The organism is Mucilaginibacter sp. SMC90, from assembly GCF_022811725.1.
Classification (GTDB): domain Bacteria; phylum Bacteroidota; class Bacteroidia; order Sphingobacteriales; family Sphingobacteriaceae; genus Mucilaginibacter.
In genome coordinates, this window is sequence record NZ_CP094527.1 from 1,211,102 (window position 1) to 1,268,772 (window position 57,671).

Below are 57,671 nucleotides of genomic sequence, written 5' to 3' on the forward strand. Positions count from 1 at the left end.
ATATCGTTAATGATATGTGCACCTCCTTTAATGGCAGCTTCCGCAACACCGGCGCGGAAAGTATCTATCGACATAATGGCTTTTGGGAATGCCTCGGCAATGGCTTCAACAATAGGTAATAACCTGTCTGTTTCTTCCTGTGCTGAAATATCAATTGCTCCGGGACGGGACGAGTAAGCACCAATATCAAGAAATGTTGCCCCATCAGCCAGCATTTTTTGTGCTTGAAGTAAAGCCTCATCAACACTTGGTTTGCGGCTATCGGCAAAAAAAGAATCGGGGGTAATGTTAATGATCCCCATTACTTTTGGCGATGACAGATCGATAAGCCGGCCGCCCGCGTTGAGTGTAACTTTTTTACTGAAAAATGTATCTTTAGCCACGGTTAGTTGCTTGTTGTAAAGTTTTAATGCGGTAAAGTTAATTAACTTTGCAGGCACGGGCTTCATAACCCTACAACTTTTAAAGTTCATAACATTCAAACAGATCAACCTTTGACTAATACAGCAGCAGAATACGAAGGCGTAATTAATATATGTAAAGGCCTTTTCATGAAAAAGACCCGCGATTACGGCACCGCATGGCGTATCCTCCGCCCGCAATCCATCACCGACCAGATTTTTATTAAAGCTCAACGCATCCGTACCCTCGAAGAAAAGAAAGTATCAAAAGTAGGCGACGATATCACCGGCGAATACATCGGTATTGTTAACTATTGTGTGATTGCTATGATGCAGCTGGAGTGCGGACCCGAAATGTCGACCGAGCTTAACCCCGATCATGTAAGCCAGATGTTTGACGAGAAAGTGAACGAAACCAAAGAGTTGATGTTTGCTAAAAATCACGACTATGGCGAGGCCTGGCGCGATATGCGGATCAGTTCATTGACCGACCTGATATTGATGAAGCTGCTCCGCGTAAAACAGATAGAAGATAATAAAGGCCTTACCGAAGCATCGGAAGGGGTTAAAGCTAATTACCAGGATATGCTGAACTATGCTGTGTTCGCGCTTATCAAGCTTAACATTCATCACGGTAAATAAAACTCTTTATTAATTATAAAAATTAAGTCCATCTGCCGGTTGGCGGAGAAGATTTAAAAGGGGCTTATGAAAAATACATCATCAAACAGTGCTGTTATATGGATTCCCCGCTTATTGGTGGGCTTACTGTTTATATTTTCGGGAGCGATCAAGGCTAATGACCCGCTTGGTTTTTCGTACAAGCTGGTAGAGTATTTTGAGGTATTTCATATTACATTCCTTAATGGACTGGCGCTTACCATGGCTATTGTGCTTTGTGCGCTTGAAATGCTGTTGGGCTTTGCATTGCTTATTGGCGCAAGGGCTGTTAAGGTTGCCTGGGGATTGTTGCTGCTGATCATCTTTTTTGGCTTCCTCACTTTCTATTCGGCCTTTTTTAAGGTGGTGCAAACTTGTGGTTGCTTTGGCGATGCTATTCCCTTAACGCCATGGCAGTCGTTTAGTAAGGATATGGTTTTGCTGGCTTTGGTGCTGATCTTGTTTGTTAAGCGTAAACAGATCAATCCTTTGTTTAGTGCTAAAGTAGGTGATAAATGGCTTATCGGTGCTGCCGTTGTTTCAGTGGGATTTGGTGTGTACACCTATAACTTTTCGCCGGTTATTGATTTTCTTCCGTACAAAATAGGCGCTAACCTGCCAGATGAGATGAAGATCCCGCCGGGTGCACCGCTTGATGAATTTGAGTTGACTTATCACCTCAAAAACAAAAAGACAGGGGCTACCAAGGTGATGAACGATAAGGAATACCTTAAAACCAATATCTGGAAGGATGCCAATTGGGAAGTTGTCGGTGATCCGGAAAATCGTTTGGTTAAAAAAGGGTACGAGCCTAAAATTCGCGACCTCGCTATTCAGGATGCACAGCGTAACGATTATACGAAGGAATTACTTTCGAGCCCTTTCTATAGCCTGTTCATCGTTGCCTATGACTTAAGCGAAACAGATAAGGATGCCATTAACCGCTTAAACGCGCTGGCGATAAACCTTACTGATAACTATAACATCCGCACCATATTGCTTACCTCAAATTCGGCTGCAGATGCCAAAGCGTTTGCCAAAGAGCATAAATTGATCAGCGAGATCTTTTATGCTGATGGTGTTCCGCTGAAATCAATGGTACGTTCCAATCCGGGTGTGTTGCTGATCAAGAATGGTACAGTGATTAATAAATGGCATTATCATTCGGTGCCTAAGTATGAGGATATCGTAAAAGAGTACTTACAGAAATAACAAAATGATCCCCTACCTGCTCCGCAAATTGGTATACGGGCTGGCAGTAATGCTGGGGGTGGTGTTTGTTGTCTTTTTTCTGTTCAATATCCTGCCGGTCGACCCGGCCCGCATGACCCAGGGGCAACGTGCCGATGTGCAATCGTTACAGGCTGTGCGTAAAGAGTTTGGGCTGGATAAACCCGTACCTGTGCAGTTTGCCTATTACCTGAATGATCTGTCACCTTTGGGCATCCACCTCAATACTGCGGATGAGCAGCAGCGCTATGGCTATGTAAAGCTATTCGCGGTGAGTAAAAGTAAAGTGCTGGCGCTGAAATGGCCTTATTTAAGACGCTCATACCAAACCCGTAAGGATGTTGCCTCGTTGTTGATGGAGGTGATCCCTAATACGTTGGTGCTTGCTGCAGCAGCCATGATCTTCGCTATTATTATCGGTGTGTTTTTGGGTGTGGCGAGCGCGGTGAACAAAGATACCTGGATCGATAAGCTGGCATTGAGTTTCTCAACACTTGGCATTTCTGCCCCATCGTTTTTTGCGGGGATTATCATTGCCTGGATTTTTGGCTTTGTGTTGAGTAATTATACGCATTTAAACATGTCGGGCAGTTTATATAGTTATGATCCCTTTAAGGGTGAGGTGATCACACTCAAAAACCTGGTATTGCCTGTAATTACTTTAGGCTTGCGGCCGTTGGCTATCATTGTACAGCTTACCCGTAATGCTATGCTTGATGTTTTGGGGCAGGATTATATCCGGACTGCCAAAGCAAAAGGATTAAGTAACCGAACTATCATTTACCGCCATGCGTTAAAGAACGCCATGAACCCGGTAATTACCGCTATTGCCAACTGGTTTGCCTCGCTGCTGGCAGGCTCTTTTTTTGTGGAATACATTTTTGGTTACAACGGATTAGGAAAAGCTACAGTTGATGCGTTGGAAATGTCGGATTTTCCGGTAGTGATGGGCTCTATATTGTTTATCGCGTTTATATTTGTGGTGATCAGTATCCTGGTTGATATTATTTACGTGTGGATAGATCCACGGGTAAAATTAAGCTGAAAGAATTTATATGAAATATTTTATTGTGGGTTTTATGGGTTGTGGCAAAACAACCTGGAGCCGCAAACTGGCCGCCAAATGGGGCTACGAATTTATTGACCTTGACCATGTGCTCGAAGCCAAAGCAGGCATGAGCATTGCCGAATATTTTTCATCTTTTGGCGAGGACGCCTTCCGCAAGCTGGAATCGCAGGTGCTGAAGGAAACCGAATATCATGAAAACACCGTGGTATCAACAGGCGGTGGTTTACCCTGCTTTTTTGATCATATGGATTGGATGAATGCCAACGGTAAAACCCTGTATATAAAACTATCACCCAAAACACTGGCAGATAGGCTGGAAAACAGTAAAACTATACGACCAGTATTGCAAGGTAAAAAAGGCGAAGAACTGGTTGAATTTATCACCGGTAAGCTGGCCGAACGTGAAAGTTTCTACCTGCAGGCAAGCAATATTGTTGAAGGGATAGATATGTCGGTTGAGAAGTTGGAGGAGGCGTTGGGAGTACAATAATCTCCCTATGTCAATTGCGAGCGCAGCGTGGCAATCGCACGTAAGCAGGTCCACCCTGTATAGTATGCGATTGCCACGCTGCGCTCGCAATGACATGAGTTTTGTATTTATCTGTTTACCTCAAGTAAACAGCATCCTCTTCACCATCTTGTTCATCAAGTACCACGTCAACATGCTCTTTAATAACAGTTGATAGGGCGACACCGGCAAAGTCAGTTGTGATAGGGAAACTTTTATGGTTACGGTCCACCAATACCGCGGTACGGAGTTTTTTAAGCGGAACATCTAAAAATACACCAAAGCCATAGGCAAGTGTTTTGCCGCTGTTCAATACGTCATCAACCAGTATCACAACTTTGTTGCTGCATTCTTCAACCTCAAAATCAATCTTGGCGCTCAGGCTGCTGCTTTGTTTTTCAAGTTCGATGGTAAGCAGGCGACTTTTAAAAGGGGAAATGCCGTCAAGTATGGTTTTCAGACGTTCGGCAATGTGATTGCCGCGCGGCAGGATACCGGCTATTAATATTTCTTCCTCGTCAAAATTATCCTCCAGTATCTGGTAGGCCATCCTGTCGAGCTTTTGCTGGATCTGTTGCTTGTTTAATATGAGAAGCTTTTTTTCAGACATGTTGTGTTCTAATGTTGGCTAAACTGTGGTAAATATACAAGTAACGTTCATACAAGCAACCCTGCAGTTTTTAACTTTCAATAATTATTTCACGTACGGAAAGTACACAAAGTTTGCACCTTCGGGCACTACAACAAATACACACATATATTCGTACGGATCTTTGTAACTTTTGATAAAACGTTCCTTTAATACAGGTTTTATAACGTCACGTTCCACAAATTCTTCCAGCGTAGAAGCATGGATGCTCCATTCGGAGTTTAGATCATGCCGGTCAAGTATCAGCTCACCAATACTTAACTCATGCTGGTGGGCAATAAAAATAGGGTAAGAGGAAAGACCTTCGTTCATGATCTCCTCAGATACTTCTTTAATTGATTCGTTAAAATATTTCAAATCGCGCTCCAAACTTATCAGCGGACTATCAGCCGCCGGTTTATTGCGTTCATTTCCTTCGTTAAGCAGTTCTTCAGGGTTCATGACCGTTGATTTTTTTGATTACGATGATTTCGTTGATTTTTTTGTTTTGTGATTACACCGATTCTTGGATGATTACACCGATTTTGACCGTTGATGTTTTTTGATTATGTTGATTTCGCTGATGAGGCTTCGGCTATGAACTATTAACCATGAACCATAAGCCAAACACAACTAACCTCTTATCTCCAACCTCTAATCTCTCAAAACAAGTAACACCACATTCTCCACGTGTTGTGTATGCGGGAACATATCCACCGGCTGGGTCTTTACGGTATCGTATTTCTCTTTTAATACCAGCAGATCGCGGGCCTGGGTGGCGGCGTTGCAGCTTACATAAACAATTTTAGGTGCTTCAATTTCCATAAGGCGGGCCACAACATCCGGGTGCATGCCTGCACGCGGCGGATCTGTTATGATCACATCCGGTTTGCCGTGTTCGGCCACAAAATCGGCTACCAGTACGTCCTTCATGTCGCCGGCGTAAAACTTGGTGTTGGTGATATTATTGATGGCAGAGTTTACTTTGGCATCTTCAATGGCTGTTGGTACATACTCCACGCCAACTACTTGACGCACATGCCCGGCCACAAAGTTGGCAATGGTGCCTGCACCGGTATAAAGGTCATATACCAGTTCATCGCCATTAAAGCCGGCAAAATCACGGGTTATTTCATACAGGCGCAAAGCCTGGATTGAGTTGGTTTGATAAAATGATTTTGGCCCGATGCGGAATTTAATACCGTTCATTTCTTCGTGGATATATTCCGGCCCTTTAAAGGCAACAACATCCTGGTCAAATATGGTATCGTTCTTTTTCTGGTTTTCAATATAGAGCAATGAGGTGATCTCCGGGAAACGGGCATCAACATGGCTCATCAGTTTATTGATCTCGTCTTGCTCAGCATAAGCAAAAACCACGATCACCATGATCTCGCCGGTTGATGAGGTGCGCACGATCAAATTGCGGAGCATGCCGCTGTGGTTACGCAGATCGTAATAAGTATAGCCCTGCTGTATGGTAAAATCACGGATCTCGTTACGTAGACTGTTGGATGGTTCCGCCTGCAGGTAGCAATGGTTTACATCCAATATCTTGTCAAAGCGGCCGGGTATGTGAAAACCCAGGGCATTCATGTTCAGGGTACCATCTTCCTTGTTTTCACCGTCGTAAAGCCAGCGTTTGTTGGAGAAAGTGAACTCAAGCTTATTGCGGTAATACCTGTCGGCTGGAGAAGGTACAATAGGCATAATACCGTCAACATTGATCTTAGCCAAACGGCTTAATGCATCAACAACCGATTTTTGTTTGAATTTGAGCTGGGCTTCGTAGGTCATATGCTGCCACTTACAACCCCCGCAGGTGCCGAAGTGCTCGCAAAATGCCTCAGTACGGTATTCTGAAGCTTGTTTTAATTCGGTGATCTTACCCTCGCCGAAGTTTTTTTTACTCCGGTACACTTGTACATCGGCAATATCGCCGGGTACGGCCTTATCTACAAAAAGAACAAAATCATCAGCCTTGCCTACGCCTTTGCCCTCTTCGGCAATGTCAATGATCTGTACGTTCTCAAAAAACTTTGGTTTGTTAGCTTTACTCATCAGGCTGCAAAGTTAACCGTATTTATTTAATCCTGAAAATGGGAGGGAAGAAGCAAAAGAAAGCCGTTCGCCTTTTAAAGGCGTTACGATATTTAAACAGGATTTTTAAACAAATAAGCTTAGCAGATATTTAACCATGTCAGTGGTGTCGATATCTTCTTCTATCTCAAATTGCTCATCAATCAGGTCGGAAAAGTCTGTTAGTTCGCGGCTCATAAAATAAAAATTTACTATGCTAACATAGTAAATTTTAAACTAAAAACCAAATCGGTATAAGGTATATTTATCAAGCGGCAAAGATTTCCGAAATCTTTGCCGCTTAGCTTAGGTGATAATTAATTTTTATCCCAGTTTATTTTGCGGGAGAAATACATTAACACCGCTATGATGATGAACAGGGCGATACTACCAACCATTAAGGCGAGGTCTTCCAGTTGAATGATCACAAAGATGAATGCGTAAAACACCGATAAAATAAAGGCGAACAGTATAGCTGCCTTTCGGTTTTTCAATAGTGATGATATAAATACGGATATCAGCGCGATGGTTGATACAGATGCAATGAGGTAAGCCATATTGTAACCAACCTGCTCCGAAAACGATAGCAGCAATGTGTAGTAAATAACCATAGCCGCACCTATCAATATGTAATTGAACATATGTATCGGCTGTTTGCGGATAACTTCGGTTAAAAATAGAGAGATGAAAGTGAGCAGTATGATAAATATGGCATACTTGCTGGTACGCATGGTTTTCTGGTACTGATCAACCGGGAGGCGAAGTTTTACGCCGAACGGGTTTGACTCTAATTTGTTGTTCTGATTGCTTGGTTTTCCTACCCATTGCTGTGGCAATTGCCTGTTGTAATTCAGGAGATGCCAACTGGCGCTGAAACCATTGCTGCCAACTTTGCGTTCGTCTGGCAGATGGCTACCCTCAAAATTTGGGCTGCTCCAATTGCCATGTACCTGTACATCAGTAGATTTTCCGAGTTGCAAAAAGCTTAATTCCTCGCTTCCTTTTAGATCAAGGTCATACTCAAACGGTATTTGGGTACTATTTGCGGTAGATAGATCAACTTTCGATTGCAGTCCGTCGCTAAATAGGGATTCGCCACCGAACGAGGGTTCGATATTTAGTGTTTGATTATTAGTTTTTAAAATAGGGTTGGTTTTTAGCCCTTTCAAATCACCTACGCCAAGCTCAAACCTTGCCGTGTTTAACAAAAGCTGACTCATGGCTATCCCCATATTATTAGTATTAATAACACCGAAAGTGCCACGTACTTTCACATGGGTATTATAAACAGCAACGTCAAATATTCCCCTGTGTAGTATTTGCGTACTTAAATCTGCATTAATATGTAAGCTTTCGGGCAGGATGTAAAGATTTTCAATAACCTCTTTTGTAACGGTATCTGTAAATTTTACCTGTTTTTTATAGGGAATAACCAATACTGGACCTTTGATAACCTGGCTGGCAGACCAGTTATCGGAAACTTCTTTGATCACTTCATCCTGCCGGCCAGAGCGCTCAGTGATCAGGTTTTGAACGAGGGATGATGGAATAAGTAATAACAGCACCAATATGCCGATAAAGATCAATTTAAAAGTTGCTGATTCCTTGAGCCAGCCTAAAGTTGTTTGTTTGGGTGATTGTTCCTCTATCATGATTGTTTAGATATAAAGTACTTTGTATTTCAAAGTTTGTGGATAAAAAGAAAGGCTTTTGTTTAAGCCCGTGACAAAGATAATATAAAGTACTTTGTATTTAAAAGTTAAATAAGTAAATTTTAACTCAGAATAGTTAGAAGCTGTTTGAAAGCCATTCAGATAACTATTAAATAAATTCATTGCCGCTGACTTCAGTCAACGGAGTAATGCTAAAGACAAGAGGTTTAGCCAAAATATCGCTTGGGTTTGGGCTAAAGCCCGGCAGTCCTTTCTTTTAACCGTTGACTTTAGTCAACGGCAATAAGTATGTTTTTTCTTTGGACAGCTTTATTGAAGAGGGATTTACACGGAAACCGCCGCCTTAACCAAATAGGGCAGGATCTCTTTCTGAAAAGAAACAAAATTCTTGCGCACGTCCGAATCGCTTACCGAGGTAAAGGCAAAGCTGAAAACAATGCTCTTGCTGCACTTGATCAGAAAGCGTAAACGCTGCTGGTAAGTTTCATGCTTGCGGATGCCCGGCAATTGGATAAACGATGCCATAAGCAGTTCTTCCAGCTCGTTGGAGAGGTTCTTTAAAAAATCCTGGGAATTGGTTGACTCGCGGATAAAATCCCAGCCGATAAACTCATTACAAATGGTGTAAGAGAGGCGGCAGGTTTTCATGATGAGGTTATTTAGATAAGCCTCTTCATCAATATCATTAGAATTGACTTGCACCAAATCATCAACACTGACTTTAATATAGTCCATCAGTAAAATGTGCAATATCGCCTCTTTGCTGTCGAAATATTTATAGATGGTTGCCTTGGCTATTTTGGCCTTTTTGGCAATTTCATTAACGCTGGTTTTATGGTACCCGAATTTGCGGAAAAGTTCCTGTGCTGCCCGCTTAATACTATCTTTTATTTTATCGGCTTCCATTAATTAGTTACTTGGATTTCAAACTGGGTAACGGCTACCCTATATGTTCTTAATGCTTTTGTTGCCGGAGCTTTAACCGGTGTGCCGTCTTCAAGGCTAAACTTTGAACCGCTGCAGGGATCGGTTACTGTAAAGCCTGTATTATCAATTGTTACCGCACATTTTTTTTCGGGCTGATAGCTGCTGCACCTGTCATAAGCTGCATAGGTACCGTTTACCTTGCGGTAAATGATCAGCCCCGATACGCCATAACCATTAATGGCAACCGCTCCGCCCGCCACATTAAGCGGCGATAATGCCGGCGTGCCCAGGGCTGCCTGAAAATTAACTGGTACACTTGGTACGTTATCAGTCGCTTTTCCGCATGAAAAGCAACTGATAACAGCCAGTAATACTATAGTGAGTTTCCTCATAATATTTCGGTTTGGAACTGTTTTAGGAAACGCACGTCGTTTTCTGAGAACAAGCGTAAATCGCGGATCACGTATTTAAGGTTGGCAATACGCTCCATACCCATGCCAAAAGCAAAGCCGGTATATTTTTTACTGTCGATACCGCAGTTTTCTAAAACGTTAGGGTCAACCATGCCGCAACCTAAGATCTCTACCCAGCCGCTGTGCTTACACATATTACAGCCAGCACCGCCGCAAATGGTACATGAAATATCCATTTCGGCCGATGGCTCGGTGAACGGGAAGTATGAGGGGCGGAAACGCACCCTTGTGCCTTCACCATAAAGCTCCTGCACAAAGTGGTAAAGGGTTTGCTTCAGATCGGAAAACGAAACATTCTCATCTACATATAAACCCTCAACCTGGTGAAAGAAGCAATGTGCACGGGCCGAGATAGCCTCGTTACGGTAAACCCTGCCCGGCATAATAGCGCGGAACGGTGGTTTACCAGCTTCCATCATCCGTACCTGTACCGATGAGGTGTGGGTACGCAGGGCAATATCATCTTTACCGTTATTCTTTTTAATGAAGAAGGTATCCTGCATATCACGGGCAGGGTGCTCATCCGGGAAGTTCAGGGCCGAGAAGTTATGCCAGTCGTCCTCAATTTCCGGGCCTTCAGCAACAACGAAACCTAAGCGTTTAAAGATGTCAATGATCTCGTTACGAACCAGTGATAACGGATGACGTGAGCCAACAATAAAGCCATCGCCGGGCAAAGTAAGGTCAAGATCATTGCCTTTACTTTGTGGGCCCGAACCAATGTTTTCTTTCAGTTCGTTATACTTAGCCTCGGCCAGTTGTTTAAACTCGTTAAGTACTTTACCGAAAGTGCGTTTTTCTTCCGGACTAACACTTTTAAACTGCTCAAACAGGTCTTTAATAATACCCTTGGTGCCTAAAAATTTAATCCGGAACGCTTCCAGTTCGTCGGCATTGGCTGGCGAAAAAGCATTGATCTCGGCGGTATATTGGTCTATCTGAGCTTGCATTATAATGTATTTAAAAATTGTTCGGCTGTTAAAACCGGTATTGTTGAATTTTTATAGTCTTTTATATTTCGGGTGATGATGGCATCACAATTATGTTTTTGGGCGATGTGAAATTGAATGGCATCTTCAAAATCGGTGATGTCACTTGAGATAGCCGTCTCTATTGCATCAAATTCAAAAGGCAAAACTTTTGCAGAGTTAAACAGATTCTTCAAATTTTCCTTGGCCTTCGATATTCCAATTTGTTTCCTCAACACGTAAACGATGTTCGCTATCACCAATGAAGAGGTTCGTAATTCAATATTTCCTTTTATGCACTCAATTAACAGGATCTGAGTGTGAAAGAAAAAGGGTTCCCTTTTTAAAAACATGTCCAGTAAAACATCGCTATCCAGAAAGAGGCGGTTATAAGCCATATTTCTCTTTGAAATATTCGTGTTTCATATCATCGTAACTCATATCCGGATTAGGATCTTTCACTATACCTGTAAGTTGCGTTATCCATTCAGGTATTTCCACATTTTTATACTTCTCTTTTATCGGATCGTCTTTTTTTTCTTGCTCTGCTATGCCATCAAGAAATTCCTGCACCAGTTTGGATACACTGGTGTGCTGCCGTTTTGCATACTCCTTAACAAGAGACAGCGAATCGGCCTTGACACTCAAAGTTAGTTTTGTACTTTCCATAAAAAAGCATTATCAAATGCAAATATAAAGAAACTATGCGTGTTATTTAAGCACTCCCAGCTCCTTACCCACCTTGGTAAACGCTGCAATAGCTTTATCTAAATGGTGCAAATCATGCGCAGCTGAGATCTGTACTCTAATCCTTGCTTTGCCTTGTGGTACAACCGGGTAGTAAAAGCCTATCACATAGATACCTTCTTCAAGCATTTTTGCAGCGAACTCCTGCGCCAGCTTGGCATCATACAACATTACTGGGACTATAGGATGCACGCCAGGTTTAATGTCAAAACCTGCTTCGGTCATTTTTTTACGGAAGTATTGCGTATTGGTTTCCAGTTTATCGCGCAATTCGGTGGTTTCGCTCAGCATATCTAATACTGCTATTGAAGCACCGGTAATAGCGGGAGCTAAGGTATTCGAGAATAGATACGGACGCGAGCGCTGGCGCAGCATATCAATGATCTCTTTACGCCCCGATGTAAAACCGCCCGATGCGCCACCCAAAGCTTTGCCTAATGTACCTGTGATGATATCAATCCTGCCCATAACATTATGGTGCTCATGCGTACCACGGCCGTTTTTGCCCATAAAGCCGGAGCAATGGCTCTCGTCGATCATCACAAGCGCATTATATTTATCCGCCAAATCACAGATCTTATCTAACTGGGCAATGGTGCCATCCATACTGAATGCGCCATCGGTAACAATAATACGGTGACGCAGCTCCTGGGTAGCTTTCAGCTTTTCTTCCAGGTCGGCCATATCATCATGTTTATAACGATAACGCTGAGCCTTGCACAAACGTACACCGTCAATGATCGAGGCATGGTTCAACTCATCAGAGATTATGGCATCCTGATCATTAAACAGAGGCTCAAACACACCGCCGTTGGCGTCAAATGCCGCAGCGTAAAGAATAGTATCTTCCGTGCCTAAAAATTCGGCTATCTTTTTTTCAAGTTCTTTATGAATATCTTGTGTACCACATATAAAACGTACAGATGACAAGCCGTAACCATGTGTATCCATAGCGTCTTTGGCTGCCTGGATCACTTTGGCATTGCCCGATAAACCAAGATAGTTATTGGCACAGAAGTTAATTACTTCGGCACCGCTTTGCACGGTGATATCGGCTCCCTGCGGCGAGGTAATGATCCGTTCCTTTTTGTATAACCCGGCGTTTTCAATTTCGGTTAGTTCCTGCTGTAAAACCGGCTGTAGTGTATTGTACATAGCGTGCGTGTTTTAAAGAGGGTAAAATTAAGCATTCGCAATCTTTTTGTTGGGTTTATTAAACCTTAAATAATTATTAAGTGAGTAATAAAACATTTTTAAGCCATAAAGTATTACACATAAGTAACATATGAGAAAATATATACTACTATTCATCATTGCTTTCAGTGCAATAACGGCATCAGCTCAGCAATCGCTTTTAACTGGAAAAATAACCGACAAAAATGGGCAGGTTATACCATTTGTTTCTATTTATATCCGCAATTCAACCTATGGTACCACAGCCAATGAAAACGGTGTTTACCAGTTTAAGCTTAGCCCGGGTACCTACAATGTGATTTATCGTTATGTGGGTTATACTGAAAAGATAGAGCAAATTACTATAGCAGACCATGATCAGGAACATAATGTGCAAATGGCCGATGAGGTGTTTAATACTGACAGGGTATCAGAAACTTACCTGAAAAACCGCGATGTAGCCGATACCATTATCAAACAGGTGATCAAAAAGCGCAAATATTACACAGAAGAAGCAACCTCGTTTTCATGCGCGGTTTACATTAAAGGTGTGCAAAAACTGCTGAGTGTACCAAAATCGCTGATAGGGCATGAGGTACAGCGAACACTTGATCTTGACTCTAACGGTCGGGGTATCCTTTATCAATCTGAGTCACTGTCTGAATATAACTTTCAGAAACCCGACAAAATCAAAGAGATAACCATTGCTAACAGAATGGCTGGTCAGAATACGGCATTCGGCTACAAAAAGGCGTCCGACTTGCAGGCTAACTTTTATGAAAATGTGATCACTATCCCGGGCTTGGCATCAAGAGGTTTTGTATCGCCGGTAGCTGCTTATGGGCCCAGGTTTTATAATTATAAATTATTGGGTACCTCTGTCGAGAACGGGCGCACCGTTGATAAGATCAGGGTAATACCCAAGCGTAATCATGGACAATATTTTCAGGGTGATATTTACATAGTTGAAAATGATTGGCGTATTTACAGTGTTGATTTCTTTGTTGATAATAAAGTGAGCAACCTTAACCTGGTAGATACCTTAAGTATAAGGCAACAATATATTGCCATTACCGATAGTGTTTGGATGCCAGCGTCAACACAATATAATTTTAAAGGAGCTGTATTAGGATTTAAGTTTGGCGGGTACTATGCTGCGGTTTACAATAACTATAAAATAAACCCAACTTTTCCTGATGGTTTTTTTACCGGAGAGATATTAAAGGTTGATACCGTAGCTAACAGCAAAAAGCCTAATTATTGGGCCGACGCGCGTCCTATACCTTTAACCGCCTTTGAAGAACGTGACTATAAAAAGAAGGATGCTTTTGAAGAATATAAGAAAACCGACAGGTACATAGACTCATTACAGCATCGTAAAAATCGGATTAATTACCCGGGATATTTGATTTTTGGCTATGCGGCAAGTAACAAAAGTGCCCGCGACTCATTGTATATATTCCCATTTATTCAAACCTTTTATTACAACACGGTAGAAGGTTTTGGTATCAATGCCAAGGCAAGTTATATCCGTACCATTGATGATTTGCATTCCCTTACTATAACGCCAGCTTTGCGCTATGGCTTCTCAAACAAAATATTCAGCGCGAATGTAGCCACCGAATATTTGAACGACCCATTTCATGCGGCTAAGTTTTATGCAGATTTTGGCAGTGATGTGCTCGATTTGAATAACGTAGGCACGCGTTCGCTTTATTTCAATACACTGAGTACATTGCTGAGCGAAAACAACTACGTGAAATATTACCGTAGCCATTATGGCGATTTTGGCTATCAGCGCGAAGTAACAAACGGTGTACTTTTAAAAGGCGGGTTCTCTTATTCAAGTCGTTCGCAGTTGTACAACACCTCTTTCAGTAAACTTAAGGATGTTAAAGACCGCGAGTTTACCTCTAATAATCCGCTGGCCCCACCGGGCACTCCGCCTGATGATCATTCATTCCTGTTCCCGGATAATCAGGCGCTGGTATTTAATGTTTCGGCTTTATTTACGTTCGATCAGCGGTACGAAACCCGTCCTACCGGCAAGTTCAATCTTCCGTCAAAATACCCTATGGTAAAAATTAATTATCGTAAAGGTTTTAAAAGCATTTTGGGATCGGATGTAGATTATGATTTTGCATCTGTTGATATTTCACAAGATCATATACAAACCGGCCTTTCAGGTTATTCATCATTTAAAGTATCGGGTGGTGGCTTCTTTAATAATAACAAGCTGTATTACATGGATTACAACCACTTTTTAGGTAACCAGGGTACCACTTTCGACCCTACGTACGTAGGCAGTTTCCACTTCCTGCCGTTTTATACTTACAGTACCAACGGAGCGTTTTTGGAAGCTCACTATCAGCATAACTTTGCCGGGTCGTTGTTTAATCATATCTCATTTTTACGCAAAGCCAAACTGGAAGAGATCATCGGGGCCAACTACCTCACCACCAAAAACAACCGCAATTACCGCGAGTTTTACATAGGTGTGCAGCGCCTCATCTTCCGTGTTGACTATGGTATATCATACGCCGGCGACAAAAAATACATTCAGGGGTTCAGGATCTTTTATGGGATAAGGTAGTTTATTGGTGAGTGGTTGATTAGGTGAGTAGTTGATTTGGTTATTGCAAAGCCAACCACTCACCTAATCAACCATTCAACTATTCACTAAAAATTCTTACATTTGCGCCGCTCATTTAACACTGTTTGCAGCAGTATCAATGATTTTATGGAAATGTATAATACCCTACTATACTATTGTTATTCAACAATAGCTGATGCGGAGCAATTTGCTGCCGATCATTTAAAATTTTGCAAAAGCTTAGGTTTAACCGGTCGTATTATTGTGGCCGATGAAGGTCTTAATGGTACTGTTTCGGGTTCAGTTGAGGCTTGTAAAACCTATATGGATGCTATACACGCCGATGAGCGCTTTGCTAAAACCGAGTTTAAGATTGATGAAGTAGATACGCCATCGTTTGTAAAAATGCATGTGCGCTATAAATCAGAGATCGTACACTCAGGCCTGCGTGATCCTAACATTATCGACCCAAAACAAAAAACAGGCAAACACCTGGAGCCAACAGAATTTTTGGCAATGAAGGACAGAGATGATGTGGTTGTACTTGACGTTCGTTCAAACTACGAGCATTCGTTAGGAAAGTTCAAAAATGCTGTAACCCTCGATATCGATAACTTCCGCGATTTTCCGGCCATGATCAATGAGCTGGCAAAGTACAAGGATAAAAAGATCCTTACTTATTGCACAGGCGGCATCAAATGCGAAAAAGCATCTGCCTTGTTATTACATGAGGGCTTCCCCGAAGTGTATCAACTGCATGGCGGTATTATTAAATATGGCAAAGAAGCAGGCGGCGAGGATTTTGAAGGCAAATGTTATGTGTTTGATAACCGCCTTTCGGTTGATGTGAACAGCGTTAACCCGGTTGTTATTTCAACCTGCTTAAATTGTGGTAAAACTACGCCTAAAATGATCAATTGCGCCAATCCTGAGTGCAACGAGCATTTTACCCAGTGCGATGAATGCGGTACTGCCATGGATGGCTGCTGCAGCGACGCCTGTAAAGATCATCCGCGCAAACGTGTTTATGACGGCACCGGTTATTACGTAAAAGTGCCTCAACCTGTAAATATTAGTAAAAACAAACTACAACCGGCCGATTAAGGACGCTGATAGATAAACAATACAAAGCTTACCCGTAAGGGTAGGCTTTTTTCTTTTATCGGGCTCAAATATTACTTTCGTAACTTGAATTACATTAGCATCATTTTATTTTAACCATGCGTAAACCCCTTTTAGTTTTTATTTACCTGCTTTGTATTTCGGTTTGGCAAACATTTGCGGTTGATATTAAAAGCATAGGAGTTCCGTATGTGCAAAATTATACCAAGGCGCTTTACCAGTTTGGCAATCAAAACTGGTCGGTAACGCGCGATGAGCACGGGATTATGTATTTTGGTAATGCACAGGGCCTGCTGGCTTTTGACGGCAAGTACTGGCAGCAATATCATATGCCTAACGGCTTAATAGTGCGGGCGGTTACGGCTGATGGTAAAGGCAAAATATATGCCGGCGGTTACGGTGAATTTGGCTACTGGGAAAATGATGACAGAGGTTTTTTAAAATACACATCGCTCGTAAACCTGGTGCCCAAAAAGTTTTTGCCCATTAATGAGGAGGTTTGGAAGATCTATTGCGAAAAAGACCGGATCATATTCCAGGCTTTCGGCTCCATCTATATTTACTCAAAAGGTAAAATCGAAGTTGTAAAAGCGCAACAACCTTACCTGTTTCTCTTCAAGGCCGGTAATCGCTTTTTTGTAGAACAGCTGTTAAAAGGGTTGTTTGAGCTTAAGGGCTCAAAATTAGCATATGTAAAGGGCAGCGATATTCTTGGTGTAAGCGGTGTGTTATCCATTCTTCCGTTTCAGCATAACAAATATATCATAGGTACGGCTAAAGACGGGTTGTTTATTTACGATGGGGAAACCATTAAGCCCTGGGCCAATCAGTGTAATGATTTTTTAAAAACGTATCAGCTCAATAACGGGGTGGCAATTGCAGGCAAGTATCTTGCCTATGGAACCATCCTTAACGGCATTGTAATAGTTGATACCGCAGGCAGGGTGGTACAGCACATTAATAAAGCCAGCGGCATGCAAAACAATACAGTATTGAGTTTATATACCGATACAGAGCAAAACCTTTGGGCCGGACTTGATAATGGTATCGACCGCATTGAGGTTAACTCGCCGTTATACTTCTATTTTGATAAAACAGGCAAGTTCGGTACTGTTTATGCAAGTATTATTTTTGACAAGAAGATTTACCTTGGTACTAACCAGGGCTTGTTTTACAGTGATTGGCTGCCCGAGAGCAACAAAGGCCCCTTTCAGTCATTTGATTTTAAGCTCATCCCTGGCTCACAGGGGCAGGTGTGGGACCTTTCCCTGCAGGATGGCCGCCTGCTGTGCGGTCATAACGATGGTACTTACCAGGTAACCGGTAGCTCAATAACTAAAATATCGGATATCACCGGCGGCTGGACCATTAAAAAGATTGCTCCTGATATGCTGATCCAGGGTACTTACACGGGCTTGGTGATCTATAAAAAAGATGCGGCAGGTAACTGGCAGCTTAGCCATAAGCTGGCAGATTTTGGCGAACCTTCGCGCTACGTTGAACGGGATAGCAAAGGGCAGATCTGGGTAAGCCACGCCTATAAGGGAATCTATAAACTTTCCCTCAGTGCCGATCAGAAAAAGGCCGTGTCACGTGTTTATTATGATAAAAGCTATGGCCTGCCCGGCAGCTATAATATCAATGTATTTGACCTTGATAACCGCATCGTTTTTTCATCCGATTCTGGATTTTACGTGTATGATGATATTACAGATCGTTTTTACAAATACCAGCAGCTAAATAAAAAGCTGGGTACGTTTGCCACGTCAAGCAAAATAATAAAAGCTATAGGTAAAAAATACTGGTTCATTAACCAGGGCAGGGTTGCCCTTGCCGATCTGTCGGTACCCGGAAAGCTAACCATTGATACCAACCGCTTCACCATACTCAGCGGGCAAATGGTACAGCATTATGAAACCATAAACCGCATTAATAACTCAACTTACCTCATTAGTGTTGATGACGGTTTTGTGATACTTAATGATGATGACGCATTACGCGGTAATAATATCAATATCCCTAACGTGCTTATCAGGCGGGTTGAAAATGTGACCGATAAAGTATCATTAATAACCGAAGATGGTTTTAGTAAGGACCCGATTGAAATACCATATGCTCAAAATAACATCCGGATAGCTTACTCATTGCCTTATTTCAGGCAGGCTAAGGTCAAATTTCAATACTATCTTGACGGTTATTCGCGCCAGTGGAGCGATTGGACGCCACAAAGCCAAAAAGAGTTTACAAATCTTTACCAGGGTACATATCATTTTAAGATGCGTGCCAAGATCAATGACCAGCAGGTATCGGCCGAAACTATTTTTACCTTTACCATATTGCCTCCGTGGTATGCCGGGAAAATAGCCATGGCTTTCTACCTGTTACTGCTTGTATTATCATACTATATCATCAGGCATTACTACCGCCTTAAATTAAAGCGGCATCAGCAGCACATCCACCAAAAGCTTCAAAAAGAAAAGGAAGAGTTTTTAAAGCAGGAGGCCATCGCTAACGAGCAGCACATCGTGAATATAAAAAATGAACAGTTACAGGCCGACCTGGCCAGTAAAAGCCGAGAGCTCGCAAACTCGGCCATGAACATTGTTTATAAAAATGAGTTGCTGCAAAAAATAAGTGACGAGCTCGGGCATCTTAAAGACAGTAATGGCAAAAAGCTTGCCGATGAACAATTGCGCCGCATCCAAAAAGTGATTGACGAAGGCATGAGCGATGACCGCGACTGGAACATTTTTGAGAACAGTTTTAATGAAGCGCACGAAAATTTCTTTAAAAAATTGAAAGCCGGTCATCCCGACCTGGTACCCAATGATCTTAAATTATGTGCCTACCTGCGTATGAACATGAGCAGTAAGGAAATGGCATCGCTGCTTAATATTTCATTGCGGGGCGTAGAAATCCGGCGTTACAGGCTTCGTAAAAAGCTCAATCTGGAGCATGATAAAAACCTTACCGAGTTTCTCATCGAGTTATAACACTACATCATTACCTCTCATTGCGTCATTTTGACCCCGTGCTTTTAACGGAGGCTGTGTAGTAGCTTTTATGACTATTTTTGTTTTTAAGATATTGTTTTATAGCGATTTATGTTTTATGTAAACATTTGCTGTGAAAGTATTCTTATAGTGGTGTATTAATGTTGAGTTATATTATTTGCTAAAAGTTGAATATCTGTACAGTTTTGCAAATCGATAAACCAATTATTTTTTCAATCCGTATTATTTATTAACCACTATGAAAAGAATTTTTACTATTTCAGGGTTGATGTTGTTACTGTTACTTTGTTATGACGCAGCGTTTGCACAAAACGTTACAATAAAAGGTAAAATAACTGACGGCAAAACAGGCGAGGCTTTGATAGGCGTGTCTGTTTCAGTTAAAGGAACAACTATAGGTACCCAAACAGATGTAAACGGAGCTTTTACACTTAAAACTCCAGGCAACGCAACACTATCGGTAGCTTATATAGGTTATGCCACACAAGAAGTAGCTGTTAACGGGCAAACAACCATAAATGTAGCCCTGCAGCCGCAAACCAACGAATTGCAGCAGGTAGTTGTAATAGGTTACGGTACCCAGCGAAAGCTTGATGTAACCGGTTCAATTGCTACCGTTAAGGGTGCTGATGTTGCTAAGCAGGCGTCACCAAATGCATTGAGCGGTTTACAGGGTAAAGTATCAGGTGTGCAAATCACCAACAGCGGTACGCCGGGCAAATCACCGGATATCACCATTCGTGGTTTAGGTACTATTTATGGTAACACAAAACCATTGTTTGTGGTTGACGGTGTTTGGTACGATGATATCAGCTTCCTTAACCCACAGGATATTGAAAGCTTCAGCATTTTGAAAGATGCATCAAGTACAGCTATCTACGGTATCCGCGCAGCCAACGGTGTAGTTTTGATCGGAACAAAACGTGGTACAAAAGGTAAGCCGGTTATTAATTATAACGGTTATGTAGGTCTGCAGGCTGTTACCAACCAGGTACAAATGGCCAATGCCAATGAATATGCCACAGCAGTGAATGAGCTTTCGGCCTTAAACGGGGGCGACCCTGTATTCAGCAATCCTTCATCATACGGTAAAGGAACTGACTGGTATAAACAAATATTGCGCAAAGCATTTACTACAAACCATGAGGCTTCAATAAGCGGCGGTACTGATAAGTACACCTACAACTATTCATTTGGTTATCTTAATCAGGATGGTTTAGCTAAGACAAATAATTATCAGCGCTACACAGTTCACTTGTCAAATGATTTTAAACCGACCAAAAACTTAAAATTTGGTTATACTGCAAGTGGCTTATCTGATGTATCGCGTGATGTTAACAGTGATATTTTCCACCAGTTATTTGGTGCGGCACCTACTCTGCCTGTACGTAAAGCAGATGGTGGTTATGGTGACCCTAACGATTACGGCACCGGCGATGGCAATAACTATAACCCGCAGGCCACTATTGATTTCTTTAATCAGCGTACAAAAAACAAGCGTTTTACCTATAACGCTTATGGCGAGGTTACCTTCCTTAAAAACTTTAAATTTAAGTCAAGCTTTGGCGGCGATATCAGCCAAAATGAAGTAAGGGGATATTCTCCTGAATACTTTGCTACCTTAAAACAACAAAGCAATAAAACTAATTTAGATATCAACCATACTGATGTTCGTAACTGGATTTGGGAGAATACACTAACCTATGATGTTAAAATAAAAGATCATAAAATTACCGCCCTGGTAGGTTATAGTGCACAAAATAACCAAACCAAGCAAATAGATGGAAAGGCCGATTATGTACCGTATGTAAAAAACGGCAGCATCAGGAGCTCATTCCCGGATACAACTAATGTAAATTACTTCGCTACTCCGGGCAGCCAGATCCATACCCGCGCATTATCGCAATTTGCACGTGTTAATTATTCGTTCAGAGATAAATATTTATTGAACGCTTCTATTCGTCGTGATGGTGCTTCTCAGTTTTATGGAGACCATACTTATGGATATTTCCCTTCGGTTGGCGCCGGCTGGATAATTACCAACGAGGAGTTCATGAAAAATCAGAAAGTATTCAGCAATCTGAAACTACGCGGAAGCTGGGGTAAAGTTGGTAACTCAGGCGTGCCAATTAACCCAACTGTACAGGTTATCGCAACAGATCCTTACCTGACAGGTTTATTCGGTAACCCAACTACGCTTTACCCGGGTGCAAGTATCAACTCAATAGTACCTCCATCTATCGTTTGGGAAAAAACAGTATCATCTGATTTTGGTTTAGAAGGTGGCTTGCTTGATAATAAGTTAACTTTTGAAGCCGATTATTACAACAGGGAAACCCAGGATGCTATTTTCGCAATCCCGGTTGCAGGTTCATTGGGTACAGTTAATAGCTCATTAATAGGCAACCAGGCGAGTATCCAAAACAGGGGATGGGAGTTTTCATTAGGTTGGAAAGATAATCCATCTAAAGATTTCAATTACAGCATCAGTGCTAATATTGGTATCAACAATAATAAAGTACTTAATGTTGTAACCGGCCAAAACCCTATTTATGACGGTGGCGAAGGTATTGCCAACGGCGCATTAGCTACCCGCACTGTGGTTGGCCAGCCTATAGGGCAGTTTTATGGTTATAAAGTAACAGGTATTTTCCAAACAACACAACAGGTAGCTACCTCAAAACAACCCGGAGCAGCCCCCGGCGATTTCATTTACCAGGATACCAATAACGATGGCATACTGGATAGCCGCGACCGTGTAGCTTTAGGTAGCCCGTTGCCAAAATACAACTATGGCTTAAATACTTCATTCACTTACAAAAACTTCGACCTTGCGTTAGACTTTCAGGGCGTTGCCGGCGTAAGTGTTTATAACGCCAATATCGCCTACCGCTTTGGTAATGAAAACTTCACCCAAGACTTTTATGAACACCGCTGGCATGGCGCTGGTACTTCAAATACCTACCCTTCGGTAAATGTTGGTAAAAATAGCAATGCTGCCCCTAACTCTTTCTATGTTGAAAGTGGTGCTTACTTTAGGATGAGGAATGCGCAGTTGGGTTACACCATCCCGGGCGACTTCCTGAAAAAACTGAATATTTCAAAAGTCAGGATCTATGCAAATGCACAAAATGCAATTAACCTGTTTGGTTACAAAGGCTTCTCGCCAGAAATTGGTGGCGATGTAGGCAGCAGAGGTATTGATGCAAGTGTGTATCCTTTGTTTGCTACCTATAATTTTGGTGTTAACGTTACTTTTTAATCAATATAAAGATGAAAAACAGTACAAAATATATGCATAAGGCCATTGCTTTAGGTCTTATTGCTTCATTCATATCGTTTCAAAGCTGTAAAAAAAGCTTCTTAAATGTTGATCCGGCGCAAAATACAGCGGCAACATTGTTCTTCAAAACCCAGGATGATGCTACAAAAGCGGTTAGCGCCATGTACGCTAACCTGCGCGAATGGAACAACATCGCTTTTGCCCCTATTGCTGTAGAGAGCATGGGCTCTGACGATGTAGAAAAAGGCAGTACCGCCAGTGACGCTACCTTTTTTAATGATTACCATAACTTTACCATTACCTCGGGCGATGCTCAATTGGGCGGTTTCTGGAAAGGTCAGTACCAAAACATCAATTTTGCTAATCAGATCTTAACCAATGTACCTGGTATTACCATGGACGAAACTTTAAAAGCAAGGTATTTGGCCGAAGCTAAATTTATCCGTGCCTATTCATACTTTAGGTTGGTGAGAGCTTTTGGCGATGTACCATTACGTTTAACTTTACCTAAAGACGCATCAGAATATAATCTGCCACGTACAGCAAAAGAGCAGGTTTGGGCAGCTATTGAAACTGACTTAACCGATGCTGCTAATGTATTGCCGCAAACTTACAGCTCGGCTGATGTTGGTCACGCTACAAAAGGTGCCGCCCTTGCGCTGCATGCAAAAGTTGCTATGTACCTTAAAAAATGGAGCGATGTTTTAAGCTATACCAACCAGGTAATGGGTTTTGGTTATTCATTGTATCCTGATTACGAGCAATTGTTCCGTACAACGCATAAAAACAACCAGGAATCGGTATTTGAAATCCAGTGTTCGTTAATCCCTAACAACCCGGACGCTTCAAACTCACAGTATTCGCAGGTACAGGGTGTACGTGGTGTTACAGGTGGTGGCTGGGGCTTTAATGTACCAAGCCCGGAACTTGCGGCAGCTTATGAAACCGGCGACCCGCGACGTGACGCTACCATTATTTTCAGAGGTGAAACTACACCTGAAGGTGATAAGATCCCGGCTACCGGTGATAATCCTATGTACAATCAAAAATCATATGTGCCTTTCAGCATGTATGTATCAGGTTTTAATGAAGGTTGCCAGCAAAATAAGATCGTTTTGCGCTACGCCGATGTATTACTCATGAACGCTGAAGCTAATAATGAGCTTGGTAGCTCTGCTGCTGCATTAATTCCGTTAGAGCAGGTTCGTGCCCGTGCCCGTGCTGGTAACAATGCTATTTTACCTAAAATTACCACTACCGACCAGGCCGCATTGCGCACAGCTATATACAATGAAAGAAGAGTTGAACTGGCTATGGAATTTGAACGTTATTTCGACGTGATCCGCCAGGGCAGGGGTACCGCAGTTTTCGGCTCACGTGGCTGGAAAGCAGGTAAAAATGAAGTTTGGCCTGTGCCTCAAAATGAAATTGACCTGAGCGGCGGCGCATTAACACAAAATCCTGGTTATTAATTAGCCAATAAAATACACACAGTTGATTGATTATGAGGTTGCTTAGTTTCATTAACGGGCAACCTCTTTTATGCCCATTCTTTTTATGAAAAACACGGTTTTTCGTAAACAATAAAGAGCAGCTTTATGAAAAAACTAATATTATCCCCTTTGTTAATGATGTTTGTGCTGGGTGCTTTTGCGCAAAAAACATCAAAAAAATCAGAAGAAGGCATTAAACCGGTTGGCATTATCAAAAACCTTACTGATAGCGCCCTGCTTGACGTGGTGCAACGCCAAACGTTCCGTTATTTTTGGGATTTTGGTCATCCGGTGAGCGGTCTTGCCCGCGAGCGCAGCAACACCTCTTTTGATTATGGTAACGAGGTGGTAACTACAGGCGGTTCTGGTTTCGGTATCATGTCGCTCATAGTGGCTGATAGCCGCAAGTGGATAACCCATGAACAAGCGGTTGATCGTATGGTGAAGATCGTTAACTTTTTATACAAGGCCGACGCTTTTCACGGTGCTTTCCCGCACTGGCTAAACGGCGAAACAGGTAAAGCGATTCGCTTTGGCCGTAAGGATGATGGCGGAGATATTGTTGAGTCTGCTTATTTGTTTCAAGGGTTGCTTTGTGCAAGGCAGTATTTCAATGCCAATGATCCTAAAGAACGTCGCATCCGCGATGTGATCAACTGGATGTGGGGCGAAATGGAATGGAGCTGGTATACCCGCGATGGCCGTGATGCCCTTTACTGGCACTGGAGCCCAAACAATGGCTGGGCTATGAATTTCCCTATCCATGGGTTTAATGAATGTTTGATAACCTATGTGCTTGCGGCATCGGCCGAGCGTTACCCTGTTAGTGCTGATGTTTATCACCGCGGTTGGGCACAAAGCGATTTCTTTAAAAATGGCAGGACCTTTTATGGTTTTAAATTGCCTTTAGGTTTTGATTACGGTGGTCCGTTGTTCTTTTCACAATACTCATTTCTGGGCCTTAACCCTAAAGGTTTAAAGGATGACTATGCCGATTATTGGGAGCAAAATAAAAATCACACCCTCATCAATCATGCCTACTGTGTTGATAACCCTAAAAAATTTAAAGGCTACGGCGAAAACTGCTGGGGCTTAACCGCCAGTGATAACTTTGAAGGATACAACGCCCACTCGCCAACTAACGATCTGGGGGTAATTACACCAACGGCAGCACTATCTGCATTTCCTTACACCCCTGAGTATTCGATGAAAGCATTGCGCCATTTTTATTATGACCTGGGCGACAAGATCTGGGGTGAATATGGTTTTACCGATGCCTTCAGCGAATCGCATAACTGGTATGCCAACTCCTATTTGGCTATTGACCAGGGGCCGATCGTCGTAATGATCGAGAATTATCGTACAGGTTTGCTTTGGAAGCTTTTTATGAGTTGTCCCGAAGTGCAGGGCGGCCTGAAAAAGCTTGGTTTTGAAAGCCCGGCAATCGCAAAAAATTAATTCGGCATAAAAAAATAAACAAAAGGCCGTTAAAGAGGTGAAATTTGTTTTGATGCAACAGCGATATTTACGCTGGTTGTAAAACAGAGAAGCATTTTAACCCATGATCAAAATAATACGAATCACAGGAATGCTAAGCTTGCTCTTAGCATTCTCTTTTTTAGCCCGAGCCCAAAATTTGACCTCGTTTGACAGGGGCAGCTTTATCTTTAAAGTGGATACGCTGCCATACCGTATATTATTCCCAAAACATTTTAATCCGGGCCAAAAGTATCCTTTAGTGTTTGTACTGCATGGTTCGGGCGAACGGGGAAACAATAATGAATCGCAGTTGACTTATGGTGCCCAAAGGTTTTTACAGGATAGCGTACGCGAAATGTATGAAGCTATTGTAGTTTTCCCCCAATGTCCGGCAAAAAGCTATTGGAGCAATGTAAAGCAGGTTACCGATTCGGCAACAAATAAACGCAAATTTATTTTTCAGGAAGATGCCCCGCCAACCATGGCCATGATCATGCTGATGGGCCTTGTTGACCAGTTTTTAGATAAGCCTTTTGTTGATAAGCATAAAGTTTATGTGGGCGGCCTGAGCATGGGCGGCATGGGTACATTTGAAATAATAGGGCGGGAGCCTAAAATATTTGCAGCCGCCTTTGCCATTTGCGGGGGAGATAATACGCTGAATGCAAAAAAATACGCCAAAAAAGTTCCGCTCTGGATCTTCCACGGTAATAATGACCCGGTAGTACCGGCCGATCATTCGCAGGTAATGGTTGATGCCATTAAGGAAGCAGGAGGGCACCCAAGGTTTACCTTATACCCCGGTGTAGGTCATAACAGTTGGGATAATGCCTTTAATGAACCTGATTTGCTGCATTGGCTGTTTTCGCATAGTAAGTAGAGGAGCGACCAGAGAATAGTTACCACCTGGTAGGAGCCGGGCGGTGGCGGAATACATGAAACCATGTCATTGCGAGGAGGAACGACGAAGCAATCGCATGCTATACAGGGTGACTATGCTTCCGTGCGGTTGCCACGCTATCGCTTATAATGACATTTTTAATAACTTAATGGAGTTTATTCTTCCCCCTCTGATTTCTTAGGAATATTTTTGGCGTTGAAGCGCGGCTTAAATCCCAATTTAGGTGCAGGTGCTTCCGTTGCCTGCGGCTGAGTTTCCTCAGTTGGCTTATCCTCTTTTTTATCATCCGGCGGTTCTTCAGCTTCAGTGGCTTTGGGCTTCATTGCGGCTGCGTTAAATCGCGGTTTAAAGCCAAGCTTTGGTGCTGGAGTTTCAGAAGCCGGTTTTTCTTCTTCAACGGCTGGCTGTGAAGATTCGGCTAATGGTTTTTCCTCTTCAACCGGTTGTTCCGGTTCTGCCGGTTTGGGTTTCATCATAGCCGCGTTAAAGCGTGGTTTGAACCCCATCTTAGGAGTAGGCGCTTCTGATGCCTGTGGTTTTGGCTCTTCAGCAGGTTTTTCTTCTTCAGCAGCAGCTTCGCTTTCTACCGACTTTGGTTTTACCATAGCAGCATTGAAGCGCGGTTTAAAGCCCATTTTAGGCGCGGGTGTTTCCGCGGCAGGGCTTTGAGGCTCAGCAGTCGCCCCTTCTTCTTTTTTATCCTCTGCCGGCGCTTCTGTTTCTGCGGGTTTCGGTTTTACCATAGCCGCATTGAAGCGCGGTTTAAAGCCCATTTTAGGCGCGGGTGTTTCTGAGGCAGGGGTTTGAGGTTCGGTTGCCGCAGCATCTTCTTTTTTATCCTCTACAGGTGTTTCTGTTTCTGCAGTTTTTGGTTTTACCATGCCAGCGTTAAAGCGTGGTTTGAAACCTGGTTTGGTGGTTGCTGCAGGTGTTTCTACAGCCGGGGCAGGAGCTACAGCTTGTTGTTCTTTATCCGTTTCAGACGATGCCTCACTTGCTTCCGGTTTAGCCTTTGCCATGGCCGGGTTAAAGCGTGGCTTGAATGCCGGCTTTGGTGTAGTTTCTGCCGGTGGGGTTTCCGGTGTTGCAGGTTCTGTTGACTCCGTTTTGGGCTCTTCAACAGGAGGCACTTGTTTTGGTGTTGCCGCCTGACGGAATTTTGGTGTAAAGCCAACCTTGGCCGGTGTGCCGGGTTCTATCAAGCTTTCGGTAATGGTTTGTTCGGCAAGCGGGTTTTTGATGTGTACCTTTTCGGTTTTAACCTCAAGCGGAACTGGAAATTGCCGCCTCAGTTTATTGAACCAGTACTTTTTGGTATGGTCGAAGCTTTTTTCGCCCATCTGTTCAAAGTGATCTTTAAATTCAGAAAACAAAGCCGGTTCGCCCTGTTCAAGAGCTACAAGGTCAATTCTTTTCTTCTTTAAAAATTCTTCAAAAACCATTTTGTTTAGATATGAGATGTTAGATATGAGATTTGAGACAAAATTAAAGCTTCAAATCGTTGGGATATAAAACATAATTTTTTAGTCTCATATCTCAAATCTCATATCTCAAGTCTATAACCCCACTTCCACATCCAGCTTATTAAAGCGGATGCCTTTCTCGGTCTGGCTCCAGTCTTGACGTTCCTCGTCGGTAGCGTTAAGTAACTTCGGGAACCACTCCAGCGGGAAAGCCTGGGGTTTGCCACCATCACTTTCAACAAAAAGCAGACCGTTAGCAAAGGTAACCTTTACTTTTTTCTCCCCTTTACGTGTGTTGAATAGTGGCATGATAATGCTTAGTTAAGCCGTCATTGCGAGGTACGAAGCAATCCCAAACTATACAGGGCGGACCTGTTAATCGGGGATTGCTTCGTACCTCGTAATGACGCGTTGTTTATGTTAAATCCGATATCAGAACTATTCCGCCATATTATGGTAAACCGCCTGCACGTCGTCGTCTTCTTCCAAACGGTCAATCAGTTTCATGATATCGGTAACCTGCTCTTCGGTAACGGCGTGGAATGATTGTGGCACACGCTCCAACTTGGCCGATTTTACTTCGATACCAATTTCTTCCAGTGCCTTTTGCATTTTACCAAAATCTTCAAAAGCCGTGTGGATTACAGCGATATCATTGCCATTTTCGTCGGCTTCAACAAAGATCTCTTCCAAACCTGCATCTATCAGTTCAAATTCAAGTTCTTCCAGGTCGCGGTCTCCGGGTTCAAAAGTGAAAACCGACTTACGGGTAAAGATAAAATCAAGCGAGCCTGTTTTACCTAACGAACCGCCATATTTAGTAAAGTAGCTTCGTACGTTGGCTACGGTACGGTTGGTGTTATCTGTAGCAGTTTCAACCAAAACAGCAACGCCGTAAGGTGCATAACCTTCATAAACAAGCTCTTCGTAATCTTTTTCATCGCGGCTGCTGGCACGTTTAATAGCGGCCTCAACACGGTCTTTAGGCATGTTTACCGCCTTGGCGTTTTGTACTGCGGTACGTAAGCGCGAGTTGGTGTTAACATCGCCGCCGCCGGCCTTTACAGCCATTACAATTTCCTTACCTAAACGGGTAAACTGCACTGCCATTTTGGCCCAGCGCTTAAACTTTCTTTCTTTGCGGAATTCAAATGCTCTTCCCATGTTCTTTTAGTTCATTATTCTCGGTTGATGGTTCATGGATCAACCTTGTTGTTTTACAAAGCTTTGCCTTATAAAGACAAGGCGGTAAATATAATATTTGTTTATAAAAAGGCGGATAAAAACCTTTAACCTTTAACCTTTATCCTTTCGCCTTTTACCTTAAATAATCGTCTTTAAATTTTCCAGCATATCGGCTACCATTTTAGGCAGGTCATATTCAAGTTTCCAACCCCAGTCGTTTTGAGCATAGCTATCATCAATTGATTTTGGCCAGCTATCGGCAATGGCCTGGCGCGGATCATTTTCGCTGTAGCTGATCTCAAATTTAGGGATCAGTTTTTTGATCTCTGCTGCCAGTTGCTCAGGCGTAAAGCTGATACCCGCAAGGTTATATGACGAGCGGATGCTGATCTTTTCGGCAGGGGCGTCCATCAAGCTGATGGTAGCCCTAATGGCATCGTCCATATACATCATGGGTAGTGCGGTGCCTTCGGCCAGGAAACTTTCATAGCTGCCGGTTTTTAAGGCATGGTGAAATATATGTACGGCATAATCGGTGGTGCCGCCGCCCGGATTAGCTTTCCAGCCTATGAGTCCCGGATAGCGGATGCTGCGTACATCAAGTCCATATTTATTAAAGTAATATTCGCACCAGCGTTCGCCGGCCAGTTTACTGAAACCATAAACTGTGTTAGGATCCATTACGCAATATTGCGGCGTGTTATGCTGCGGCGAATGCGGACCGAAAACAGCTATGGAGCTTGGCCAGAAAACTTTATTTACCTTAAACTCAACCGCAAAATCAAGCACATGCAACAAGCCGGTCATGTTCAGGTCCCAGGCCATTTTAGGTTTTTGCTCACCCACGGCGGATAGTATGGCGGCTAAAAGGTAAACCTGTGTGGGGCGGTGTTTATCAAATATATGGTGCAGGTTATCTTTATCAAGCACGTTGATCAATTCGAACGGCCCGGTGCTGCCGCGCATAGCATAAGTCGGGCTGTTGATATCTGAAGCTATTACTGCGTCGGCTCCGTGTATATTTCTCAAAGCCATTACCAGTTCGGTGCCGATCTGGCCATTGGCGCCTATCACTAAGATCTTTTCGCTCATGCAATTTTGAGTTTACCGCGCAAAGGTAGGGTTTTTAAGTGAGTGGTTGATTGGGTTGGATTAGGTGAGTGGTTGTTTTTGGGATTACATCGATTGATTTTTGATTACACCGATTGATTTGTATTCTGAACCATGATTTTTAGGATTTAAGGATTGTCCAGATGTTGCCTGAACTCGAATTAAACGAATTGAGGAATTTTTAGAATTGGACTTTATTCTGATAATTCTCCAATCCTGAAAATGTTGATTCAGACAAACCACTCACTTAATCAACCCAATCAACCACTCACCTAAAAACAATCCCCATAAAAACCATAGACTTTATATTTTCACGATACCGAAAAAATGTGCATATTTGAGGGTTTAACTTTTAAAACACATAATTAATTAAAAACAGGCGCTGTGAAGCAGCCTGATACATTTCAAAAACAATTTAAAAATGAAAGTCGCAGTAGTAGGTGCTACAGGATTAGTAGGCACCAAAATGTTGCAGGTTCTTGCAGAACGCAACTTCCCCGTTACAGAATTAATTCCCGTAGCTTCAGAAAAAAGTATTGGTAAAGAAATTACTTTTAAGGGTAAGCAGTTTAAGGTGGTTTCTGTTGAGGATGCGATTAAGATGAAGCCGGACGTAGCAATTTTCTCGGCCGGCGGAAGCACTTCATTACAGCAAGCTCCTTTATTTGCAGCTGCTGGTACAACTGTTATTGATAATTCATCGGCATGGCGCATGGACCCAACCAAAAAACTGGTTGTGCCCGAAGTAAATGCTGATGTGCTTACTGCCGAAGATAAGATCATCGCTAACCCAAATTGCTCAACTATACAAATGGTAGTGGCTTTAAAACCGCTGCACGATAAATATAAAATTAAAAGGGTGGTAGTTTCAACCTACCAATCTGTTACCGGCACTGGCGTTAAAGCTGTTGATCAGCTGTTTAACGAACGTAAAGGCATCGACGGACCGAAAGTTTACCCTTACACTATCGATTTAAACGTGATCCCGCAGATTGATGTATTTACCGAAAACGGTTATACTAAAGAGGAAATGAAAATGATCCTCGAAACCAAAAAGATCATGGGTGATGACAGCATCAAAGTAACTGCTACTACTGTGCGTATCCCGGTTATGGGTGGTCACTCTGAGTCGGTTAACATTGAGTTTGCTAACGATTTTGACCTGGCCGAAGTGCGTGAGTTATTGGCTAACGCGCCGGGCATTGTTGTGGTTGATGATACTGCTAACCTGAAATACCCAATGCCGCTTGATGCGCATGACAAAGATGAGGTTTTTGTAGGCCGTATCCGCCGCGATGAAACTCAGGATAATACTCTTAACTGCTGGATAGTGTCTGACAACCTGCGTAAAGGTGCAGCTACCAATGCCGTGCAGATTGCTGAATACCTTGCTGCTCAGCATTTGATCGGTCAGCCGGTTGAGGCGTAAACAGAATATTTCTTTTCAAAAGAATAGTATAGGGATAGTCATTTGATTATCCCTATTTTTATGTAGTAATATTTTGTTATGAGAACCTTAAGCCTGATTGCTCTTTTCTGTTTTATTGCAACCATTAAACTTGTTGCCCAAACACCACAGGCTGTTGAGGCCGATCTGCTGAAATCATTTAAAAAGATTGAATATTGGGATGATCAGCAAAATAAAGGAGTTGACGGTGCAAGTGAATCATTAGGTGATGCTAATGACGAATTTGGAAATAAACTGAAAAAGTATGCAGAAACCTACCCGGCCTCCATTAACATGCCTTTCAACTCGCTTAAAAAAGCACAGCTTGATATCTTAACATCGGCGGATGGTTTGTTCAGGATCTACTCGTGGGAAACCTGGCAGGGAGGTACCATGCGCGATTTTTCCAATGTACTGCAATATAAAGCTGGAGCTAAAACAAAGTCTGTGCTGCTAACCGGCAGTCAGGAAACTTACATCCCGTTTTACAGTAACCTGTATACTTTTAAGTCGGGTGATAAAACTTACTATTTGGGTATCTATGGCACTATATATTCGGGTAAAGATGCGGGTACAGGCATCAGGGTTTTTGATATCGAAAACGGGATGCTTAATGATGATGCGAAGATCATCAAAACAGGGTCGGGGTTGAAAAGTAAGATCTACTATGACTACGATTTTTTTTCGGTAGTTGATATCCCTTTTGAAAAACGCCCGACTATCACTTTTGATCAGGCTACGCAAACTATACGGATACCTTTGGTGAATGCCAAAGCACAGGTAACCTCTAAATTCATTAATTACAAATTTAACGGCCAATACTTTGAAAAAATAAAAAGCTAATAAACAAGCAACTGAAAGCGATTTACTACGAATATCCGCCCGATTTGCTTTTTTTGCGTATCTTGTTTACCGATGAAAACCTTTAAGTTAATAATTGTTTTCTGCTGCTGTTTTTACTCAGCAAATTTGTTTGCTCAAAGTCCGCAGGCTATTGAAACCGATCTGCTAAGGATCTTTAAAAGGGTAAACTACTATGGCTCCCACAAAAAAGAGTGGAAGGCTGTTGATTCGTTAGAAAAAATGAACAAGATCTTTGGCTTTAAGCTAAAGTATTATACCTCTAAATATCCTGAAACCATTAACTACCCTTTTACCGAATTGGTTAAAGAACGGGTAGTGATCGCTACATCTGCCGATGGTTTATTTCGCACCTATTCATGGGATACCAAATTAGGCAGCACCGGGTATGATTTTGATAATGTTTTACAATACAAGGTTGGCGGTAAGGTATTTTCTTCTTTAAAAATGGATTCGGTAGGGAAAAAACATAACCCGGTTTACTGGTATTCCAAGCTTTATACGCTGAAAGGCAATAACAAGGTTTATTATCTGGCGGCCTATAATTCGGTACGTTCAAGTACCGATGCAACGCAGGGGATCCAGTTTTTTGCTATTGAGAATGGTAAATTGAATGGAGTGGTGTTATTGGTTAAAACGCCCACAGGTTTGCATAGCAAGCTGTATTTTGATTACAATTTCCTGTCGGTGGTTAATATGAAGGTGATCCCGACTATTTATTATGATGCTAAAACACAAACCATCCATAGTCCGTTAGTTAATGCAAAACGACAGGTTACCCGCGACTATATCTTGTATAAATTTACAGGTAAGTATTTTGAACGGGTAAAAAATTAACTTTGCCCGATGATCTCTTTCGCCCACCGTGTTTTTATGGAAGTTGCCGCCAACCTGAGTTTCAGTAAGGCTGCTCAGGTGCTGTTTATTACGCAGCCGGCTATCAGCAAGCACGTCAAAGCTTTAGAAGATCAGTACAAAGTGCCCCTATTTGAACGTAAGGGCAATAGCATTTTATTAACCGAAGCTGGTAATAAATTAAATGAATATCTGCAGCAGGCAACAGAAATTGAACGAAAGGTAGAATATGACCTTTCGGTATTAAGTAACCTTTCACAAGCTGCCGGGCATTTACGGCTGGGTGCAAGTACAACTATTGCCTTGTATATTTTACCATCGATACTTTCGGGTTTTCAACGCGAGTACGCCAATGTTGACGTTCAATTGGTAAACCGTAACAGCGAGTATATCCTGAACGCCTTGCTTAATCATGAAGTTGATATTGGTATTATTGAAGTTGATAATAAGCTCACCACAGTATCATACAAACCTTTTATGAGCGATGAGGTGATACCGGTTTGTTCGGCTAAAAGTCCGCTGGCAGGTAAATCATTAACGTTAAAGCAGTTTGTAAAAACACCTTTAGCAGTACGTGAACGGGGATCTGGTACATTAAATGCAGTTTTAAAAGCTCTTTCGCCTTTGCACATTAAGCCGGCCGATCTATCCGTAAAGATCCGGCTGGGTGGCACCGAAGCTTTAAAAAACTTCCTGCTTGCCGATCAGTGTCTCGGCTTTATGCCGCGTCCGTCAATTATCCGTCAACTTGCCGAAGGCGACCTGGTTGAGGTGCCTGTTGAAGGCTTGAAAATAACCCGTGATTTTTTCTTTATTCGCCGCAAGGGAACGGAGGATTACGGACTGACAAGCAATTTTATCAATTTTGCGTTGCAGCATATTGAGGGGTAATGCTGTTTTAATTTCAACCGATGCCTATTAAGATATATTCGACTGATAAGATTGAAATAGAAAAAGCAGTTCTTTATTGGATTGAATTGTTGGCGGAGGGAAAATACGATGAAGCTTATCTGTTAACTCTTCATGATCCCTATTATCAATGGAGCCCGGCAGACATCAAAAGTGTAATTAACGGATATGGATTACCAGATGAAATGCTGAAAGAAAAATATAGAGTTACGGCTCCCGATACCGCAATAATCAATAGCAATATCCATCCCTATAAGGGCATTGAGTTATATGATGATTCGGCAAAAAGACGCCATAGCTTGCATAGTATGACTATAATAGGGGATGTTTGTTATGATTTACCAATAAATGGCGAATGGAGCGATCTCTCCGTCACATTCAAGATCTTACAAAAAGATAACTTTATAATGCTCGAATTAAATGAAATTCATGTTTTTTAAAGCTTGATCAATTTCTGAACCGGGATTTTATAGGATTTTTAGGATTGGCCGGATTTTACGGTCAAGCCAAAGAAAATCCTGTTAATCCTAAAAATCTCCCCAAATCCCGGTTATCTTTACCCTCATGCCATCCTCCAAAAAAGCTTTAATTATCGGTGCCGGTATAGCCGGAATAGCCAACGCTATTAGGTTGGCGGTTAAAGGTTACCATGTTGAGGTTTATGAGGCTAATGGTTATCCCGGTGGTAAGCTGAGCCAGTTTGAGCAGGAAGGTTACCGTTTTGATGCCGGGCCAAGCCTGTTTACAATGCCGCAATACGTTGACGAGCTTTTTGAGCTGGCCGGTAAAAATCCTTCCGATTATTTCAGGTACCAAAAGCTGGATGCCGTTTGCAGGTACTTTTATGAAGATGGCACCCGGTTAACCGCTTATGCAGATGTTGATAAGTTTGGTAAAGAGGTGCAGACACAAACCGGAGAGCCTGCCGGGTCTGTGAACCAATATCTTGCAAATAGCAGGCGGATCTACGATATTACGAATCATGTTTTTTTGGAGCGTTCGCTGCACCGGCTTAAAACATATCTGCGTTGGGATACATTTAAATCAATATTAAAATTTGGAAAGATAGATGTCTTCCGCAGCATGCATAAGGCCAACCAAGGCTTTTTTAAAGATAGGCGGATAGTGCAGTTTTTTGACAGATATGCAACTTACAACGGTTCAAATCCTTACAGCGCACCGGCTACGCTAAACGTGATCCCGCATCTTGAACAACATTTTGGTGCTTATTTTCCGGAGGGGGGTATGTACAGCATTGCTTTTACCTTGGTGCAGCTGGCCGAATCATTAGGCGTTAAATTTCATTACAACAACCCGGTTACCGAGATTATTTTGAAAGAAAGAACGGTAACAGGAATTAAAGTCAAAGATGAAATATTTGAGGCTGATATCGTAGTATCCAACGTGGATGTCTGGTTCACTTATCATAAGTTACTTAATGCCCATCCCAAACTTCACCCTAAAAAAATCCTAAGCCAGGAAAGAAGCAGTTCTGCACTGATATTTTATTGGGGAATCCGGGGCCAGTTTAAGGAACTCGATTTACATAATATTTTTTTCAGCGCCGATTATGATGCGGAGTTTGATCATATCTGGCAAAAGAAAAACATATATCAGGATCCTACTGTTTACCTCAATATTAGTTCAAAATATAAACCGGATGATGCGCCCAACGGTTGCGAAAACTGGTTTGTGATGATCAATGTGCCCGCTAATACCGGGCAGGATTGGGACGTGCTGATAGCTGAAGCGAGGAATAATATATTGAACAAGTTAAATCGCCTGCTGGGTAAAGATATTGGCGGGATGATAGCTAATGAAAGCATTCTTGATCCGGGGAGTATAGAAAGCCGGACATCCTCATACCAGGGCTCACTTTATGGTACCAGTTCCAATAGTCAGTTTGCTGCATTTTTGAGGCATGCTAATAAATCATCGAAAATAAAGGGTTTACATTTTTGCGGTGGAAGTGTGCATCCGGGTGGAGGGATTCCACTTTGTTTGCTATCTGCAAAAATTGTGAGCGATCTGGTTTAATTCAAAATGCAGGGCCGCGTTACACGCGTATCCCAAATGCTTATAAAACGACTTTTTCTGTTTGAAAATGCATGTGATGTGTCTATACGTAAAAGAGGCTTTGAAGAGAATTAAATAGTCTCTTCAAATGATAAATACATAATTTGAACGAAAGATAATTTTACCAATTATTTTACAGATATTGCGGCGCTGATGCAATGTGGCCTGTAAACCAGTGTGCTATGAATTGTTTCGGTGAACAGAACCAATTATAACGAGATATGATAATCAAGAATGTTTACTTACTACTTGCCGGACTTTTATTGGCCGGTTTTACTTCATGCAAGAAGAAAGATATTTTGCCGGATAATTCCGGGAACGTTCCCGGTGACACAACGGTGAGCACCGGAAAGGCGCTGCCGGCGGGGGCGAAGGATGGGGTTACTTTTGTCAACTCCGGTAAATCAGTAATTTTTAACCTTTATGCCCCGGGCAAAAAATCGGTATCGGTAATAGGCGATTTTAACGGATGGGACGCTAATGATACTAAAGCGGTGATGAACAATACGCCGGATGGCAAACGCTGGTGGGTGCAGATAGATAATATTGATCCGGCTGTTGAATACGGTTACCAGTTTTATATTGATAAATCACTAAAAGTTGCCGATCCATATACCGAAAAAGTACTGGATCCGGACAATGATTCGTACATCTTATCAGATACTTACCCCGGTTTAAAAAAATATCCAACCGGGAAAACCACCGGTAACGTAAGTGTTTTCCAGGCCAATCAGCCTGCATACAGCTGGAAAAATACAAGCTTTACCCGGCCCGATAAAAAGAACCTGGTTGTTTATGAATTGCTTTTGCGCGATTTTGTTGATGCACATAATTATCAAACACTTACCGATACTTTAAAATATCTTTCAAATTTGGGTGTCAACGCCATTGAGCTGATGCCTATCAACGAGTTTGAGGGCAACCTTTCGTGGGGCTACAACCCATCATTCTACTTTGCACCAGATAAATATTATGGTACCAAAAATGCTTTGAAAGCTTTTATTGATGAATGCCATTCGCGCGGCATAGCGGTAATTCAGGATATGGTGCTTAACCATTCGTTTGGACAATCGCCCATGGTACAAATGTATTTTAATACAGCGGCCAGCAAGCCCGCTGCCAATAATCCCTGGTATAATGTTGATCCGACGCATCCTTATAATGTGGGCTACCAGTTTAACCACGAAAGTGCCGACACCAAATATTTTGTAAAGAATGTGCTCAAATTTTGGATGACGGAGTATAAGATAGATGGTTTCCGCTTTGATCTTTCCAAAGGCTTTACGCAGGTTAATTACGGTACAACTGATGCTGCCGTAAATGCATGGAGCCAATACGATGCCAGTCGTGTAGCTATCTGGAAGGATTATAATAACTACATCAAAAGCATCGATAATAATAACTTTTACGTGATACTGGAACACTTTGCAGCTAACCAGGAAGAAAAGGAGCTGGCCGGCGAAGGCATGATGCTTTGGAATAACCTTAACTACAATGCCAACGAAGCTACCATGGGCTGGTTAACCAACTCCAATTTCCAGGGCCTGTTTTATGACCAGCATACGTTTACGCAGCCTTACAACCTGGTAAGCTATTTTGAAAGCCATGATGAAGAGCGCCTGCAGTTTAAGAACGAAAGTTATGGCAATGCTGCTGGCAGCTACAATGTAAAAGATAAAAATACTGGTCTTGCACGCGAGGAAATGGCGGCTGCATTCCTGTTCTCGGTTCCTGGCCCTAAAATGTTATGGCAGTTTGGTGAGCTCGGTTACGATGTGAGTATTGATCAGGGGGGCCGTACCAGTAACAAACCTATTTACTGGAACTACAATACCGACCCAAATAGAAGGCATTTATATAGCATTTATTCAAAAATGATTAAGATGAAGGAGAAGAATGCCGTATTTGCTTCAACCAATTATACATACAGCCTCGGTGGTGCAATAAAAACCATACAGTTAAAGGATGCGAGTGCAAATGTGGAAGTGGTTGGTAATTTTGACGTGGTGCAGCAAACGGACAACATCAGTTTTCCCGCCACCGGTACCTGGTATGATAACATTAGTAAAGCCACTATAAATGTAACATCATTGCCATATTCCATGACCCTGCAGCCTGGCGAATACCATGTTTACAGTAGTGTTGCTTTACAGCAATAACAGGGTTAAAACACTAAGTGTTAAGGCTTACAGGAGTGGTTAACCGTTGTTTTTATGTGATGGCTTTCAACCTGTGATTATGTTCTGGAAAACTATAAGTGTGTAATTGCCTTATTTTTAATTAATTATTGATTATTAATGTTACCTTTGCAATAATTAAATAAAAATATAATGCAAGGAACAGTAAAATTCTTTAATGAAACCAAAGGTTTCGGATTTATTACACCAACTAACGGTGGCGCCGAAGTTTTTGTACACGTGTCAGGTTTGATCGACACTATCCGTGAAAACGATAGCGTTACCTACGATGTAGAACAAGGCAAAAAAGGCCTAAATGCGGTAAATGTAAAAGTAGCTTAAACTATCAATTATATAAAAATCGTACAGCATCTGTTCAGCAATGGGCAGATGCTTTTTTTATAAAATAAAAAAAGCCTAACGTTTGCTCATATTATAAGCAACACCGTTAGGCAATAATTTATCTTTAATTGGGTGATCTTCTTCTTAGTTCACAACGGGGCTTACCATCTGCACTAACGCATCAATAAACTTAGGTGCATCGTTCAAACTTTCCACCAGTTGAACATGTTCTCCGCCAAGGGCTTTAAACTCGTCACCATATTCGGTGGTTACTTCATATACGGTTTCAAGGCAGTCGGCTACAAAGGCAGGACAAAATACTAACAGGCGTTTCTTTCCTTCCTTGGCCAGTTTAGCTACAATCTCGCTGGTATAAGGCTGCACCCAAGGGTCGTTACCCAGGCGCGATTGAAAACAAATGGTATATTTTTCTCTCGGGATGCCCAATTTTTCGGCAATTAGCTTCGCGGTATGGTGTGATTGTGCCGAATAGCAAAATCTGTTGGCATCTGTAAGTGTTTCGCAGCAACCTGCCGATTTAAGGCAATGATTATGCGTATGGTCGGCTTTGATCAGCTGTCTTTGCGGCAGGCCGTGAAAGCTGAACAGGATATGGTCGTACGTATCTGGATTGTATTTTTGTGCGTTATCGGCAAAGGTTTCAATCATTAGCTCATTATCATGAAACGAATTGATGAACGTGATATTTGGCGATGTTGGCCATTGGCCAACAATACCCATCACCTTTTCATAAACCGAACCTGTGCTGGCCGAAGCATACTGCGGAAACAAAGGAATTACCTGGATACTTTCAACAAGGGCTGCTTTAAGGTTCTCTAAAGCCGATTCGATAGAAGGGTTTTGGTAACGCATGGCCAGCTCAACCATATACTCATCGCCAAGGCGCTGCTGTAAAGCCTGTTGTTGCAAAATGCTGTAGTGCAATAGGGGCGATCCTGTTTTGGGATCCCAGATAGCCTGGTATAATTTGGCTGATTTAGGTGCCCTGAAAGGAACAATGAGGCCTTTTACTAAAATGGTACGGGAGAGGGTTCCAATATCAATAACCCTTGGATCCATCAAAAACTCATTCAAATAACGCTTTACATCTGCTGTACTTGGGCTATCCGGGGTGCCCAGGTTAACCAGTAAAATTCCTTTTTTAGCCATAATTATCAGGTACAAAAATAACAAAAAATGCCCCCTTAACTTATGACGGCGGTCACAAATTACAAATAAATGAGGTGTAAGCATCATTTATACTCATGGCATTTACACTCGCGTCATTATAAGATACGAGGAAATCGCGAGCTGTACAGAGAAAATGGAGGGGCTATTTTACAGATTGGGGATTGCTTTCAAATTCCCTCAGGGCCCTCCGCGAGTTTAAGTTAACGCGCAAAATTGTTTTGTGGTTTAATCAGCAAGGCGCTTTGTTTTGTCCCTTTGGGTAATGTCATTAAGTTAAGGGAAATCCCCCTTCAAGGCTACCGTGTCGCCACATCTTTTAATTATTATATGATTATGAATTAAAAGAAAATGTCATTTCGACGAACCTGTTGGGGGAACGTGCGGATGCGGTGAGGAGAAATCTTATACATCCAGCTCTAAATTATGCAAAGCGACTTTACAGGGCGTATAAGATTTCTCTTTCGCCCCGGTGCCCAGCCCCATCTGCTCTTTCGAAATGACATTTTTATTTAAAACTTATAGGTACACGGTAGCCCAGAGGGGGAACAGGTTTGTAGTAATATCACATACCGAAGATAACCGTGCCAGAGGTACGGAACACTCGGAGTTGTGTACCTCTGGCACACCAAGACAAACAAATCTTTAATTCTACAAACCTTTTGCAACTCTGGTGCAACCTGTCAATCCCTTAACTTAATGACATTGCCCTCTGAGGCAAAGGGTATTTCTATCCTTTTTATGCTACAAACCTTTTGCACTTGGTGCATCTGTCCTTAAGCATCTCAATTAATATCAGATTATGTTGTAAAACCTTGCCGGCCCCAGCGGGGCCACGTGTATAGCTTTAAAAAAGCACATTTTGGGGCTCCGTAGGTGCCTCCTATTGAAATTTAAGGTTGATGAATTTTGTGGGTCAACTTAAATCCGCGAGAGACCCTGTAGGGACGTTCCTGTACTGAATTACGAATTGGTTAAATTCTGTTTCTTAGGTAACGGGGCCTTCCATAACCTCCACCACGGTACTCCCGGCGATTCATGATGTTCGTAATGATACCCGAAAAAGTAGCAGCTAAAAAAGGCTGCAACATGGTTACGGCGTTGGCTTCTGGCAAAATGCCGGTTATCATGCTCTCCTTTGTGAGGCTGATAGGTGCCAAAATAAAATAACTGTAAAGTGCTTAACAGTGATGGCACTACCCAAAACATAATAAGATTAGGCTGCGGGATCCAGATTTTCAGGATATTGAAAACAACAGCCATCACTACAATTTGCCATATCGACAGGTAATTGCGGATAAATTGCACATACCACGTAAAAAAGTTACCCTGGTGATAATCCGGGTCGGAGGAGGTATGTACATGGCTATGATGTTTGTGGTGCTTGGTATACAATTGCGGGTACCAGAAAGAAGCATACAGAAAAGTGCTCAGATAACCTGCAAAGTTATTTAAGCTCCTGTTTGGCGAAACGGTACCATGCATAGCATCGTGGGCGGTGATGAATAATCCCGTGTACAAGTGCATCTGCACCAGCATAAACACATAAACCAGTGGATTGGCAAAAATGAAATGCCATTGCATCAGTAAAATAATGCTTGTTGCCCAGCAACCAATTACCAGCGCGGCTACAAGTAAACCGGTATGTGAGGGACGTTTTTGCATGTGATGATGTTACAGCAAAAAGCGTGCTGTTAAAAGCTTTCTATCGCGGCTTTTACTTTTTGCATCAACCACATGGGGGTTGATGTAGCGCCGGCGATGCCTACGGTATCATTGGGGGCAAACATGTTTTTTTCAAGTTCGTCAGTTGATGATATGAAATAGGTGTTTGGGTTATGCTTGCGGCATACTTCGTACAGCACTTTACCGTTTGAAGATTTTTTACCCGACACAAAAACGATCTTATCAAAACGTGTTGCAAATTTAGGCAGGTCTTTATCACGGTTACTCACCTGGCGGCAAATGGTGTCGTTGGCTTTAAGATCATACCCACGTGAAATAAGCTCATCTTTTACCGAGTAAAATTTATCCATACTCTTGGTAGTTTGACTGTACAGCGTAATATTGTGCGGCAACTCCACATTGTCCAATTCGGCAATATCCTGGAAAACTATCGCTTCATCATTGGTTTGTCCCTGCAAGCCAACTACTTCAGCATGACCGTGTTTGCCAAAGATCAGGATCTTCTCGTTGGAGTCATATGAGGTTTTGATGCGGTTTTGCAGTTTAAGCACTACAGGGCACGAGGCATCAATAAGGGTAATATTGTTCTCTAAAGCCGTGCGGTATGTATCAGGCGCTTCACCATGGGCGCGGATAAGTACCTTTTCGTTATGGAGGTCTTTAAGCTGGCTGTGTTCAATGATACGAAGTCCCTTTGATCTCAATCGTTCTACTTCTTCGTCATTGTGCACAATATCGCCAAGGCAGTACAGGTAGCCATCTTCTTCTAAAATCTCTTCGGCCATATCAATGGCGTAAACTACCCCAAAGCAAAAGCCCGAGTCCTGATCAATAGTAACCTGTAACTGATAATCTCCCATGGTGTTGCAAATTTACGGCAAAAAAAACCGTTGATTGTAATGATTACGTTGATTTAGCTGATTTTTATGCAGATGGATATTTGATCGACTCAAGTTAATACATCAAATTCAAAACTGCAAAAAACACAAATTGTGCAATGAGTAATGCCGGGGCAACAATACCCTGCCGTTTAAATTTAAACTGCTCAAATATGAAAAGCAGCAATGCGCTCAACGCAAACCAGCAAACGTAGTTTTTAAAAGGAATGCCAGCGCCCAACCAATGCCAATAGTCAAAATTAATGGCAATGGGTTCAATCAGCACATCGAGCATGGTAAGAATAATAGCTCCCGTAAATATCCTTACTAATTTATTAGTAAGCCGGGTTCTTTGCAGGGTAACACCCATTGCATAAATCAGTAAAAACCAATTCACCCCAATCATTAAAGGGATATCGAGCAGTTTTGCACCGAGTGTGCCATCATAACTATAATGACCAAAAAGCAAACCCGTATGTACCCCGATATATTCAGCCGTAAAACCGGTAATAAAAGTGATTAGTGCAAATAGTACAAACCGGCTGTTAAAATTGTCATGGCCGTAAACGAGCACTCCCAACATTAACAGTAAATGCCAGGGTACCAATGCTATAAATAATACGGTTAATGATGGGATAACAAAGCCAATTAAACCTACCAAATGAAACAAGAAAATGATTGCCACGCAGATGCCGTTTTTGGCCGACATAGCCCTGCTGGTTACCGGGGGCGTCAAATCTTGCGCCCTTTCCACATGGTGGTTTTAGTAAGATAACGCTGTATAGATAAAATTGCCACCACCAGCAGGCTAACCATCTGGGTTGGGTGTAAAAGTATGTTATACCAGGCTTTTTGTCCTGCCGAAAGCGAGATCATGATCCGTGTAAGCAAGATCAACCCAACAGTAAAAAATATGAGTGGCAGGTTTAAGGTGGTCAGAATAATAAGCGGACCGGCAATTATGATGGTTATGTATATCAAAAAACCGATGATGCTGTAATTAAAGGCCGCCAGAAAGTTTTTGCTGAAACCGTTTATCGCTTCATTATAACCCTGGTACATGCGGCAGCTGATCATACCATTGGCCAGTAATGCTTCCCCATTGTAACGTTCGGCTTTGATCAGGCGCATGATCTCTACATCTTCCACCACCTTATCTTTCACTGCTTTGTGCCATTGATGTTTATGGTATATGGCGGCGTCAAATAGCATGAACTGACCACTGGCCGCCGCTACCGAAGCATTTTTAACAATGTATACCAGGCGCAAGGGCAGCAGGTTAAGCAATATGAAATGCATGAGCGGTACTACCAGGTTTTCGCCTAAGGTAACCATGGTTTGATTGGTGAACAGGCTTAATAAGCCCAGTTGATGCAAGTGCATACGGTGCACCGCACTGTTGATAAGCCGATTACTGATGTGTTCGTCGGCATCCAGGAATAGCAGGTATTTGCCATCGGCTTGTTTGGCCATCTGGTGGCAGGCATAGTTTTTACCCATCCAGCCGCCGGGTAATTTATCACCCTTTATTACCCTGAAATTGGGATGACTGGCTGCAAAATTATTGCAAAGCAGGTAAGTATCATCTGTTGAATCATCGTCATAAACAATCACTTCGTAATTGTTATAATCCTGCTGACAGATAGAATTTAACAAGGTCAATATATTATCCGCCTCATTGCGCGCGGGGATAAGAATAGAAACCTTATCTGAATAATATCGGCCTATATGGGGCAGCTTGGGGTTGGAGATATAATTGAACAGTGTTACCGCAAACCTGAGTATGATAAAAAAGAGGGTTATTAATATAGCTATTGTCACTTTTTATATATCAAATTCAGTTTGCAGCACTCTTGAGGCTTCATAGTGCCTTTGATATGCATCCTGTAGTTTATCTATGTTTTCACCAGCGTAATTTTCGGGCTCGCTCTTTAAGTAAACGGTTGCTGTTGGCTTTTTATGTTTAAAGTACTGAATAAAAGTTGAAGCAAAGATAAGTTGAAAATTACCGGTCGCTTTTTCAATTATCCTCATAACCCCTTTTTCAAAGTAGATGTTTGTAACAAAGTTAGCATACAGCTTGCCTTGCGGAAACATCAAAACCAGGTTTGCAGGGTCCTCAAGTAATTCGGCAGCGTAATCAAGTGACCGGACGATACTCTTCGAATCTTTTTTTACCGAAAATGCACCCACATATTTCAGGAAGCGCTCTTTGCGGGCGGTTTCTTCCAGGATCATGACATGCAGTTTTTTCTTCAGCAATTTATCGTTTACGCAATATAATATCAACCCATCCCAAAAGCTAAAATGATTGCCTATCAGCAATATTGATTTATTTTGATCAACCACGATATCGTTAAACAGCAATTCATGAAATGCTTTGCCAACCGCCCATTTGATATAGTAATGGACAATGCGGTTCATGAAAAAGTTGTTTTTATTGCGGATCATATTTTGACACGAATGTATTGCATGTCGGCGACAATTTTATCGAATTACACGAATTAAGAAATTGACATCTGGGGAATCGCGTTTATAACATTTCGATTTGTTTACCGGAAAATTTCCACACGAATGCTTTTCAAACCTTCCACAATTAATCTAATTACACGAATCTTAAATTAATGCAAATTCAAATTTGTGTAATTAGATTAATTCGTAAAAATTTGTGTGGAAATTTTTTAGCTATTGTTTTTCAATCTCAAATGCAATCAGCGTCGATTCGAAACAATCCGGCAAATTAGTGTTAATTGTTAGTGCTCCATATTGATTTGGTTTTTCAGCGCCTGCTGATGGGCCTGGTTAATGTTTTCCTTCAGTTGCTCAAAAGTAAGCTGGTTGGCGACACCTAAATCAAAAAGGTGTACATAAGCACGGGGTTTCAGGCTTTCAAAATAATCTATCAGGATGCAGTGGTAAACTATCTGGCATGGGCCTTTTATTTGTTGCATCAGCTTATAAACACCCTTTTCAACGTGGATATGCGTCTCGTGGTTAGAGTACAGTTCGCCCTGCGGAAATATCACGATCAGGTTATCTGGTTTATCTAATATTCCGGCCGAGTAGGTGAGCGACTCGAGCATTGCCCTCGAGCCTTTTTGGATAGAATAAGCACCAATATATCGTAAATAGCTGCGCTGATCAAACTGATCTTGCTGCATCATTACGTAGTATTGCTTTTTTAGATTATAGACGGCAGTCCAGTTGGCAATAAAACCATCCCACCAGCTAAAATGATTGCTCAAAAGCAATACCGAATGACCGGGGCGGGGCACGAATGGCTGGACATTAATCTCCTTAAAATTACGGCTTATCCACCACCTTACGTAGCTGATATAAAGTTTGCTCCAGAATTTCTTTTTACGTGAAGGTACCATGTTTTATTTAACTAAATACTCATCCAGTGCTTTTGTAACCAGCCAGTGGCCAAGCTCAACTTCATGTACTTCGGCGTTGTCAAGCATTCCTAAAAATGGCATTGCGGCCGATTTAGGAAATAGTTTATCATGCTTGCCAAATATCAGTAAACATTTAATGTTATGCTGATTGATTAGCCGGGCCACTTTTTGTACATCGGGTTTTAACAGCCTGATCAAATTTAGCGTATAATAAGTATCAAGCCTTTTTTGTTCGGTGTCAATTTCGTTGTAGGCTATGTTATACAGGCTTTGGTCGATAACACCAACCCTTTTTACGTTTTTAACTAAAAAGGGTGCAAGCCATTTACTTTTTGTAGCTGTACGAAAAATAGCACGGCCAAGTTTATTATGCAATATAAAATGAAAGCCTTTAAAAACAGCCAGGCCATCGGGTGCCATTAATATAATGTCATCAATCATATCGGCATATTCTTCAACAAGTATCAGGGCCAGGTTGGCACCTATGGAATATCCCATTACCGAAAAACGTTGCCGGCCATAAAGCTTAAACCATTCTTCCATGTAATTGCGTACCATAGCTTTAGGCATTCCGGCAAGGATCTGCTGCTCTGTCCAGCCGTCGAGCTTGCTTTCGCCATGAAAAAAATGATCGAAACCATAGATATGATATTGAGGTAGGATGGATTGATCAAGTACATGGAATTGCTTACCCGTCATGCCGTAACCATGAAAAGCCAGCAGCGGTTTTTGACCGGTACCATACTCGTGAAAATGTGCTTTGCCCAAGCCAGGCAGATGTAAAAAACCCATTAAGGCAATATTAAGAATTTATGGCTTTTGTACAGTAAATGCAGAGGTTTTGTTTTGGACGATGGTTAGTCTTTTTATAAAATTGTCATTTTGATGAACGGCGGAGAGCGAGAAGAAGAGCGTGAAGAGAAATCTTCTGCCTCTTGCAAATCCGCATACATGGTTTACTAACCGGGTGTACAAGATTTCTCAGCCGCTCCTCGTACCTTATCGAAGTAGCTTTTTTATTTATCAATATACTTCATGATCATTTCAGTGGCTCCCACGTTTTCCTTCACATAATTGAATACCTTTTTACGGGTAGCATTATAAAATATATCATCGCTAACCAATGTGTCAACAATATCTTTCAGTTCTGTTTCATTGCTGATACTAAATCCTGCTTTGATAAAAATAAGCTCTTTGGCTTCGTTGAATTTTTGATAATTAGGGCCGAAAATAACAGGTAAGCCAAAAGCGGCAGCCTCCAGTGTATTATGAATGCCCACCCCAAAGCCGCCGCCTATATAAGCAATATCGGCGTATGCGTAAAGTGAAGAAAGCATCCCGATATTGTCGATGATGAGCGATTGGAGGTTGGAGGTTAGGGATTGGTTAGCTTCACCTTTCGCCTTTAACCTTTCGCCTTTAACCTCCGAAAATTGCGAAAACCTGATCGCCTTTCCTTCAGGAAGCATGGCTACCAGGTTGTTTATTTTCTCTTCAGGTATTTCATGCGGGGCGAAGATGAATTTCCAGTCGGGATATTGGCTTACCAGTTTGGCCAGCAATGTTTCATCTTGTGGCCAGGTACTCCCGGCTATAAACAGCTTGTGGCCATTTTTAAATTCCTCTATTAAAGGCAGCACTTTTGGGTTTTGAGCGTTGGCCCAAACACGGTCAAACCGGGTATCGCCGCTTACAGATGTGTTGGTGACACCAATGCCTTGTAATAATTGTACGGATGTTTCATCCTGTAAAAAGAAATGACTAACCAGGCTTAGTATTTTACGGTTAAAGCTGCCATACCATTTAAAAAATACCTGCCCCGACCTGAATATGCCCGATACTATATATAAAGGGATTTTACGCTTGTGTGCTTCATTAAAAAAATGGAACCAATATTCGTATTTGGTGAAAATGATAATTTCGGGGTTGATGGCATCAATAAATTTGCGGGCTTTTTGAGCAGTATCTAAAGGCAGATAATAAACATAATCGGCAAGAGGAGTGTTTTTCCTGATTTCGTATCCTGACGGAGAAAAAAAAGTAATTACTATTTTCTTACCGGAGTGCAAACTCCTCATCGCTTCCAGTATCGGCCGACCTTGCTCAAACTCGCCCAGTGAAGCAAAATGAAACCAAATGCAGCTCTCTATACGTACAAAGGCAATGTTTTTACGTCCTGTAACCCAGAGTTTTGCCTTGTTGTTAAACAGTGCAGCAAAATGGATAAAAAGGGAATATAATTTGATACCTATATTATATAATAACATCAATTTTAACGCTGAATGATTATCTTAGCCGCCATAAAAGTAGTAACAATAATTACAATATTGGTTTTGCGGCCCGCCCGGTGCCCTAATGCCCTGGTTAATATGGTTGATTACATGAATTGTTTATCTTGATTTCAAAACACATTTAACTCTATGACTATATCAGCAATTGCCGGGCACAACGTGTACAGCCAGGATGGCATGAAAATGATCGATTTAAAATAAAACATAAGCCAATAAATAACATACTCTATGACAGAAAGAAAAAGGATCCTGATCACAGGGGCAGCCGGATTTTTAGGCTCGCATTTGTGCGACAGGTTTATTAAGGAAGGTTACCACGTAATAGGTATGGATAACCTGATAACAGGCGACCTGCGAAATATCGAACATTTGTTCAAACTGGAAAACTTTGAGTTTTATAACCATGATGTATCCACGTTTGTGTACGTACCGGGCGATCTGCATTACATCCTGCATTTTGCCTCGCCGGCAAGCCCGATAGATTACTTGAAGATCCCGATCCAAACATTAAAAGTAGGTTCACTGGGTACACATAACCTGCTTGGCCTTGCCCGCAACAAAAAAGCAAGGATGCTGATCGCTTCAACTTCGGAAGTATATGGCGACCCAAATATCAGCCCGCAGCCTGAAGAGTATTGGGGTAATGTAAACCCGGTAGGCCCGAGAGGGGTATACGATGAAGCCAAAAGGTTTCAGGAAGCCATCACCATGGCATATCATACCTTTCACGGGGTAGAAACCAGGATAGTAAGGATCTTTAACACTTACGGGCCAAGGATGCGCCTGAATGACGGCAGGGTATTGCCAGCCTTTATCGGTCAGGCACTAAGGGGCGAACCGCTAACTATGTTTGGAGATGGCTCACAAACCAGGTCGTTTTGTTATGTAGACGATTTGATAGAAGGTATTTACAGGCTGCTGCTGAGCGATTATGCCCAGCCGGTAAACATAGGTAACCCAGACGAGATCACGATAAAGCAATTTGGAGAGGAGATCATCAAGCTTACAGGTACCGATCAACAGCTGATCAGCCTGCCTTTACCTACAGATGATCCTAAACAGCGTCGTCCGGATATCACCAAGGCCAGGTCTATATTGGGCTGGGAGCCAAAGGTATCCAGGAGTGAAGGTTTGAAGATCACTTTAGAATACTTCAAATCACTACCCGAACAGGAAATACATCACAAAGACTTTACTTATTATAACAAATAAGGTGACAAGGCCGAAAATTAAATTTTTTGGCCTTTTTTATAATATTAAGTGGATGAATTGTTACAATCTGCTTACTTTGCTAAACAATCAAATACACTCTCTATATAAACTATGAAAATATTAGTTACAGGCGGTTTGGGTTTTATTGGCTCACATACTGTTGTTGAATTGGTTAATGCGGGTTATGATCCGGTTATTGTTGATGATCTGTCAAACTCTGATCCGAAAATATTAGACCAGCTCACCAAAATCTTAGGCTTTACTCCAACATTTCATAAGCTTGATCTTTGCGATGAGGCCGGTGTAAGGTCACTTGCACTTGCCGAGCCTGAAATAGGTGGAATTATTCATTTTGCTGCTTTTAAAGCCGTAGGTGAGTCGGTGAAAAAACCAATGAAATACTACAGGAATAATTTTTATTCGCTTATCAACTTATTGGAAGCTTACTACGGTAAAGCTATAAATTTTGTATTTTCATCAAGCTGCACAGTTTACGGTCAGCCCGAAAAATTACCTGTTACCGAAAACGCACCGGTGCAGCCGGCGCAGTCGCCATATGGTAATACCAAACAAATTGCTGAGGAAATTTTGGTTGATATGGTCAATGCCGGCAGCGATTATAAAGTAATATCGTTACGTTATTTTAACCCTGTAGGTGCCCATGATTCGGCGCTGATTGGTGAGTTGCCAATTGGCGTACCACAAAATCTGGTTCCTTTTATCACACAAACAGCCATAGGCAAACGCGAAAAGATCACTGTTTTTGGTGATGATTATAATACACCTGATGGTAGTTGCATACGCGATTACATTCACGTAGTTGATTTGGCTAAAGCTCACGTAGCTGCATTGAGGCTTGCCGAAAACGACAGCTTTAAAGGGTACGATGTATTTAACCTTGGTACCGGCAATGGTACTTCAGTATTAGAAGTAATTCACGCGTTTGAAAGCACAACCGGCGAAAAGCTGAATTACGAAATTGGCCCGCGCCGTGAAGGGGATGTTGAACAGGTTTGGGGTGATGTTACCAAATCATCAACTAAACTTGGCTGGACTGCAAAACTGGGAATTGGTGAAATGATGTCATCGGCCTGGGAGTGGGAAAAATATATTGCTCAAAATCCGTTCAAATAATAGCAACAGCAGGGAATGAAAAAAAAGATCATTATTACAGGCGGTGCCGGTTTTATTGGCTCGCACGTGGTACGCAGGTTTGTTAAAAACTATCCTGACTACAGCATTGTTAATTTAGATAAGCTTACCTATGCTGGTAATCTTGCTAACTTAAAGGATATTGAAAATGAACCTAATTACAAGTTCGTGAAAGGAGATATTGTTGATATCGCCTTTATTAATGAACTTTTTACAGCCGAGAATCCTGATGCGGTGATCCACCTTGCTGCCGAATCACATGTAGACAGGTCGATCACTAACCCGCTTGATTTTGTAATGACCAATGTGGTTGGTACAGTAAATTTACTGAATACTGCCCGCGAACATTGGAAAGGCAAATATGATAAAACCCGTTTTTATCATGTATCAACCGATGAGGTATACGGTACCCTTGGCGATGAGGGCATGTTTACAGAAGAGACCGCTTATGATCCGCATTCACCATATTCGGCATCAAAAGCAGGCTCCGATCATTTTGTAAGGGCTTACCAGGATACTTACGGCATGGATACCGTTATTTCAAACTGTTCAAACAATTACGGATCGTTCCATTTTCCGGAAAAGCTTATTCCGCTGGCAATCAATAATATTAAACAAAACAAGCCCGTGCCGGTGTATGGCAAAGGCGAAAACATCCGCGACTGGCTTTGGGTTGAAGATCATGCCCGTGCTATCGATGTGATATTCCATAACGCAAAATCAGGCTCAACTTATAACATTGGCGGTCATAACGAGTGGAAAAATATTGACCTGATAAAATTGCTTTGCAGTATTTTGGATAAAAAGCTGGGCAGGGCCGAGGGTGAATCTGCTAAACTGATCACTTTTGTAACAGACCGGGCTGGGCACGATCTAAGGTATGCTATTGATGCAACAAAGCTTAAAAATGAATTAGGCTGGGTGCCGGGCATAACTTTTGAAGAAGGATTAGAAAAAACTGTAGATTGGTACCTTGCTAATGAAGAATGGCTTAATGATGTAACATCTGGCCATTATCAGCAGTATTACAGCGGTCAGTATAACGATAGATAAAAAATGTTCGGGCTTTTTAAGAAAAAAAAGGAAGTAAGGGAATCGAAATTCAACTATGAAGGTATCATGGTTGATATGCACTCGCATGTGCTGCCGGGAATAGATGATGGTGCCAAAACACCGGAAGAGTCGGTAGAATTGATAAGGAAAATGATGGCGCTTGGCATAAAAAAGGTTATAGCCACGCCGCATATCATGATCGACTTTTATCGTAATACACCCGAAACCATCGGAAACGCGCTTACCATATTAAAAGCCGAGTTGGTTAAAGAGGGGATTGATATCCCTGTTGAAGCTGCTGCCGAACATTATTTTGATGAAACGTTTGAAGGTCGTATAGAGGATGGCCCCATTATGACCATGGGCGATAATTACGTACTGTTTGAGTTTTCATTTATAAATCAGCCGCCAAATACTTATACGGTTATTCAAAAGCTGCATGATAAAGGCTACAAGCCCATTCTGGCCCATCCTGAAAGGTACCAGTACCTTGATTTGGATAAATTGAAAAACCTGCACAGCTGGGGCGTGGATTTTCAGCTTAATACCATATCCCTCACAGGATATTATGGTAAGGATATTAAAAAAATGGCCGAAGAGCTGATCGATAATAGCTTAATAGACTTTATCTCAAGCGATATGCACCATTTAAAACATGCAGCGGCGCTGGGAGACGCACTCAGAACCACTTATATTGAGAAGTTACTTGTGGATTACCCGCTTAAAAATAAGATGTTGTTTTAGCATAAAAAGAGAGAGAGGCGCAATTTGCGCCTCTCTCTCTTTTTAATTACAGGATTTACGTTTTAGATCCCTTATTCATATCTCAAAGCCTCTACCGGATCAAGCTTGGCTGCTTTCTTTGCCGGGTAATAGCCCGATATCAAGCCGATAAACGTACATAGAACTACCGCAAAGAACAGCCATCCCCATGGCACCACAAATGATCCGCTTATTTGTACAGCAATCAGGTTCCCAGCTCCCATACCTAATATCATACCGGCTGCCCCCCCTATAAGGCATATTACTATTGCCTCTATCAAAAACTGTTTGCGGATAATAGCAGGAGTTGCGCCTATGGCTTTTCTTACACCTATTTCGCGGGTGCGCTCTGTTACTGATACCAGCATGATGTTCATGAGCCCGATGGCCGCACCTATGAGCGTGATAATGCCCACTGCAAAACCGGCCGCTGTAATGCCTGCAAGCTGGCCCGACAGTTCCTTTTGAATAGAATCACTCCGGCTTATTTCAAAATTATCCTGGTTAACTACATTAAGCCCTCTTACGTTTCTGAATAGGGAAGTGGCCTCGCCAATGGTAGCGTCAAGCGCGCCGGGAGTGGCTACTTTGATAGTTACCGTAAAGGACGCATTCTTTGTGCTATCTATCTGCTTGGCTTTCAATACCGGGATCACACAAAATTTATCGCCCCCAAATGAACTTGAGCCTTTTGATGCAAATACACCAACAATTCTGAATCTGTCGGTACCAAGGTAAACTGATTTATTTATCGGGTCTTCGGTTTTAAATAATTTCTTTTTGATCTCATCGCCAATGATCACCACGTTTGAACCGTGTTCCAGTTCAGATGCCGAAAAATTACGGCCGAAGGCAAGCTTTTTACCGGCCGTAACCAGGTAGTTTTCATTTGAACCTGAAATAGATATGTTTGGATTTGTTTTTTGGTTACCGTATTTAGCCACAGCGGTACCATTTACATCTAAATTAATAGCTACTGCTACCGGTAGTTTAAAAGTATTTTTAAAGCGTACGGCCTGATCATAAGTAATGGCGGGATAAACTTTGCGATGCCCGCCGTTGCCAAAATTTAATCCTTCGCCACGGTTTTGGAGGGTGAATGTATTGGCACCAAGATCAGCAAAGGCATCATTTGTAAACTGCCTTATACCCTCAATGGCTGTTAATATACCAACCAGCGCCATAATACCGATGGCAATAATGAGCGCTGTTAACGAGGTGCGCAGCCTGTTGCCGGCTATGGACTGTAATGCAATGGAAATGTTTTCTTTGTAAGAGGTTTTTACCGGCATGGTATAAATATAAAAAACTTGTTGGTATGACTAAGCAATATACCAGTTTGTTACAGTTGCAGGGTACTTAAATTTTACGATAAATAGTGCATGTTGATTGTTAATTATATTGCTTATTGTTACAGTTATGTTGCTTTATATTAAATATGTGCTATGTATATTTATCGCAATAAATACTAAACCATATCATGAGGCTTATTACACTACTCCTTTTGCTTATTTTATTGAGTTTTGGCAGCCGGGCGCAGGACACGTTAAAGCGCAAAGTTGTCAGGTACAACTACACTATTGATGAGCATTCGGTTGTAAAAGATTCAAGCGGAAAGCAGTTTACATTTAAGGAATGGAATAGCCTGATGCGCACACGGCAATATTATTTACGGCCCGAAAACATAGGAGATGCGCATACTGCCTTTACACTTGAAAAGAAGAGCGGACAACAGTTGAGGTACACCACACCAGGGGGCGCCCCAGCTACAGGAGCAATTGAGAATGTTGCAAAGCAATTATCGCCCGAAGAGGTTAGGGAGCAATTTATGGCTTCACTTCCTAAGCCTGTTGAATCAACTTATTTTACAACTGGCGAGGCGATGAGTACATTTGGTACACGCGATATTAATGGCAACTCAATAAAATTAAAAGATTTACGGGGGAAAGTGGTTGTACTTAACTTTTGGTTTATAGGTTGCCCTGCCTGTATGCAGGAGATTCCAGAATTAAATAAACTCGTTGATGATTATAAGGATAACTCCAATGTAGTTTTTTTAGCAATTGCTTTGGATGATAGCTATGATTTAAAAAAGTTTTTGAAGAAAACTGAGTTTAAGTATACTATCATCGATGATGGCCGGTACTTAGCGGCAAGATATAAAATAGGCCTGTATCCTACGAGTGTAATACTGGATAAGGAAGGCAACGTAGCATTTCATACAGTCGGCTTTGCAGCAAATTCGCCTTATTGGATGAGGAAGACAATTAACGAGGGATTGAAATAAACAAAAGCCGCTTCATAACAATATGAAGCGGCTTTCAATATTTTAACCAGGTTACTTTAAACTGAGAAAGAAGAGCCGCAGCCGCAGGTGCTGGCAGCATTTGGGTTGTTGAAAGTGAAACCGCGGGCATTTAATCCATCCTGGTAATCAATTTGCATCCCGGCCAGGTATAAACCATGCGCTTTGTGCATAAATACTTTGATGTCATCAATAATGAATTCCTGATCGCCGTCTTTTTTCATATCGAAGCCTAAGATATAGTTCATACCCGAGCATCCACCACCCTCAACACCAACGCGTAAACCGAAGTCTTCGCTTATTTCTTGCTGGTCTTTCAATTTAAAAAGTTCTTTTACAGCGCCCGGCGTAAAAGTTACCGGTGCGGTTTCAACAGCTATACTCATCTTATTTTTATTTATTCTACACAAATATAACGTAAAATGCAGATTTTTGTTAATGTCATAATTTTATGACCTCTGTATAACATTCATAAATATGCCCACTCTACCTTTTTTGTTTGATATTTTAAAGTATACTATTTCGGGCTTAGGCGTTGTGTACATTGCTTTTTACTTATTTAAGCCATACCTCGATAAATCAGAAAGTATCCAGCTATTGGAGTTAAAGCGTACCATCAGTAACCAAACCCTGCCATTGCGTTTACAGGCTTATGAAAGGGTTGTACTTTTCATTGAAAGGGTTAACCCGGCAAGCTTGCTTATCCGTTTAAACGGATCGGCCGATACCGCTGCCGAATTACAGGCAATTATTATTAACGAGGTACGCAATGAGTTTCAGCATAACATTACCCAGCAAATTTATGTAAGCGCACGGGTTTGGAATGTGGTTAAGCGTGTAAAGGATGATACCATTAATATGATCAATAATGCTGTAAAAGCATTGCCTCCAGATACTTCAGCGCTTGAGTTAAGTAAAGTTATCTTGGTACACCTAAGTAAGCTGGAAGATAATCCTTATGACGTAGCGCTGGGATTGATCAGGCAGGATATGGAAGAATTATACTAAGCTGATGGCTGCAGATAAAAAGATCACTACCACATCTGGTATCGAAATTAAGGAGGTTTATACCGAACCTTCAAATATGAACGAATTACCTGGCGAGTTCCCTTTTACACGCGGCATCCAGAAAGATATGTACCGGGGCAAACCCTGGACCATGCGTCAATATGCCGGCTTCTCAACCGCCGAAGAATCAAACAAACGCTACCATTATTTATTAAGCCAGGGTACAAATGGCCTTTCGGTAGCGTTTGACCTGCCTACGCAAATAGGCTATGACTCTGACCACGCGCTTGCCGAAGGCGAGGTAGGCAAAGTAGGTGTAGCTATTGATTCATTAAAGGATATGGAGACCCTGTTTGCAGGCATAGAGTTGAAAGATATTACCACCTCTATGACTATCAATGCCACAGCTCCAATCCTGCTGGCTATGTACATTGCCCTGGCTAAAAAGCAGGGAGCTGATCTTAAACAGATCTCGGGTACTATACAAAATGATATATTAAAGGAGTATGCCGCCCGTGGTACCTATATATATCCGCCTGCGCCGTCCATGCGGCTCATTACCGATGTGTTTGAATATTGCAGTAAAGAGATACCCCGGTGGAACACTATTTCCATATCGGGTTATCACATCCGCGAAGCGGGCTCAACTGCAGTGCAGGAACTGGCATTTACGTTGGCCAATGGCAAAGCTTATTTAAAAGCTGCACTGGATAAGGGGCTTGATATTAACGTGTTTGCCAAACGCCTTTCTTTCTTTTTTAACTGCCATAGTAATTTTTTTGAAGAGATAGCCAAATTCCGGGCCGCCAGGCGCATGTGGGCGTTTATTACCCGGCAACTCGGCGCTACAGATCCCGGCGCTCAAAAGCTTCGTTTTCATACGCAAACAGGTGGCTCAACCTTAACAGCGCAGCAGCCTTTAAATAATATTATAAGGGTAAGTAACCAGGCTATGGCCGCTGTATTAGGAGGTACGCAATCATTGCATACCAATGGGTATGACGAAGCTTTATCGTTACCAACCGAGGCTGCCGCCAAAATTGCCTTGCGCACCCAGCAAATCATTGCGTTTGAAAGTGGTGTTACCGACACCGTAGACCCATTGGCCGGTTCATACTTTATAGAAGCATTAACAGATGAGATCGAAGCCGCCGCGCAATTATATATAGATAAGATAGATGCTATGGGCGGTGCGGTAAAAGCCATTGAGCAGGATTACATTCAGCAGGAAATAGCTGCATCGGCCTATCAATATCAACAGGAAATTGAAACCGGCGAAAAAGTAATTGTTGGCGTTAACCGGTATATGCAGCAAGAAGATGCGCCTGTTAACGTGTTTAGGGTGGATGATGCTATCAGAAAAATGCAGTCGGTAAAAATTGCTGAGCTAAAAGAAAAACGAAATAGTGAAGATGTTGAGAAAAGTTTACATCTTTTGAGAATAGCAGCAACCGGTACTGAAAATTTAATTCCTTTTATCGTAACTTCGGTAGAAAGCTATGCTACCCTTGGTGAAATTGCCGACGTACTGCGCGGTGTTTTTGGAGAGTATTAGCGTCGTGGCGTGGCTTAGGTGCTTGTGTTTTTGGCGTGCCACAAATCAATAAACTTGGTTTTTATTTTTTATAAGGCACTAAACCAGTGCGTTATTTTTTTGTTTGTAATAACCGCTTTAATAGCGCAAACATTACCCGTGTTTTGGCGTATAATTAACGGTTGTAACAGGCGGTTTTGTTATACTTTTTTTTGAAATTTCAAAAAAAGAAAAAAACAATTGAGAAATATTTGGATTGTGATTTTTATACCAAAAAATATGTTATCCATACAAAAATTTCATTAAAAAATCGAATTTGTTAGTAAAAAGCCAAATGTTAAAAAAGTGAAAATTTAAT

At 42.0% G+C, this 57,671-nt stretch carries 52 protein-coding genes (1 of these 52 cut by a window edge); 26 read left to right on the plus strand and 26 right to left on the minus strand.

The window, feature by feature from the left end; all coding sequences use genetic code 11:
* On the minus strand, positions 1-383 hold the start of the coding sequence (gene folP, locus MTO98_RS05360; RefSeq protein ID WP_243487917.1) for a dihydropteroate synthase. Its footprint begins 496 nt before the window's first position; 383 of the gene's 879 nt are visible here — the first part of the coding sequence; its start codon is at positions 381-383; its stop codon lies off the left edge, out of view.
* Positions 384-551: 168 nt separating this feature from the next.
* Between folP and MTO98_RS05365 the strand changes: the two genes are divergently transcribed.
* From MTO98_RS05365 to MTO98_RS05380, 4 genes are all read left to right on the plus strand, one after another.
* Positions 552-1,043 (plus strand): DUF1599 domain-containing protein, encoded by a 492-nt coding sequence (locus MTO98_RS05365; protein WP_243485583.1) that lies wholly within the window; start codon positions 552-554, stop codon positions 1,041-1,043.
* Between the two features lie 66 nt (positions 1,044-1,109).
* On the plus strand, positions 1,110-2,273 hold the full coding sequence (locus MTO98_RS05370) for a BT_3928 family protein (protein WP_243485584.1): 1,164 nt from the start codon (positions 1,110-1,112) through the stop codon (positions 2,271-2,273).
* Positions 2,274-2,277: 4 nt separating this feature from the next.
* Entirely contained in the window at positions 2,278-3,336 is a 1,059-nt protein-coding gene (locus tag MTO98_RS05375; RefSeq protein WP_243485585.1) for an ABC transporter permease, read from the plus strand.
* Between the two features lie 10 nt (positions 3,337-3,346).
* Positions 3,347-3,850: a shikimate kinase gene (locus MTO98_RS05380; protein ID WP_243485586.1), complete on the plus strand. Its 504-nt coding sequence runs from the start codon at positions 3,347-3,349 to the stop codon at positions 3,848-3,850.
* A 115-nt stretch (positions 3,851-3,965) separates the two neighbouring features.
* Here MTO98_RS05380 and MTO98_RS05385 read toward each other — a convergent pair whose 3' ends face one another.
* From MTO98_RS05385 to kbl, 10 genes are all read right to left on the minus strand, one after another.
* The gene (locus tag MTO98_RS05385) at positions 3,966-4,478 is read right to left on the minus strand and encodes a phosphoribosyltransferase family protein (RefSeq protein WP_243485587.1); all 513 of its coding nucleotides are present in this window, start codon (positions 4,476-4,478) and stop codon (positions 3,966-3,968) included.
* An 84-nt stretch (positions 4,479-4,562) separates the two neighbouring features.
* Positions 4,563-4,958: a hypothetical protein gene (locus MTO98_RS05390; RefSeq protein ID WP_243485588.1), complete on the minus strand. Its 396-nt coding sequence runs from the start codon at positions 4,956-4,958 to the stop codon at positions 4,563-4,565.
* Between the two features lie 192 nt (positions 4,959-5,150).
* The gene (gene rlmD, locus MTO98_RS05395) at positions 5,151-6,557 is read right to left on the minus strand and encodes a 23S rRNA (uracil(1939)-C(5))-methyltransferase RlmD (protein WP_243485589.1); all 1,407 of its coding nucleotides are present in this window, start codon (positions 6,555-6,557) and stop codon (positions 5,151-5,153) included.
* Positions 6,558-6,892: 335 nt separating this feature from the next.
* On the minus strand, positions 6,893-8,227 hold the full coding sequence (gene creD / locus MTO98_RS05400; protein ID WP_243485590.1) for a cell envelope integrity protein CreD: 1,335 nt from the start codon (positions 8,225-8,227) through the stop codon (positions 6,893-6,895).
* 345 nt (positions 8,228-8,572) lie between these two features.
* Positions 8,573-9,154 (minus strand): TetR/AcrR family transcriptional regulator, encoded by a 582-nt coding sequence (locus MTO98_RS05405; protein WP_243485591.1) that lies wholly within the window; start codon positions 9,152-9,154, stop codon positions 8,573-8,575.
* On the minus strand, positions 9,154-9,567 hold the full coding sequence (locus tag MTO98_RS05410; RefSeq protein WP_243485592.1) for a hypothetical protein: 414 nt from the start codon (positions 9,565-9,567) through the stop codon (positions 9,154-9,156). Before MTO98_RS05410 ends, MTO98_RS05405 begins: the two co-directional genes overlap by 1 nt.
* Positions 9,564-10,598, minus strand: coding sequence for a phenylalanine--tRNA ligase subunit alpha (gene pheS, locus MTO98_RS05415; protein WP_243485593.1), 1,035 nt, complete (start codon positions 10,596-10,598; stop codon positions 9,564-9,566). The genes MTO98_RS05410 and pheS overlap by 4 nt, the downstream gene beginning before the upstream one ends.
* Entirely contained in the window at positions 10,598-11,014 is a 417-nt protein-coding gene (locus MTO98_RS05420; protein WP_243485594.1) for a PIN domain-containing protein, read from the minus strand. Before MTO98_RS05420 ends, pheS begins: the two co-directional genes overlap by 1 nt.
* Entirely contained in the window at positions 11,004-11,285 is a 282-nt protein-coding gene (locus MTO98_RS05425) for a DUF6364 family protein (protein ID WP_243485595.1), read from the minus strand. Before MTO98_RS05425 ends, MTO98_RS05420 begins: the two co-directional genes overlap by 11 nt.
* A 42-nt stretch (positions 11,286-11,327) precedes the next feature.
* On the minus strand, positions 11,328-12,518 hold the full coding sequence (gene kbl, locus MTO98_RS05430; RefSeq protein WP_243485596.1) for a glycine C-acetyltransferase: 1,191 nt from the start codon (positions 12,516-12,518) through the stop codon (positions 11,328-11,330).
* Between the two features lie 130 nt (positions 12,519-12,648).
* Between kbl and MTO98_RS05435 the strand changes: the two genes are divergently transcribed.
* The 7 genes from MTO98_RS05435 (at position 12,649) to MTO98_RS05465 (ending at position 26,400) form a co-directional block, all read left to right on the plus strand.
* Positions 12,649-15,129, plus strand: coding sequence for a DUF5686 and carboxypeptidase regulatory-like domain-containing protein (locus MTO98_RS05435; protein WP_243485597.1), 2,481 nt, complete (start codon positions 12,649-12,651; stop codon positions 15,127-15,129).
* Between the two features lie 147 nt (positions 15,130-15,276).
* Positions 15,277-16,233: a rhodanese-related sulfurtransferase gene (locus tag MTO98_RS05440; protein WP_243485598.1), complete on the plus strand. Its 957-nt coding sequence runs from the start codon at positions 15,277-15,279 to the stop codon at positions 16,231-16,233.
* A gap of 116 nt (positions 16,234-16,349) precedes the next feature.
* A complete protein-coding gene (locus tag MTO98_RS05445; protein WP_243485599.1) occupies positions 16,350-19,244 on the plus strand; it encodes a triple tyrosine motif-containing protein in 2,895 nt (964 codons plus the stop codon).
* Between the two features lie 259 nt (positions 19,245-19,503).
* Positions 19,504-22,527 carry a TonB-dependent receptor gene (locus tag MTO98_RS05450; RefSeq protein ID WP_243485600.1) on the plus strand — a complete coding sequence of 1,008 codons (3,024 nt, stop codon included), beginning with the start codon at positions 19,504-19,506 and terminating at the stop codon, positions 22,525-22,527.
* A gap of 11 nt (positions 22,528-22,538) precedes the next feature.
* Entirely contained in the window at positions 22,539-24,020 is a 1,482-nt protein-coding gene (locus MTO98_RS05455; RefSeq protein ID WP_243485601.1) for a RagB/SusD family nutrient uptake outer membrane protein, read from the plus strand.
* 126 nt (positions 24,021-24,146) lie between these two features.
* Positions 24,147-25,499 carry a glucoamylase family protein gene (locus MTO98_RS05460; protein ID WP_243485602.1) on the plus strand — a complete coding sequence of 451 codons (1,353 nt, stop codon included), beginning with the start codon at positions 24,147-24,149 and terminating at the stop codon, positions 25,497-25,499.
* Between the two features lie 103 nt (positions 25,500-25,602).
* Positions 25,603-26,400 (plus strand): dienelactone hydrolase family protein, encoded by a 798-nt coding sequence (locus MTO98_RS05465; protein WP_243485603.1) that lies wholly within the window; start codon positions 25,603-25,605, stop codon positions 26,398-26,400.
* A 176-nt stretch (positions 26,401-26,576) separates the two neighbouring features.
* On the opposite strand, the gene MTO98_RS05470 is transcribed toward MTO98_RS05465, so the two are convergent.
* From MTO98_RS05470 to MTO98_RS05485, 4 genes are all read right to left on the minus strand, one after another.
* Positions 26,577-27,863, minus strand: coding sequence for a hypothetical protein (locus MTO98_RS05470; RefSeq protein WP_243485604.1), 1,287 nt, complete (start codon positions 27,861-27,863; stop codon positions 26,577-26,579).
* A gap of 114 nt (positions 27,864-27,977) precedes the next feature.
* Positions 27,978-28,193 (minus strand): DUF2442 domain-containing protein, encoded by a 216-nt coding sequence (locus MTO98_RS05475; RefSeq protein ID WP_243485605.1) that lies wholly within the window; start codon positions 28,191-28,193, stop codon positions 27,978-27,980.
* 129 nt (positions 28,194-28,322) lie between these two features.
* Positions 28,323-29,048 carry a YebC/PmpR family DNA-binding transcriptional regulator gene (locus MTO98_RS05480; protein ID WP_243485606.1) on the minus strand — a complete coding sequence of 242 codons (726 nt, stop codon included), beginning with the start codon at positions 29,046-29,048 and terminating at the stop codon, positions 28,323-28,325.
* A gap of 159 nt (positions 29,049-29,207) precedes the next feature.
* Entirely contained in the window at positions 29,208-30,161 is a 954-nt protein-coding gene (locus MTO98_RS05485; protein ID WP_243485607.1) for an NAD-dependent epimerase/dehydratase family protein, read from the minus strand.
* 439 nt (positions 30,162-30,600) lie between these two features.
* On the opposite strand from MTO98_RS05485, the gene MTO98_RS05490 reads away from it, so the two are divergent.
* The 8 genes from MTO98_RS05490 to MTO98_RS05525 all read left to right on the plus strand — a co-directional run bounded on the left by MTO98_RS05490 (position 30,601) and on the right by MTO98_RS05525 (position 38,846).
* Positions 30,601-31,608 carry an aspartate-semialdehyde dehydrogenase gene (locus MTO98_RS05490; protein ID WP_090534105.1) on the plus strand — a complete coding sequence of 336 codons (1,008 nt, stop codon included), beginning with the start codon at positions 30,601-30,603 and terminating at the stop codon, positions 31,606-31,608.
* Between the two features lie 78 nt (positions 31,609-31,686).
* Positions 31,687-32,469: a hypothetical protein gene (locus tag MTO98_RS05495; RefSeq protein WP_243485608.1), complete on the plus strand. Its 783-nt coding sequence runs from the start codon at positions 31,687-31,689 to the stop codon at positions 32,467-32,469.
* A 72-nt stretch (positions 32,470-32,541) separates the two neighbouring features.
* Entirely contained in the window at positions 32,542-33,324 is a 783-nt protein-coding gene (locus tag MTO98_RS05500) for a hypothetical protein (RefSeq protein WP_243485609.1), read from the plus strand.
* Positions 33,325-33,333: 9 nt separating this feature from the next.
* Positions 33,334-34,233: a LysR substrate-binding domain-containing protein gene (locus tag MTO98_RS05505; protein WP_243485610.1), complete on the plus strand. Its 900-nt coding sequence runs from the start codon at positions 33,334-33,336 to the stop codon at positions 34,231-34,233.
* Positions 34,234-34,253: 20 nt separating this feature from the next.
* Positions 34,254-34,691, plus strand: coding sequence for a hypothetical protein (locus MTO98_RS05510; RefSeq protein ID WP_243485611.1), 438 nt, complete (start codon positions 34,254-34,256; stop codon positions 34,689-34,691).
* 124 nt (positions 34,692-34,815) lie between these two features.
* Entirely contained in the window at positions 34,816-36,288 is a 1,473-nt protein-coding gene (crtD, locus tag MTO98_RS05515) for a 1-hydroxycarotenoid 3,4-desaturase CrtD (protein WP_243485612.1), read from the plus strand.
* Positions 36,289-36,548: 260 nt separating this feature from the next.
* Entirely contained in the window at positions 36,549-38,486 is a 1,938-nt protein-coding gene (locus tag MTO98_RS05520; RefSeq protein ID WP_243485613.1) for an alpha-amylase family glycosyl hydrolase, read from the plus strand.
* Positions 38,487-38,654: 168 nt separating this feature from the next.
* On the plus strand, positions 38,655-38,846 hold the full coding sequence (locus MTO98_RS05525) for a cold-shock protein (protein ID WP_112573252.1): 192 nt from the start codon (positions 38,655-38,657) through the stop codon (positions 38,844-38,846).
* Between the two features lie 144 nt (positions 38,847-38,990).
* Here MTO98_RS05525 and hemH read toward each other — a convergent pair whose 3' ends face one another.
* The 9 genes from hemH to MTO98_RS05570 all read right to left on the minus strand — a co-directional run bounded on the left by hemH (position 38,991) and on the right by MTO98_RS05570 (position 48,263).
* Complete coding sequence (gene hemH, locus MTO98_RS05530; protein WP_243485614.1) at positions 38,991-40,016, minus strand: ferrochelatase; 1,026 nt, start codon at positions 40,014-40,016, stop codon at positions 38,991-38,993.
* Between the two features lie 981 nt (positions 40,017-40,997).
* Positions 40,998-41,699, minus strand: coding sequence for a fatty acid desaturase (locus tag MTO98_RS05535; RefSeq protein ID WP_243485615.1), 702 nt, complete (start codon positions 41,697-41,699; stop codon positions 40,998-41,000).
* A 29-nt stretch (positions 41,700-41,728) separates the two neighbouring features.
* Positions 41,729-42,580 carry a 4-hydroxy-3-methylbut-2-enyl diphosphate reductase gene (locus MTO98_RS05540; RefSeq protein WP_243485616.1) on the minus strand — a complete coding sequence of 284 codons (852 nt, stop codon included), beginning with the start codon at positions 42,578-42,580 and terminating at the stop codon, positions 41,729-41,731.
* A gap of 94 nt (positions 42,581-42,674) precedes the next feature.
* Positions 42,675-43,352 (minus strand): carotenoid biosynthesis protein, encoded by a 678-nt coding sequence (locus MTO98_RS05545; RefSeq protein ID WP_243485617.1) that lies wholly within the window; start codon positions 43,350-43,352, stop codon positions 42,675-42,677.
* Positions 43,331-44,419 (minus strand): glycosyltransferase family 2 protein, encoded by a 1,089-nt coding sequence (locus MTO98_RS05550; RefSeq protein WP_243485618.1) that lies wholly within the window; start codon positions 44,417-44,419, stop codon positions 43,331-43,333. The genes MTO98_RS05545 and MTO98_RS05550 overlap by 22 nt, the downstream gene beginning before the upstream one ends.
* A gap of 3 nt (positions 44,420-44,422) precedes the next feature.
* Positions 44,423-45,049, minus strand: a complete 627-nt coding sequence (locus MTO98_RS05555) for a lysophospholipid acyltransferase family protein (RefSeq protein ID WP_243485619.1) — start codon at positions 45,047-45,049, stop codon at positions 44,423-44,425.
* Positions 45,050-45,351: 302 nt separating this feature from the next.
* A complete protein-coding gene (locus MTO98_RS05560; protein ID WP_243485620.1) occupies positions 45,352-45,975 on the minus strand; it encodes a lysophospholipid acyltransferase family protein in 624 nt (207 codons plus the stop codon).
* 3 nt (positions 45,976-45,978) lie between these two features.
* Positions 45,979-46,788, minus strand: coding sequence for an alpha/beta fold hydrolase (locus MTO98_RS05565; RefSeq protein ID WP_243485621.1), 810 nt, complete (start codon positions 46,786-46,788; stop codon positions 45,979-45,981).
* 224 nt (positions 46,789-47,012) lie between these two features.
* Entirely contained in the window at positions 47,013-48,263 is a 1,251-nt protein-coding gene (locus tag MTO98_RS05570; protein ID WP_371825405.1) for a 3-deoxy-D-manno-octulosonic acid transferase, read from the minus strand.
* 252 nt (positions 48,264-48,515) lie between these two features.
* Here MTO98_RS05570 and MTO98_RS05575 point away from each other — a divergent pair, with 252 nt between their 5' ends.
* From MTO98_RS05575 to MTO98_RS05590, 4 genes are all read left to right on the plus strand, one after another.
* Positions 48,516-49,499, plus strand: coding sequence for a UDP-glucuronic acid decarboxylase family protein (locus MTO98_RS05575; protein WP_243485623.1), 984 nt, complete (start codon positions 48,516-48,518; stop codon positions 49,497-49,499).
* A 111-nt stretch (positions 49,500-49,610) separates the two neighbouring features.
* A complete protein-coding gene (gene galE / locus MTO98_RS05580; protein ID WP_243485624.1) occupies positions 49,611-50,633 on the plus strand; it encodes a UDP-glucose 4-epimerase GalE in 1,023 nt (340 codons plus the stop codon).
* Between the two features lie 15 nt (positions 50,634-50,648).
* Complete coding sequence (rfbB, locus tag MTO98_RS05585) at positions 50,649-51,704, plus strand: dTDP-glucose 4,6-dehydratase (RefSeq protein WP_243485625.1); 1,056 nt, start codon at positions 50,649-50,651, stop codon at positions 51,702-51,704.
* Positions 51,705-51,707: 3 nt separating this feature from the next.
* On the plus strand, positions 51,708-52,448 hold the full coding sequence (locus MTO98_RS05590) for a tyrosine-protein phosphatase (RefSeq protein ID WP_243485626.1): 741 nt from the start codon (positions 51,708-51,710) through the stop codon (positions 52,446-52,448).
* Positions 52,449-52,519: 71 nt separating this feature from the next.
* On the opposite strand, the gene MTO98_RS05595 is transcribed toward MTO98_RS05590, so the two are convergent.
* Positions 52,520-53,758 (minus strand): ABC transporter permease, encoded by a 1,239-nt coding sequence (locus MTO98_RS05595; RefSeq protein WP_243485627.1) that lies wholly within the window; start codon positions 53,756-53,758, stop codon positions 52,520-52,522.
* A gap of 188 nt (positions 53,759-53,946) precedes the next feature.
* Here MTO98_RS05595 and MTO98_RS05600 point away from each other — a divergent pair, with 188 nt between their 5' ends.
* Positions 53,947-54,753 (plus strand): TlpA disulfide reductase family protein, encoded by an 807-nt coding sequence (locus MTO98_RS05600; protein WP_243485628.1) that lies wholly within the window; start codon positions 53,947-53,949, stop codon positions 54,751-54,753.
* A 56-nt stretch (positions 54,754-54,809) separates the two neighbouring features.
* Here MTO98_RS05600 and MTO98_RS05605 read toward each other — a convergent pair whose 3' ends face one another.
* Entirely contained in the window at positions 54,810-55,157 is a 348-nt protein-coding gene (locus tag MTO98_RS05605) for an iron-sulfur cluster assembly accessory protein (RefSeq protein ID WP_243485629.1), read from the minus strand.
* Between the two features lie 91 nt (positions 55,158-55,248).
* On the opposite strand from MTO98_RS05605, the gene MTO98_RS05610 reads away from it, so the two are divergent.
* Positions 55,249-55,779: a hypothetical protein gene (locus MTO98_RS05610; RefSeq protein ID WP_243485630.1), complete on the plus strand. Its 531-nt coding sequence runs from the start codon at positions 55,249-55,251 to the stop codon at positions 55,777-55,779.
* A 4-nt stretch (positions 55,780-55,783) separates the two neighbouring features.
* Positions 55,784-57,334: a methylmalonyl-CoA mutase gene (locus MTO98_RS05615; protein ID WP_243485631.1), complete on the plus strand. Its 1,551-nt coding sequence runs from the start codon at positions 55,784-55,786 to the stop codon at positions 57,332-57,334.
* Positions 57,335-57,671 lie beyond the last annotated feature (337 nt).

Bases quoted from the DNA above. Each gene is read 5' to 3' on its own strand.
- MTO98_RS05365 (WP_243485583.1), top strand. From the start codon at position 552: ATGAAAAAGACCCGCGATTACGGCACCGCATGGCGTATCCTCCGCCCG.
- MTO98_RS05370 (WP_243485584.1), top strand. From the start codon at position 1,110: ATGAAAAATACATCATCAAACAGTGCTGTTATATGGATTCCCCGCTTA.
- MTO98_RS05375 (WP_243485585.1), top strand. From the start codon at position 2,278: ATGATCCCCTACCTGCTCCGCAAATTGGTATACGGGCTGGCAGTAATG.
- MTO98_RS05380 (WP_243485586.1), top strand. From the start codon at position 3,347: ATGAAATATTTTATTGTGGGTTTTATGGGTTGTGGCAAAACAACCTGG.
- MTO98_RS05385 (WP_243485587.1), bottom strand. From the start codon at position 4,478: ATGTCTGAAAAAAAGCTTCTCATATTAAACAAGCAACAGATCCAGCAA.
- MTO98_RS05390 (WP_243485588.1), bottom strand. From the start codon at position 4,958: ATGAACCCTGAAGAACTGCTTAACGAAGGAAATGAACGCAATAAACCG.
- rlmD (WP_243485589.1), bottom strand. From the start codon at position 6,557: ATGAGTAAAGCTAACAAACCAAAGTTTTTTGAGAACGTACAGATCATT.
- creD (WP_243485590.1), bottom strand. From the start codon at position 8,227: ATGATAGAGGAACAATCACCCAAACAAACAACTTTAGGCTGGCTCAAG.
- MTO98_RS05405 (WP_243485591.1), bottom strand. From the start codon at position 9,154: ATGGAAGCCGATAAAATAAAAGATAGTATTAAGCGGGCAGCACAGGAA.
- MTO98_RS05410 (WP_243485592.1), bottom strand. From the start codon at position 9,567: ATGAGGAAACTCACTATAGTATTACTGGCTGTTATCAGTTGCTTTTCA.
- pheS (WP_243485593.1), bottom strand. From the start codon at position 10,598: ATGCAAGCTCAGATAGACCAATATACCGCCGAGATCAATGCTTTTTCG.
- MTO98_RS05420 (WP_243485594.1), bottom strand. From the start codon at position 11,014: ATGGCTTATAACCGCCTCTTTCTGGATAGCGATGTTTTACTGGACATG.
- MTO98_RS05425 (WP_243485595.1), bottom strand. From the start codon at position 11,285: ATGGAAAGTACAAAACTAACTTTGAGTGTCAAGGCCGATTCGCTGTCT.
- kbl (WP_243485596.1), bottom strand. From the start codon at position 12,518: ATGTACAATACACTACAGCCGGTTTTACAGCAGGAACTAACCGAAATT.
- MTO98_RS05435 (WP_243485597.1), top strand. From the start codon at position 12,649: ATGAGAAAATATATACTACTATTCATCATTGCTTTCAGTGCAATAACG.
- MTO98_RS05440 (WP_243485598.1), top strand. From the start codon at position 15,277: ATGGAAATGTATAATACCCTACTATACTATTGTTATTCAACAATAGCT.
- MTO98_RS05445 (WP_243485599.1), top strand. From the start codon at position 16,350: ATGCGTAAACCCCTTTTAGTTTTTATTTACCTGCTTTGTATTTCGGTT.
- MTO98_RS05450 (WP_243485600.1), top strand. From the start codon at position 19,504: ATGAAAAGAATTTTTACTATTTCAGGGTTGATGTTGTTACTGTTACTT.
- MTO98_RS05455 (WP_243485601.1), top strand. From the start codon at position 22,539: ATGAAAAACAGTACAAAATATATGCATAAGGCCATTGCTTTAGGTCTT.
- MTO98_RS05460 (WP_243485602.1), top strand. From the start codon at position 24,147: ATGAAAAAACTAATATTATCCCCTTTGTTAATGATGTTTGTGCTGGGT.
- MTO98_RS05465 (WP_243485603.1), top strand. From the start codon at position 25,603: ATGATCAAAATAATACGAATCACAGGAATGCTAAGCTTGCTCTTAGCA.
- MTO98_RS05470 (WP_243485604.1), bottom strand. From the start codon at position 27,863: ATGGTTTTTGAAGAATTTTTAAAGAAGAAAAGAATTGACCTTGTAGCT.
- MTO98_RS05475 (WP_243485605.1), bottom strand. From the start codon at position 28,193: ATGCCACTATTCAACACACGTAAAGGGGAGAAAAAAGTAAAGGTTACC.
- MTO98_RS05480 (WP_243485606.1), bottom strand. From the start codon at position 29,048: ATGGGAAGAGCATTTGAATTCCGCAAAGAAAGAAAGTTTAAGCGCTGG.
- MTO98_RS05485 (WP_243485607.1), bottom strand. From the start codon at position 30,161: ATGAGCGAAAAGATCTTAGTGATAGGCGCCAATGGCCAGATCGGCACC.
- MTO98_RS05490 (WP_090534105.1), top strand. From the start codon at position 30,601: ATGAAAGTCGCAGTAGTAGGTGCTACAGGATTAGTAGGCACCAAAATG.
- MTO98_RS05495 (WP_243485608.1), top strand. From the start codon at position 31,687: ATGAGAACCTTAAGCCTGATTGCTCTTTTCTGTTTTATTGCAACCATT.
- MTO98_RS05500 (WP_243485609.1), top strand. From the start codon at position 32,542: ATGAAAACCTTTAAGTTAATAATTGTTTTCTGCTGCTGTTTTTACTCA.
- MTO98_RS05505 (WP_243485610.1), top strand. From the start codon at position 33,334: ATGATCTCTTTCGCCCACCGTGTTTTTATGGAAGTTGCCGCCAACCTG.
- MTO98_RS05510 (WP_243485611.1), top strand. From the start codon at position 34,254: ATGCCTATTAAGATATATTCGACTGATAAGATTGAAATAGAAAAAGCA.
- crtD (WP_243485612.1), top strand. From the start codon at position 34,816: ATGCCATCCTCCAAAAAAGCTTTAATTATCGGTGCCGGTATAGCCGGA.
- MTO98_RS05520 (WP_243485613.1), top strand. From the start codon at position 36,549: ATGATAATCAAGAATGTTTACTTACTACTTGCCGGACTTTTATTGGCC.
- hemH (WP_243485614.1), bottom strand. From the start codon at position 40,016: ATGGCTAAAAAAGGAATTTTACTGGTTAACCTGGGCACCCCGGATAGC.
- MTO98_RS05535 (WP_243485615.1), bottom strand. From the start codon at position 41,699: ATGCAAAAACGTCCCTCACATACCGGTTTACTTGTAGCCGCGCTGGTA.
- MTO98_RS05540 (WP_243485616.1), bottom strand. From the start codon at position 42,580: ATGGGAGATTATCAGTTACAGGTTACTATTGATCAGGACTCGGGCTTT.
- MTO98_RS05555 (WP_243485619.1), bottom strand. From the start codon at position 45,049: ATGATCCGCAATAAAAACAACTTTTTCATGAACCGCATTGTCCATTAC.
- MTO98_RS05560 (WP_243485620.1), bottom strand. From the start codon at position 45,975: ATGGTACCTTCACGTAAAAAGAAATTCTGGAGCAAACTTTATATCAGC.
- MTO98_RS05565 (WP_243485621.1), bottom strand. From the start codon at position 46,788: ATGGGTTTTTTACATCTGCCTGGCTTGGGCAAAGCACATTTTCACGAG.
- MTO98_RS05570 (WP_371825405.1), bottom strand. From the start codon at position 48,263: ATGTTATTATATAATATAGGTATCAAATTATATTCCCTTTTTATCCAT.
- MTO98_RS05575 (WP_243485623.1), top strand. From the start codon at position 48,516: ATGACAGAAAGAAAAAGGATCCTGATCACAGGGGCAGCCGGATTTTTA.
- galE (WP_243485624.1), top strand. From the start codon at position 49,611: ATGAAAATATTAGTTACAGGCGGTTTGGGTTTTATTGGCTCACATACT.
- rfbB (WP_243485625.1), top strand. From the start codon at position 50,649: ATGAAAAAAAAGATCATTATTACAGGCGGTGCCGGTTTTATTGGCTCG.
- MTO98_RS05590 (WP_243485626.1), top strand. From the start codon at position 51,708: ATGTTCGGGCTTTTTAAGAAAAAAAAGGAAGTAAGGGAATCGAAATTC.
- MTO98_RS05595 (WP_243485627.1), bottom strand. From the start codon at position 53,758: ATGCCGGTAAAAACCTCTTACAAAGAAAACATTTCCATTGCATTACAG.
- MTO98_RS05600 (WP_243485628.1), top strand. From the start codon at position 53,947: ATGAGGCTTATTACACTACTCCTTTTGCTTATTTTATTGAGTTTTGGC.
- MTO98_RS05605 (WP_243485629.1), bottom strand. From the start codon at position 55,157: ATGAGTATAGCTGTTGAAACCGCACCGGTAACTTTTACGCCGGGCGCT.
- MTO98_RS05610 (WP_243485630.1), top strand. From the start codon at position 55,249: ATGCCCACTCTACCTTTTTTGTTTGATATTTTAAAGTATACTATTTCG.
- MTO98_RS05615 (WP_243485631.1), top strand. From the start codon at position 55,784: ATGGCTGCAGATAAAAAGATCACTACCACATCTGGTATCGAAATTAAG.